Origin of the sequence: Microbacterium sp. 1154 (genome assembly GCF_031455375.1) — a bacterium.
Lineage (GTDB): Bacteria > Actinomycetota > Actinomycetes > Actinomycetales > Microbacteriaceae > Microbacterium.
Genome location: NZ_JAVDSN010000001.1, coordinates 1,358,455 through 1,416,125 on the forward strand (window position 1 = coordinate 1,358,455; position 57,671 = coordinate 1,416,125).

The following is a 57,671-nucleotide window of genomic DNA, read 5'->3' on the forward strand; positions in this document are numbered from 1 at the left end:
CGCACCCGGCACCGGCGAGTCCACCAACGTCACCGCGATCGAGACGCTGTGGGGCAACACGATCTTCACGAACGTCGCGCTCCGCCCCGACGGCGACGTCTGGTGGGAGGGCCTGACCGACGAGGCGCCCCCGCACCTCATCGACTGGGAGGGCAAGCCCTGGACCCCCGCGTCGGGCCGGCCCGCCGCGCACCCGAACTCGCGCTTCACCGTGGGCGCCGCGCAGTGCCCCCAGATCGCCGAGGACTGGGAGGCACCCGAGGGTGTGCCGCTCGACGCCATCCTCTTCGGCGGTCGCCGCGCCACCAACGTGCCGCTCGTGGTCGAGGCCACCGACTGGTCGCACGGCGTGTTCATCGGCTCGACCGTGTCGAGCGAGAAGACGGCGGCGCAAGAGGGCACGGTCGGCGAACTGCGCCGCGACCCGTTCGCCATGCTCCCGTTCTGCGGGTACAACATGGGCGATTACTTCGGCCACTGGCTCGCCGTGGGGCAGAAGCTCCGCTTCGACCGCGCGCCCCGGATCTTCCAGGTGAACTGGTTCCGCAAGGGCGACGACGGCCGCTTCCTGTGGCCCGGTTTCGGCGACAACGCCCGCGTCATCGACTGGATCATCCGCCGTGTCGACGGACAGGTGGATGCCGTGGACAGCCCGATCGGTCGTCTGCCCAAGATCGAGGACCTCGAGCTGTCGGGCCTGGACCTCCCCGCCGCCGACCTGGAGGAGCTGTTCTCGATCGACCGCACCTCGTGGCTCGCCGAAGCCGAGCTGACCGAACGGTTCTACGACACCTTCGGATCGCACCTGCCGGCCGCCCTGCGCGCGGAACTCGCCGCGCTCCGTTACCGCCTGCAGCGGTCCTGAGACCGGCTCGCCCGCGCCCGCCTCGTGCGGACGGGTGAGCCCTCGAATCGACGCCCCTCCCGTTCTTGGCGCGCGGGAGGGGCGTCGGTGCGCGTGCGCTCAGGAGCCGCTCGGCGACTGCTCCTTCTCGCCGGGACTGTTCGGCGTCCAGCCGTACCAGCCGGTGTCCGTCGCGATCACCGACCACGCCCCGCACGCGAACACGCGCCCCTTCGCGTAGACGTCGGGCGCGTCGTCGAGGTGCACGGTCGGGGCGGACTGCCGCTCCACCTCGACGCAGGTCTTCGGGTCGAGCGCGGAGCCGCTCCGGGTCATCGCCGTGGCGACCTCGCCGTCGCGCTTGGTCTTCAGGACGATCGCGGTCGCGTCGGCGGGCAGCCAGGGCACGGGGGTGGCGGCCCGCGCGGCGACGTCGGCCGCGTCGGTGTACTCCGCCGTGACCTCCTGCGAGAGGGCCTGCTGGATGCCGGTGCACCCGGCCAACGAGAGGGAGAGGGCTCCGCCCGCGGCGACGGCGAGGGCGAGCAGGAGCGGTGAGGTGCGGTGCGATGTCATGGGTCGATCGTGACCGAGCGGGGGTCTCGGGGTCGTCGTCCCCGGGGATGATCCGCCATCCCTCGCGAGACGTATCCCCGCGGCAGCCGGCGCCGCGTCATCCTCGAGATGTACGACGGGGCGACGTGAGGCCGATGACGCCGGCCGGCGTGGTTCGTAGCGTCGGAGGCATGCAGCAGCTTCCCTCCGACCCCGCGCCGATGGCCGCGCGGGTCCAGAACCTCACCAAGACCTTCGGGGCCGGCGAATCGCGTGTCCACGCGTTGGACGACGTCACCATCGGGCTCCGACGGGGCGAGTTCACCGCGATCATGGGCCCGTCCGGTTCGGGCAAGTCCACCCTCATGCACGTGATGGCGGGACTGGATGCCGCGACCTCGGGTCGCGTGTTCATCGGCGACACCGAGATCACCGGACTCAGCGACCTCGAGTTGACCGTGCTTCGTCGCTCGCGCGTCGGGTTCGTCTTCCAGTCGTTCAATCTCGTCCCGACCCTCGACGTGCTCGGCAACATCACGCTGCCGTTCGAGTTGGCCGGCCGGTCGCCCTCGCCCGAGGCTCGACGGCGCATCGACGCCCTCGTCGAGTCGATGGGGCTCGGCGGACGCCTGCGTCACCGCCCGCACGAACTCTCCGGGGGCCAGCAGCAGCGCGTCGCGATCGCCCGGGCGTTGGCGACCCGACCCGATCTGATCTTCGCCGACGAGCCCACCGGCAACCTCGACTCCCGCACCGGCCGCGAGGTGCTCGGGCTGCTGGCCACGGCGAGCCGGGAGCACGGGCAGTCGATCGCGATGGTGACGCATGATCCCGTCGCCGCCTCGCACGCCGACCGGGTGATCTTCCTCGGTGACGGCCGCGTCGTGGCCGACACCCCGCGCCAGAGCGCGGAGGCGATCTCGGCCTACATGCTCTCGTCCGAGGTCGGGGCGTGAGCGCCGTCGCCGAACGCCCGGTCGGGGTGTCGCGCCGCCCCCGCCGCCTGCCGCGCGGGGAACGCGGCCTCGGGGCATCGGTGCTCGTGGCCGCGATCTCGAGCGGCTTCGGCACGCTGCTGATCGCCGCGACGGGATTCATCGGCGCGTGGCTGCTGGCCGCGCCCTACCTGGCGGGCCGCGAGAGCGTCGTCGCGGTCGTGGCGATCCTCAGCGCGCTGCTGGTGGGTGTGGCGATGTTCGTCGCGGCGATCGTGACCACCAACACCTTCGCGACCATCGTCGCGGGGCGGACGCGGCAGATCGCTCTGATGCGCCTGATCGGGGCCTCCGCCCGATCGGAGCGGGCGCGCGTCGCTCGTCAGGGGCTCGTCGTAGGAGCCGTCGGCGCCGCCATCGGGCTGGTCGGCGGTACCGCGGCCGCGGCCGTGCTGCTGCCGGTCGCGCGTACCGTGTGGGGGATCGACGTGGACTACGCGCTCGTCCAGCCGACGCTGGCCGCTCCCGCGGTGATCGTGACGCTCACGACGTGGGCCGCGGCCTGGGCGGGCTCGCGACGGGTTCTCGAGGTGACCCCCCTGCAGGCGATCTCCGGGGCGACCGAACGCAATCGGAGCGAGGCCGTCGGCGGTCGCGGTCGTCGCATCGCCGCCGGCATCCTCTTTCTCGGCGGCTCCCTGGTGCTCGCGGCGGGGATCGGCCTGGGCCTGCTGTCCCCCCTCGGCGTGGTGGTGGCGTTCGTGGGCGGCATCTTCTCTTTCACGGGGCTGAGCCTCGGCGCGACGGTGATCATGCCGCCCCTCCTGCGGGTGACCGGGCGGTTGTTCGGGCGTTCCGCCGAGGCGCGATTGGCGGCCGAGAACGCCTTGCGCTACCCGGAGCGGTCGAGCCGCATGGCGATCGGGGTCGTGATGGGCGTCACCCTCGTGACGATGTTCGCGGTCGCCTCGCAGTCGGCCCGCCAGGTGCTCATCACCTCGGGCGGCGGCGAACCGCCGGAGGAACTGCTGTCGCTGATGGACACCTTCGCCGCGATCATGATGTCGCTCGTGGCGGTGTCGGCCGTGATCGCTGCGGTCGGCCTGGTGAACCTGCTCACCCTCGGGGTGATCCAACGGCGCCGGGAACTCGGCCTGTTGCGCACCCTGGGCTTCGCCGCTCCGCAGATCCGCAGGATGGTCCTGATCGAGGCGGCGCACCTCACCGTGACCTCGGTCGCGCTCGGTCTCGTGCTCGGCGTGGTCTACGGCTGGGCCGGGGCGCAGTCGCTGCTCGGCTCGATCGGCGTGCCGCCGCTGTTCTCGTCGCCCACCCTCGTGCTGCCGAGCATCCCCTGGGCGACCGTTGCGATCGTGGCACTGGCCACGGCGCTGCTCACCGCCGTCGCCGCCGTCACGCCCACGCGCCTGGCCACCGCGGTGTCGCCCATCGACGCTCTCGCGGGCGAGTGATCGGTGTGCTCCGTGGGCACGCGCCGTCGTTCAGACCAGCAGCTGATGCTTCGCGAGGTCGCGATACAGCGGAGTGGATGCCACCAGCTCGCTGTGCGTGCCCTGGCCCACCACCCGGCCGTCCTCGAGGACGACGATCAGGTCGCTGTCCACGACGGTCGACAGGCGGTGCGCGATGACGAGCAACGTGCGGTCGGTCGCCACGGCGTCGATCGCCTCGCGCATGCGCTGCTCGTTGACGCCGTCGAGCGACGAGGTCGACTCATCGAGCAGGAGCACCGGGGGAGCGGCCAGCAGGGCGCGCGCGATGGCGAGGCGCTGGCGCTCGCCGCCCGAGAGCATCACGCCGTCCTCGCCCACGGGGGCATGGATGCCGAGGGCATCGCGCTCGATCACGTCGCCGAGGTTCACCGCGCGAAGGACTCGTTCGCAGTCGGCATCGGTCGCGTCCGGCGAGGCGAGGCGGAGGTTGTCGGCGATCGTGCCGGCGAGGGTCGGGGCGTCCTGCTCGACGTACCCGAAGCGGGCGCGCAGATCGGTGCGGGCGAGATCGCGGGCGTCGGTTCCGTCGACGAGGATCGCGCCGCTCGTCGGGTCGTAGAAGCGCTCGACGAGGGACAGGATCGTGCTCTTGCCCGCACCCGAGGGGCCGACGAGCGCCACGCGCGCTCCGCGCGGGACGGTGAACGACACCCCCCGCAGCACTTCGTGGTCGCTCTCCGGCTCCGCTCCGCTCGCATCCAGGTGCACTTCGGCGAGCACGGAGCGCGCTTCTCTCGTTGCGGTCTCGCGCGCCTTCACGACGTGATCGGGGTAGCGGAAGCGCACGTCGCGGAACTCGATGGCCGCGGCATCCGTCACCGGGGCCACCGTCGAGGGGCGGTCGTCGTCGTCTTCGAGGGGGAGGTCGAGCACCTCCTGAATGCGACCGAGCGCGCCGAGCGCTTGGTTGACCGAGGTGATGGCCCCGATCGCCGAGGCGAGCGGCTGCACGAGCAGGAACAGGAAGATCACGAAGGTGACGAGGGACGCGACGTCGATGGCCCCGGATGCCACGCGGTACCCGCCGACGCCGAGCACGACCAGCAGCGACACCTGCAGGGCGACGAAGGCGATCGGGACGATCAGTGCCGAGACGCGGGCGATGCGCACGCCGGCGGCGTACGCCGCGGTGGCGTTCTCGGTGACGGCGGCGATCTCGCGGTCGGTAGCACCCGAGGCGCGGATGGTGCGGATCGAGCCCACCGCGCGCTCGACACCCGACGACAGCTCGCCTACCTTGGCCTGCTGAACGGCGGATGCCGCGCGGATGCGTGTGCTCAGCAGCACGACCACCGCGAGCGAGATGCCCACGACCGCCACGATGAGCACGAGCAGCAGCGGGTCGATGAAGGCCATCGCGATGACCGCGCCGACGAGGATGAGCGCGTTGCCCACGGCATCCGCGAACCCCTGCGTGAGGACGGCGTACAGCAGGGTCGTGTCGGTGCCCACGCGCGAGACCAGGTCGCCGGTCCGTCGGGCGTCGAACTCGCTGATGGGCAGGCGCAGGATGCGCCCGATCAGGCGCCGGCGGCTCGAGAACACGACCGCGGCGCCGGTGCGCTGCAGCAGGTAGTGCTGGAAACCGGAGATGACCGACGACAGCACGACGAACGCGACCAGCAGCCAGACCAGGGACCCGAGGGGGACGGCGTCCTGCACGCGCGAGATGACCTGGCCCACGAGCAACGGCTGCGCGAGGGTGGCGGCGGCGCCGAGGACGCTCAGCACCCCGACGACGACGAGCGTGCGCTTGTGCTCGAGAAGGAAGGGCAGCAGCTGACGGAACGACGCGCGCGGGCCCTCGGGCACACGGCGGCCGCGCCGACCGCGCGCGGGAGCGGGAACGGACATGCTCACCTCGGGAAGAAAATGGGGTGCTTCGACCGTACCCCGCGCCGGCGACCCCGCCTGTCGCGTTCCTCGCCGGTGAACAGAACACCGGATGCCACGAGGCACAGGCCCCGTGGCATCCGGTGTGTCGACGTTGGACGCGTTACGGCGCGATCGCTCCGGCGGCGATGTTGTCGTCGTAGTCGACGTCCTTCGTCTCGGGCGAGAGCACGAGCGCGACCAGGGTCAGCACGCCCATAGCCGAGAGGTACAGGCCCACCAACCACGGGTTGCCGTTGCCGGCCGCCCACAGCGCGACCGCGACGATCGGCGCGAGGGCCGCGCCGAGGATCGACGAGACGTTGTACGAGATCGCCGAGCCGGTGTAGCGGGTGTTGGTCGGGAACAGCTCCGGCAGGACCGCGCCCATCGGGCCGAACGTCGCACCCATGAGCAGGAACCCGAAGACGAGGAACGCCTGCACGAGGGCGCCCGTGAACTTCGCATCGGCGGCGGGCAGGAGGAACACCGAGAACAGCAGACCGAAGACGATGATGCCGATCGTCACGCCGATCAGCAGTCGCTTGCGACCGATCGCGTCGGCCACCGGGCCGGAGAGCATCGTGAAGACGCCGAAGAACACGACACCGATGATCTGCATGATGACGAAGTCGGTGTAGCCGAAGCCGAGGCCGGGAACGTAGGTGGCGGCGTTGAATGCGGTGCCGGCCTTCTCGGCCGCGGCGGCCGCGCCCTCGGCGGTGGGCTTGGTGCCGTACGACAGGGTGAAGCTCGTCATCAGGTAGAAGAGCACGTAGGTGGCCAGCATGATGAACGTGCCGAGGATCAGCTGCTTCCAATTGCGGCGGATGACCTCGCCGAGCGGGAACTTGCGGATCGCGCCGCTCTTCTCGGCCTTGGCGAACGACTCGCTCTCGACGAGCTTGAGGCGCACGTAGAGGCCCACGATGACCATCACCGCCGAGAACAGGAACGGCACGCGCCAGCCCCAGGTGAGGAACTCCACCGACCGCTGCGCCGTGCCGTCGGGGTGCGGCAGCGCGAAGTTGATGACGAGGAACACCGTGTTGGCGATGATGAAGCCGATCGGGGCGCCCAGCTGGGGGAACGTGCCGAACAGCGCGCGCTTGCCCTTGGGGGCGTTCTCGGTCGCGACCAGGGCCGCGCCCGACCACTCGCCACCCAGAGCGAATCCCTGCGCGAGACGCATGACCAGCAGCAGCACGGCCGCCCAGACGCCGATCTCGTTGAAGGTGGGCAGGCAGCCGATCAGGAAGGTGGCGACACCCATCGTGAGCAGAGAGGCCACGAGGGTCGCCTTGCGGCCGAAGCGGTCACCGAAGTGGCCGAAGACGATCGCGCCGAGGGGGCGCGCGACCATGGCGGCGCCGAAGACGCTGAACGACAGCAGCAGCGAGGTGGTCTCGTTGCCGGTCGGGAAGAAGAGGATCGGGAAGACGAGGACCGCGGCCGTGGCGTACGCGTAGAAGTCGTAGAACTCGATCGTGGTGCCGATGAGGCTCGCGGTGATGACGCGCGAACGGGGGTTCGCGGGCGCTGCGGCCGATCGGGTGGAGGGAGAAGAGGTGGTCATGACTGCCTGACGAGAAGGTCGATCAATCGCGTCCGGGATGGGGCGCAGCGGTGGCGCGCCGCGATCACGGGGGTGGGTGTGAGCGGGTGCGCGAAGGAGCACCGGGAACGTCCCCGAGTGAGGGGCGTCTAGACCCTCCAGTCTATGCGCGCGCTGAGCGGCCGCCGGACGGCGCTGGCTCTGCCGTCAGTGCCAGACGACCGCGAGACCGGCGTTGAGCAGAGCCAGGATGCCGATGGGCCAGAAGATCGCGGCGGGAAGGGTGCCCGTGCGCTTCTGACGGGCCGAGCCGATGCCCAACAGCGCGCCGATGACGATCAGCACGACGAGCTTGATGCCGATCTTGGCGTAGTTGAGGTCATGGTCGAGGCCCCACGGCGCCGACAGGGCCAGACCGGTGACCAGCGAGATGACGAGCGCGTAGCTCATCAACGGCGTCACGCGAACGCGGCGGGCCGCGGCCTCGACGACCCAGGCGCCGAACAGGATGGCGAACCCGACGAGGTGGACGAGGACGACGACGCTGCGCAGGATCTCCATACCGGTCAGGGTAGGCAGGCCCGGGGGCGCACGCCAGGAAGGCGGGCCTCACCCGGAGCCGGGTCGATCAGTGCCCTCGTCAGAACGACGACGGGCCCGGCGACCATGACGATCACCGGGCCCGCGGGCGACGGGGGTTCAGCCGCGCAGGTCGCGCAGCACCAGGGCCGTGCGGATGGCGGCATCGGCCGCCTCTTCGCCCTTGTCTTCCTTCGAGCCCTCGAGGCCGGCCCGATCCAGACCCTGCTGCTCGTCGTCGAGGGTGAGGACGCCGAACCCCACGGGCTTGCCCGCGTCGAGGGCGACGCGCGTGAGGCCGTCGGTCGCCGCCGACGAGACGAACTCGAAGTGCGGCGTCCCGCCCCGGATGATCACGCCCAGGGCGACCACGGCATCCGCCCCGCCCTCGAAGGCCGCACGGGCGGCCACGGGCAGCTCGAACGAGCCGGGGACCCGCACGACGCGGTACGTCGCGCCGGTGGCGTCGAGCACGCGCTTCGCTCCCGCGATGAGGCCGTCGGTGATGACGTCGTGCCAGGTGCCGGCGATGACGACGACGTTCAGACCCGACGCGTCGACGCCGCCGGTCTCGGGTGCTCCACTACCGGCCATCAGGCGCTCTCTTCCTTCATGTGCGCGAGGGCGTCGCGCAGGTCGTCCTCGGCGATGATGTGGCCCATGCGGTCGCGCTTCGTCTCGAGGTACTGGTGGTTGTTGGGCCCCACGCCCACGAGCAGGGGAACCTGCTCGATGACGTCGAGACCGAAGCCGCGCAGCTGCGCGACCTTGTCGGTGTTGTTGGTGAGCAGGCGCACCTTCTCGACCCCGAGGTCGGCCAGGATGCCGGCGGCCGCGGCGTAGTCGCGCGCATCGGCGGGCAGGCCGAGGGCGAGGTTGGCGTCGACGGTGTCGAGGCCGCGCTCCTGCAGGTTGTACGCGCGCAGCTTGTTGATCAGGCCGATGCCGCGACCCTCGTGACCGCGCATGTAGATCACGATGCCGCCGTCGCGGTCGATCGTGTCGAGCGCCGCGTCGAGCTGGGGGCCGCACTCGCACTTGAGCGAACCGAACGCCTCGCCGGTCAGGCACTCCGAGTGCACGCGCACGAGCGGCGCCTTCTCGGTGAGGTCGCCCGAGACCACGGCGAGGTGGTCGGTACCGGTGACGCGATCCTTGTAGGCGAGGAAGCGGAACGTTCCGTGCGAGGTCGGCACGTTCGACTCGGCCCGCAGGCTCACGCGGCGGCGCGCGGGGGCGGTGGTCGGCAGTGGGTCGGTCTCGTTCAGATAGCCGATGAGCTGCTCGATGGTGATGACCGGGATGCCGTCGCGCTCGCCCAGTTCGAACAGGCCGGGCAGCCGCATCATGCTGCCGTCTTCCGCGACGACCTCGGCGATCGCGCCGACGGGCTCGAGGCCCGCGAGGCGCATCAGGTCGACCGCGGCCTCGGTGTGACCGGCGCGTTCGCGGACGCCTCCGTCGACGGCCCGCAGCGGAAGGACGTGACCGGGGCGGATGACGCTGGTGGGGACCGAGTCGGGATCGGCCAGCACGTTCAGCGTGCGCGCGCGGTCGGCGGCGCTGATGCCGGTGGTCACACCGGTGGCGGCGTCGACGCTCACCGTGTACGCGGTGCCGCGGGCGTCCTCGTTCACCGCGACCATCGGCGGCAGGTCGAGGCGGTCGGCCCACTCGGCGGGCATCGGCGCGCACACGTAGCCGCTCGACCACCGGACGGTCCAGGCGAGGGCCTCGGGGGTCGCGAGCTGCGCCGAGAGGATGACGTCCCCCTCGTTCTCGCGGTTCTCGTCATCGGCGACCAGGATCGGGCGACCCTGGCGAAGGGCCTCCAGGGCCTCGGGGATGGGGGACAGGCTCATGCGGAGCCCCTCTCGGTCGTTGCGGCGGTGGCCGCGGGGTTCTCGGTTGTACGGAAGGCGAGCATGCGCTGGACGTGGCGCGCGAGGATGTCGGTCTCGAGGTTGACGGGGGTGCCGGCCTCGGCACGGCCGAGCGTCGTCGCCTCGAGGGTCTCGGGGATGAGCGACACCTCGAGCCAGGGTTCGACCTCGTCGGCGTCGCTGACGGCGCTCACGGTCAGCGAGACGCCGTCGATCGCGATGGACCCCTTGTCGACGACGAGAGGCGCGAGATGAGCCGGGATGCCGACCCGCACGACGCTCCACTGGGCGCCGGGCCGCACCTCGCGGACCACGCCGGTACCGTCGATGTGCCCCTGCACGATGTGGCCGCCCAGGCGGCCGTGGGCGGCGGTGGCCCGCTCGAGGTTGACGGGCAGGCCCGGAGCGACACCGGCCAGAGTCGACATGTCGAGGGTCTGCCTCATGACGTCGGCGGTGAACCAATCCTCGCCCTGATCGACGACCGTGAGACACACGCCGCTGACCGAGATCGAGTCGCCGTGGCCGGCGTCCGATACCGACAGGGGGGCGCGCAAGGTCAGCCGCACGCCGTCGCCCGAGGGCTCCACGGCGGTGACGGCACCGATCTCTTCGACGATTCCGGTGAACATCAGGCCACTCCTTCGTTCTCGCCCGCGGTCGCGGACACAGTCTCGGGGCTTCGGGGCCCGGGTACGGCCGGGCGGGCGACGATCAGGAGGTCGTCGCCGAGGGAGGTGACGGATGCCACCGACATGCGCTTGGCGGCATCGATGCTCGGCACGCCCACGTCGCCGAGCGCGAGGCGCGAACCCCCGAGCAGCACGGGCGCGATGTAGACGAGCAGTTCGTCGGCGAGGCCCTCGCGCACGAATGCGCTCGCGAGGGTCGGGCCGCCCTCGACGAAGACGCGCTGCACGCCCTGCTCGGCGAGGTCTCCGAGCACCGCGTGCAGGTCGTGCGTCGAATAGAACAGGGGGTCGCGCGGGTGACGGCGCACGGCGGCATCCGAAGCGGTCTCGCTCTCTCCGATGATCACCGGCACGGGCTGACCCTCGAGCAGCGAACCGTCGTCGGCCCGCGCCGTCAGGGCGGGGTCGTCCGAGCGTACGGTGCCGGTGCCGGCCACGATGGCGTCCGTCTGCGCACGGCGCGCGTGCACGTCGCGGCGGGCACTGGGACCGGTGATCCACTGACTCGTGCCGTCGTCGGCGGCGGCTCGGCCGTCGAGGCTCTGCGCCCACTTGACCGTCACGTGCGGACGCCCGGTGCGCTGCAGGGCGGTCCAGTCTTGGACGAGCTCTTCGGCGGCATCGGCCTCGGGCCCCTGTTCGACGTCGACGCCCGCCGCACGCAGGCGGTCCGCGCCGCCCGCGGCGGTGTCGGTGGGATCGTCCAGGGCGTAAACGACCCGAGCGATACCGGCTTCGATGAGCGCGAGAGCACACGGCCCGGTGCGACCGGTGTGATTGCAGGGCTCGAGGGTCACGACGGCGGTGGCGCCGCGCGCGGCATCCGGAGACAGCTGCGACAGAGCGACGACCTCGGCGTGCGCGGTCCCGGCGCCCCGGTGGTAGCCCTCGGCGAGGATGTCACCGGCGGGGGAGAGGATGACGGCACCCACCTGGGGGTTCAGCCCGCGCGGGCCGCGCCGGGCGAGCTCCAGCGCTCGCCGCATGGCGTCGATCTCGACGGCGGATGCCATTTCCTTGTCCTTCCCGCGGAATCGGGGCAGGGCTAGCGGGAAGGCGCGTCGCGCCATCCGTGCTGCCTCCTATCCGGACTAGCGACGGATACCCGTCGCATCACCGTCGGTCCCGGAATTTCACCGGATCGGCCCCACCGCGTGATGCGGAGGGGTTCGCGGACTGTCACCGCCGGTTCGGATTCTCACCGACCCCGGAGCACGTTGTTGCACTTCTGATCCTACTCAACGTGCCCCTCGCGGTTTCATTCCCGGTCATACGGGGACGTTTGGGCGACCTGCGTCGCGGGCGCCGTGCCTCACTTCAGCAGTCGCGACAGGCGTCGGTCGGCCAAGAGCTTGCCGCCGGTCTGACACGTGGGGCAGTACTCGAGAGAGTTGTCGGCGAAGAACACGCTGCGCACCTCGTCACCGCACACCGGGCACGCCTCACCCCGGCGGCCGTGAACGCGCATGCCACGGCGCTTGGCGTCCTTCAGCTCCGCGGGCGGCTTCCCCCGTGCCGCGGCGATCGCCTCCGCGAGAGTCGTGGTCATGGCCGCGAAGAGGTGATCCACCTCGTCGTCGGAGAGGTTGGCCGCCAGGGCGTACGGCGACATCTTGGCGGCGTGCAGGATCTCATCGGAATAGGCGTTGCCGACTCCCGCGATGATCGACTGATCGCGCAGCACGCCCTTGATCTGCGTACGGCGCCCGTGGAGGAGAGCGCCGAACTCGGCGCGACCGAAATCGTCGTCGAGCGGATCGGGGCCGAGCCGGGCGATGCCGGGTACCTCCGCAGGGTCGGTCACCGCGTAGACGGCCAGCGACTTCTTCGTGCCCGCCTCGGTGAGGTCGAAGCCCGATCCGTCGTCGAAGCCCACGCGCAGCGCGATCGGTGTCTTGCCGGGTTTGATCAGCGTCGTGGGAAGCGCGTCGAACCACCGCAGCCAGCCCGCCTTGGCGAGATGGAAGACGAGGTGGATGCCGCCGTCGGTCGCCACGTCGACGAACTTGCCGTGCCGCTCGACGGCCGTCACCTGGGCGCCGACCAGATCGGTCAGGGGCGGGTCGTACGTCTTGAGGGCGTTGATGGCCGACACGGTGGCTTTGTCGACGCGAAGCCCCGCGAGTCGCCCCCGCAGGAACTCGACGAGTCCTTCGACCTCTGGCATCTCCGGCATGGGCCCATGGTGCCACCGACCCCCGACATCCGGTCGGGCCTTGCGGCCGGCCTAGATCACGGGCCAGGGCTGCCGGTCGCGCCGGTCGGTGCGCAGCAGACCGCCCACCCACAGGTCCGACCGGCCGAGCGAATTGACGTGCGCCTGCCGCAGCAGGCCCTCGTAGCGGAAGCCGAGCGAGCGGGCGACGCGCGCCGACCCGAGGTTGCCGACGACGGCGCGCCACTCGATGCGGGCCAGTTCCGGACGCTCGGGGGAGAAGGCCCAGTCGACCACGGCTCGAGCCGCTTCGCTCGCGATGCCGCGCCCCCGCACGCTCGACGACACCCAATACCCGATCTCCGGGGCGCCGCTCGGCAGCTTGGCCAGGCCCACCATCCCGACGAGGCGTTGCGCGAGCCGGATCGCCCACGTCGCCTCCGACCCCTCGGCCCACCAGCCGTGCGCGAGCTCGACGAATGATTCCGCATCGGCGAGCAGATACGGTGACGGCACCGTCGTGAACCGCTGGATCGCGGCATCCTGGCACTCTTCGTGGATGACGGCGACGTCGCTCACGCGCGGCGCCGACAGCTCGAGGCGGGCGGTGCGAAGGATCTCCGGTTCCATGCGGCCACGCTACCGGCGGCGGCGGACGGGTCTCGCCCCACCTCGGTGTCGGAGAAACGCGTCGGAATCGGGTGCCATGAGCCCCGGCATCCGATTCCGGTGCGGTTATCCGATTCCGATGCGCCCGCCCCGGCGGCGCAGACGACGACGCCCGCACGAGCCGAGAGGTCGCGCGGGCGTCGGAGGGGATGGGTCAGCCGCGGCGGAGCAGGCCGATGCGGTCGTACACGTCGGTGAGGGTCTTCTCGGCGACGGATGCCGCCTTGCCGGCGTTCACCGCCAGCACGCGGTCGAGCTCGGCGGGGTCGTCGAGCAATTCGAGGGCGCGCGTGCGCACGGGCTCGAACTCGTTCACGACGACCTCGGCGAGGCCCTTCTTGAAGTCGCCGTACCCGCGACCGGCGTACTCGTCCTCGATCGAGGTGATGTTACGTCCGGTCAGGGCCGAATAGATCACCAGCAGGTTCGAGACGCCCGGCTTCTCGTCGCGGTCGAAGCGCACCGCGCCCTCGGAGTCGGTGACGGCGCGCATGATCTTCTTCGCACTGACCTTGGGGTCGTCGAGCAGCCACAGCACACCTGCGTCGGACTCGGCCGACTTCGACATCTTCGACGTGGGGTTCTGCAGGTCGTAGATGCGGGCGGTCTCGCGCTGGATCACGGGCTGGGGAACCGTGAAGGTCTCGCCGAAGCGCTGGTTGAAGCGTTCGGCGAGGTCACGCGTCAGCTCGATGTGCTGCTTCTGGTCGTCGCCAACCGGCACGACGTCGGTCTGGTACAGCAGGATGTCCGCGGCCATCAGCACCGGGTAGGTGAAGAGGCCGACGTTGGTGGCATCCGTGCCGTAGCGCGCCGACTTGTCCTTGAACTGCGTCATGCGCCCGGCCTCGCCGAAACCGGTGAGGGTGGACAGCACCCACTGCAGCTCGGCGTGCGCCGGCACGTGCGACTGCACGTACAGGGTCGAGCGCGAGGGCTCGATGCCGGCGGCGATGTACTGGGCGGCGGTGCGGCGGGTCTTCTCGCGGCGCTCGGCGGGGTCGCCGGGCTGCGTCAGGGCGTGCAGGTCGACGACCGAGAAGAAGGCGTCGTACTCGTCCTGGAGGTCGCGCCACTGCAGGAGAGCCCCGATGTAGTTGCCGATCTGAAGGCTGTCGGCGGAGGGCTGCATTCCGGAGTAGAGGCGCTGCTGGGTCACCCCTCGATCCTAGGCGTCGGGCGGCCGGGCGTTCACCGGAGTGACCCCTGCGCCGAGGTGAGACGGGGAGGGATGCCGTCGGACGCCCGCCTCGGCCGGCCTCAGGCCCCGAGCGTGTAGTCGACGATGACGGGGGCGTGGTCGCTCCAGCGCGTGTCGTAGGAGGGCGCACGCTCGACGGTGTACGACGTGACGCGCTCGGCCAGGGCGGGCGTGGCGACGTGGTAGTCGATGCGCCACCCGCTGTCGGTGTCGAAGGCTTTGCCGCGCATCGACCAGAACGTGTACGGCCCGTCGACCTCGCCGACGGTGCGGCGACCGACGTCGATCCAGCCCAGTCCCGTGCCCGTCGAACCGTCGACACCCTCGACCTGCTCGCCCTCGGGCCCGAAGAAGCGGTCGAAGTACGCGCGCTCGCGGGGGAGGAAGCCGGCGTTCTTGCGGTTGCCCCGCCAGTTCTTGATGTCGAGCTCGCGGTGGCCGACGTTGAGGTCGCCCACCACCAGCGCCAGCTCGCGCTCGGCCTTGAGCTCGACGAGGCGGCGTTCCATCGCATCGAGGAACAGCCACTTGGCATCCTGCTTGGGGGTGTCGACCTCGCCGCTGTGCACGTAGGCGCTGACGATCGTGACGGTCTCGCCGTCGATGTCGAAGTCGGTCTCGATCCATCGGCCGGAGGCGTCGAGCGGCTCGGGACCCAGGTGCGTGCGGGTCTCGACGCCCGGCAGGCGGCTGATGATCGCCACGCCCGCGCGGCCCTTCTGCAGGGCCTCGTCGTTGACGATCTGCCATCCGGGCAGCGCCTCGGCCAGCTGATCGGCGGTCGCGCGCACCTCTTGCAGGGCCACGATGTCGGCGCCCGAGGCGTCGAGCCATTCGGTCATGCCCTTGCGGACGGCGGCACGGATGCCATTGACGTTGACGGAGACGATGCGTACGGAACGAGCCACCCGTCGAGCCTAACGAAGGCCTCCGACATCGCGGTCGTCCCGCCCGACGCGCGCGTCCTCGCCCCCGGATCCGCCTCGCCGCGCGACCCGGTTCGATGCTCGGACGCCGGCAACCGAGCCGGGTCAGTCGGGGATCAGCGAGGTGCGCCGCGGGGCGGGGACGTCGGCCTCGGCGCGGGCGAGCGTCTTCTCGGCCGCGATCACGCGACGCTTCGCGCGCCACCGGAAGGGCCACCGCGCCATGGCGTGGGCCTTCTGCGCCTGGCGGAGCCCCACCTGCGCGGCGATCACCAGGGCGGCCTGCTCCATGGCACGACGGTCTTCGGGGGAGCGCAGAGGAACGTCACGGTCACCCGCGGCGACCGCGATCCAGGCGGCCGACACGAGGATGACGATCCCGATGAACCGGAACCACAGCAAGAACCCGATCAAGACCGTGAACGTCGAGAGCAACGGGTTCGACGGGGTGTAGACGAAGAGGAAGCCGGCGCCGATCTGCAGCACGACCATTCCGGCCGCGCCCACGACGGCCCCCGGCCACGTGCGGCGCCACGTGAGCGAGGTCCCGGTGAGGAAGCGGAACAGCGACGCAAGGGCCACCGTGTTCACCCCGAACGCCACGAGCAGCGAGACGACACGGGCCCCCGCCGACCACCCGAGCGTCTCGCGATCCCAACCGATGAGACCGAACACGAGGTCGACGGCTCCCGTGGTGATCGACCCCAGCAGTGCACCGATGAGCAACGAGATGCCGAACAGCACCGACGCCACGAAGTCGCGGGCCTTGAGCATCACGTAGTTGCGCGTGTCGAACGGCAGGCCGAAGGTGTCGCGCACGGCGCGCCGCGTGAAGGTGACGAAGCCGATCGTCGTCCAGACGACCACGACGACCGCCACCGCGCCGGTGATGGTCAACAGTCGGCCGCTCTCCTGCGTCGCGGCGTCGACCTGTTCGCGCGAGACCAGACCGGTGTCGCTGATGAGTCCGGGGATGTAGCTGTTGACGATGCGGATGAGGCCGTCGACGGCGGTCCTGCTGCCGCCGAGCCAGATCCCCACGCCGGCGAAGGCGAGGTACAGCGCCGAGAACACCGCGAACAGCCCCTGATAGCTCATGCCCGCGGCGAGCAGGAAGCCGTTGTGCTGCAGGAAGTGCCGCCACACGCGGATCGGGAACCACTGCGCGATCTTCGCCGCGCGGGCGATGGGCTGATCGAGGCGCTCGCGCACGGCCGTCTGCGCCGCCTCGAGCCGGTCGCGCAGCGACGCGTCGTCGTCGCGCACCGCGGGCAGCGGCCGCGGGTCGTGGCGGTTCTCGGTCACCGGGAAAGCCTAGATGACCGGATGCCGCCGCCTCGGCGTCGCGCCGGGCCGCCGGCATCCCGTGCTCCTCCCGCGCGTGAGGGGCCAGAACGTGTCGCCGAGCGAGCACCGCAGCGACACTTCTCGGCCCCTCAGGGGCAGCGTGCTCGCGCCGCGCGGGCGCGCCGGAACGCCGAACGGCGGGGCGCCGAAGCGCACCCGCCGTTCGAGAGGGGAGGGGTCAGCGACCGCCGCGGAGGACGGCCTGCTTGACCTCGGCGATGGCCTTGGTGACCTCGATGCCGCGGGGGCACGCCTCGGTGCAGTTGAAGGTGGTGCGGCAGCGCCACACGCCCTCTTTATCGTTGAGGATGTCGAGGCGCACATCGCCGGCGTCGTCGCGCGAGTCGAAGATGAAGCGGTGCGCGTTGACGATCGCGGCGGGGCCGAAGTACTGGCCGTCGGTCCAGAAGACGGGGCACGACGAGGTGCACGCGGCGCACAGGATGCACTTCGTGGTGTCGTCGAAGACCTCGCGGTCGACGATCGACTGCACGCGCTCCTTGCCGGCCTCGGGCTTGGAGTTCGAGATGAGGAAGGGCTGCACCTCGCGGTAGGAGGCGAAGAACGGCTCCATGTCGACGATGAGGTCCTTCTCGAGGGGCAGACCCTTGATCGCCTCGACGTAGATCGGCTGCGAGATGTCGAGATCCTTGATCAGCGTCTTGCAGGCCAGGCGGTTGCGGCCGTTGATACGCATCGCGTCGGAGCCGCAGATGCCGTGCGCGCACGAGCGGCGGAACGACAGCGAACCATCGACCTCCCACTTGATCTTGTGCAGCGCGTCGAGCACGCGGTCGGTGGAGTACAGCTCCACGTCGTAGTCGACCCAGCGCGGCTCGTCGTCGACCTCGGGGTCGAAGCGGCGGATGTTGAAGGTCACGAGGAACGACTGGATGCCGGTGTCCTCCGGCGTCTGCTCGACCTCGTCCGAGGTGTCGACCTGTTCGATGACGGTGGATGCCATCTCAGTACTTCCTCTCCAGGGGCGGGTAGCGGAGCTCCCCGGCCTCGTTCTTGGTGAACACCACGGGCTTCCAGCCGAGTTCGATGTGATCGGCCGGGTGCGACGAGTGGGGGTCGCCCGACAGGTACGCCATGGTGTGCTGCATGTAGTTCTCGTCGTCGCGCGTGGGGAAGTCGTCGCGCATGTGACCGCCGCGGCTCTCTTCGCGGTTCTGCGCGGAGTACACGACGACCTCGGCGAGGTCGAGCAGGAAGCCCAGCTCGACGGCCTCGAGGAGGTCGGTGTTGAAGCGCTTGCCCTTGTCGTCGACGTGGATGTTCTTGTAGCGCTCGCGCAGGTCGGCGATCACGTCCATGACGTGGGCGAGGGACTCGTGCGTGCGGAAGACCTGCGCGCCCTTGTCCATCTCGTCCTGCAGCGTCTTGCGGAGCACCGCGATGCGCTCGGTGCCGCTGTTGGCACGGAGGCCCTCGATGAGGCCACGGACCTCGGCGGCGGGGTCTTCGGGCAGCGGCACGAAGTCGGCGGTCTTGACGTACTCGACGGCGTTGCGGCCGGCGCGCTTGCCGAAGACGTTGATGTCGAGCAGCGAGTTGGTGCCGAGACGGTTCGAGCCGTGCACCGAGACGCACGCGCACTCGCCGGCGGCGTACAGCCCCGGGACGACGGTGTCGTTGTCGGCCAGCACCTCGGCCTTGATGTTGGTGGGGATGCCGCCCATCGCGTAGTGCGCGGTCGGCATGACCGGGACGGGCTCGACGACCGGGTCGACGCCCAGGTAGGTGCGGGCGAACTCGGTGATGTCGGGGAGCTTGGTCTCGAGGACCTCGGCACCCAGGTGCGTGCAGTCCAGCAGCACGTAGTCGCGGTGGGGGCCCGCGCCGCGGCCCTCGGCCACTTCCTGGACCATGCAGCGGGCGACGATGTCGCGCGGCGCGAGGTCCTTGATGGTCGGGGCGTAGCGCTCCATGAAGCGCTCACCGCTCGCGTTGCGCAGGATCGCTCCCTCGCCGCGGGCGCCCTCGGTGAGCAGGATGCCGAGACCGGCGAGGCCGGTCGGGTGGAACTGGAAGAACTCCATGTCCTCGAGCGGCAGGCCCTTGCGCCAGACGATGCCGACGCCGTCACCGGTGAGGGTGTGCGCGTTCGAGGTGGTCTTGAAGATCTTCCCGAAACCACCGGTGGCGAAGATGACCGCCTTCGACTGGAAGACGTGCAGCTCGCCGGTCGCGAGGTCGTAGGCGACGACGCCGGCGACCTGCGTCTTGCCTGCGGCGTCCTTCACCGTGACGAGGTCGAGCACGTAGAACTCGTTGAAGAAGTTGATGCCGAGCTTGACGCAGTTCTGGAACAGCGTCTGCAGGATCATGTGACCCGTGCGGTCGGCGGCGTAGCACGCGCGGCGCACGGGGGTCTTGCCGTGATCGGCCGTGTGGCCGCCGAAGCGGCGCTGGTCGATCTTGCCCTCGGGCGTGCGGTTGAACGGCAGGCCCATGTTCTCGAGGTCGATGACGGCGTCGATCGCCTCTTTGGCGAGGATCTCCGCGGCATCCTGGTCGACGAGGTAATCGCCGCCCTTGATGGTGTCGAAGGTGTGCCACTCCCAGGAGTCTTCCTCGACGTTGGCGAGCGCCGCCGCCATGCCGCCCTGCGCCGCACCGGTGTGCGAGCGGGTCGGGTACAGCTTCGAGATGACGGCGGTCTTCGCGCCGGGTCCGGCCTCGATGGCCGCGCGCATCCCGGCGCCGCCGGCGCCGACGATCACGACGTCGAACTGGTGGTAGTGGACGCCGTCCTTGACGATCGAGTCCGAAGCGGTCTGAGTGCTCACGTGTGCAATACCTCTGCTGTCAGGGGAGAGAAGGGATGCCGCCGGCTCAGGCCGACTGGCACACGTCCCACAGGGAGCTGCTCTCGGTCACGCCGAGGCAGGGGTCGAAGGTGAAGACGACGAGCGTGCCGAGCAGGATGAGGAATCCGGCCGAGGCCCACAGCGACCCGATGAGGACCTTGCGGACGGTGGCGTTGCCGACGTAGTCGTTCACGATGGTGCGCATGCCGTTCGCGCCGTGGATGAGGGCCAGCCACAGCATGAGGACGTCCCACCACTGCCAGAACGGCGAGGCGAGCTTGCCCGCGACGAACGCGAAGTCGATCTGGTGGATGCCTTCGCCCGTCATGAGGTTGACGAAGAGGTGGCCGAAGATGAGGACGATCAGCAGCACGCCGGAGGCGCGCATGTAGATCCAGCCCCACTTCTCGAGGTTGGACCCCTTCTTGCGGACGCTCGGCGTGCGGGGAGCGGGGATGGTGGCGGCTTCTTGGGCGACGGACATCAGTGGCTCCCGGTGACGGCGCTGAAGACGTTGATCAGGTGGCGCGGCGTGAAGCCGAGCATCGTGACGACCCAGAGGCCGAGCACGCCCCACCACAGCTGACGCTGGTGACGCGTGGCCCAGGGCCAGAAGTCCACGAGGATGATGCGCAGGCCGTTGAAGGCGTGGTACGCGATCGCGCCCACCAGGGCGACCTCGCCGAGGCCCATGATCGGGTTCTTGTAGGTGCCGATCACGGCGTCGTACGCCTCGGGGGAGACGCGGATGAGCGCCGTGTCGAGGATGTGCACCAGCAGGAAGAAGAAGATCGCCACACCGGTGATGCGGTGCAGGACCCAGGACCACATGCCCTCGCGGCCCCGGTAGAGAGTGCCGCGGGGCCTCTTCGAGGTGGTCTCTTTCACCGACGGCGTGGCACGTGCTGGTGCTGACACGGTCGTCCTCCCTGATCGAACACGGTGTGGGGGCCCGTACGGGCTCCAGCGTCACACGGGCGCCACTGAATACTACGTCCGGCCTATGAACGGCGGGGATTAGGGCCGCCTAAGACTCTCTCGATATCGAGATATCTTCGGATGCCGGTACGCCCGGTACCGCGCCGGGGTCGGCCTCCCGGGAGCTCGCAGGCGAGACCGCTAGGGTCGGAGCCATGGCAGACCCCGCTATCGACGACTTCTACGCCGTGATCCCCGCCGGAGGGATCGGCAGCCGCCTGTGGCCCCTTTCCCGCGCCGACGCGCCCAAGTTCCTCCACGACCTGACCGGATCGGGGCAGACGCTGCTGCGCGACACCTGGGATCGGCTTGCCCCGCTCTCGGGCCAGGAGCGCATCGCGGTGGTCACCGGCCGCGCCCACCGCGCCGCCGTCGAGCGCGAGCTGCCGGGGGTGCCCGACCACAATGTCTTCCTCGAGTCCGAGCCGCGCGATTCGTCGGCGGCCATCGGCCTCGCCGCGGCCATCCTCGTGCGTCGCGAGCCCGACGTGATCATCGGCTCGTTCGCGGCCGACCACGTCATCCGTCAGACCCGCCAGTTCGAGTTCGCCGTGCGTCAGGCCGTCGCGGTCGCGCGCGAGGGGTACATCTGCACGATCGGCATCCAGCCCGCCGAACCGTCGGTCGGTTTCGGTTATATCAAGCAGGCGGGCGAACTCATCGTCGACGGCGCCCCCGAGGCCTACCTGGTCGAGCGCTTCGTCGAGAAGCCCGACCTCGACACGGCGAAGGAGTACTTCGCCGACCGCGCCTACCTCTGGAACGCGGGCATGTTCATCACGCGCGCCGACGTGCTGCTCGCCGAGCTCGCCGTCAACGAGCCCGAGCTGCACGCGGGCCTGCTCGAGCTCGCCGAGGCGTGGGACGACCGCGACCGTCGCGGTCCCGCGGTCGACCGCATCTGGCCGGGGCTGAAGAAGCTCGCCATCGACTACTCGGTCGCCGAGCCCGCCGCCGAGAAGGGCCGCCTCGCGGTCATCCCCGGGCACTTCGACTGGGACGACGTGGGCGACTTCGCGAGCCTGTCGAAGCTCAACTCCTCGGGCGGTCGCAACGAGCTCGCGATCCTCGGCGAAGACGCGCGCGTCCTCTCCGACGCCTCGAGCGGCATCGTCGTGTCGCAGACGAAGCGCGTCATCAGCCTCATCGGTGTGCGCGACATCGTCGTGGTCGACACCCCCGATGCCCTGCTCGTGACCACGAGTGAAAATGCCCAGCGCGTGAAGGGCGTCGTCGACGCGCTCAAGCTCACGGGTCGAGGCGACGTTCTCTAACGCCGGGCGCTCGAAACGGTTCTGAGACCGGATGCCACACCTCGTGGCATCCGGTCTCTCTTTTATCGGGGCGTGTGGCGGGGGTATGACGCGAGATTGCGTCTTTGTAACCATTGCCGCGCGCGGGGGCTCCCGGCGCACGAGCGCGGCGACACAGTAGGTAACGTGACGGGATCGTCCCCCGAACCCGTTGGGGGCATCCGTCTTGGAGGACCATTCGTGAAGACCACGAAGAAGGCCGTCGTCAGCGGTCTCGCCATGATCGGCGCCGCCGTGCTGCTCGCCGGTTGCGGCGCTGCGCCCGAGAGCAACGGCTCGACCGCTGCCGCCGGGGGAGACATCGTCGAGGGCTTCACCCCTTGCATCATCTCGGACGACGGCGGCTGGAACGACCGCTCGTTCAACCAGTCGGCCAAGGAGGGCATCGACAAGGCGGCGAGCGAGCTCGGCGTCAAGGCGATCGACGTCGAGTCGAGCTCGGCCAACGACTACGCCCCGAACCTCGAGAACCTCGTCGCCGAGGGCTGCACGTTCATCGTCGCGGTCGGCTTCAAGCTCAGCGCCGACACCGTCGCGTCGGCCAAGGCCAACCCCAACCTGCAGTACGCGATCATCGACGACCGTGCCGACACCGACAACGACGGCAAGACCGACGCCCCGAACATCAAGCCGCTGCTGTTCGACACCGTCCAGGCCGCCTACCTCGGTGGCTACGCCGCCGCCGCCTACTCCGCCGAGAACGGCGTCAACAAGGTCGGCACCGTCGGTGGCATCCCGATCCCGCCCGTCACCATCTTCATGGACGGCTTCGTCGACGGCGTGAAGAAGTACGACGAGGACAAGGGCGCCAGCGTCCAGACCTTCGGCTGGGACGTCGCCGCGCAGAACGGCTCGTTCACCGGTGCGTTCGCCGCCAACGACGCGGCCAAGCAGGCCGCTCAGGGTCTGCTCGACCAGGGCGTCGACGTGCTCCTGCCCGTCGGTGGCCCGATCTACAGCAGCGCCGCCGACGCGATCCGCGACAGCGGCTCGAAGAGCGTCATGCTCGGTGTGGACTCCGACCTGGCCAAGGCCGACCCGAACGTGTCGGACCTGGTCCTGACCTCGATCCTCAAGCGGATCGACACCGCCGTGTACGACTCGGTCACGCAGGCCGCCAAGGGCGACTTCGACGTCACCCCCTACGTCGGCACCCTCGAGAACGACGGCGTCGGCCTGGCCGACTTCAACTCGAAGTTCACGCTGCCCGCCGGTCTGGAGGACGAGCTGTCCGCCCTGCGCGAGCAGATCGTCTCGGGCGCGCTGACGGTCACCTCGCCCAGCTCGCCGTAAGCAGCACATCCTCAACCGCGGTCGCTCGGACCAGAGTCCGAGCGACCGCGGCCGTGAGGCCCCAGAACCAACCGCGGTCACTCGGACCAGGAGTCCGAGCGGCCGGGGCCCTCGGGCCCAGAGAACCAACCGCGGTCACTCGGACCAGGAGTCCGAGCGACCGCGGTTTCTTTCCGTCTTCTAAACGTCTTCGAATAGGGTGCACAGCATGAAGCTCGAGCTCCGCGGCATCACCAAGCGGTTCGGGTCCCTGGTTGCGAACGATCACATCGATCTGGTCGTCGAGCCTGGTGAGATCCACGCTCTCCTCGGAGAGAACGGTGCCGGTAAATCCACACTCATGAACGTCCTCTACGGCCTGTACCAGGCCGAGGAGGGCGAGATCCTGTTGGACGATGTCGTCCAGCGGTTCCGCGGCCCCGGTGACGCCATGGCCGCGGGAATCGGCATGGTTCACCAGCACTTCATGCTCATCCCCGTCTTCACCGTCGCTGAGAACGTCATGCTCGGACACGAGAACACCAAGGCCCTGGGTGCGCTCGACCTGAACGCGGCCCGCACGCACGTCCGCGACGTCGCGAAACGCTTCGGGTTCGAGGTCGACCCCGACGCCCTCGTCGGCGACCTGCCCGTGGGCGTGCAGCAGCGCGTCGAGATCATCAAGGCCCTGTCCCGGGATGCCAAGGTGCTCGTGTTCGATGAGCCCACCGCCGTGCTCACCCCGCAAGAGACCGATGAGCTCATGGGCATCATGCGTCAGCTGCGCGACGAGGGCACGTCCATCGTGTTCATCACGCACAAGCTGCGCGAGGTGCGAGAGGTCGCCGATCGCATCACGGTCGTCCGCCTCGGCAAGATCGTCGGCGAGGCGGAGCCCACGGCCAGCAACGGCGAGCTCGCCTCCCTCATGGTGGGCCGCGCCGTCGAGCTGACCGTCGTCAAGGATGCGCCGAAGACGGCGGCATCCGGTGGCCTGACGGTGCGCGACCTGCGCGTCGTGACCGCGGACGGCACGGTCGTCGTCGACGACGTCGACCTCGACGTGCGCCCGGGCGAGATCCTCGCCATCGCCGGCGTCCAGGGCAACGGCCAGACCGAGCTCGTCGAGGCCATCGTCGGACTCGCCGACGGGGTCACCGGCACCGTCGATCTCGACGGCACCGACCTGGTCGGCAAGAGCGTGCGCGCCATCCTCGACGCGGGCGTCGGGTTCGTTCCCGAGGACCGCAAAGAAGACGGCCTGGTCGGCGGGTTCTCGGTCGCCGAGAACCTGATGCTCGACCGTTCCTCCGACGCCGCGTTCGTCTCGGGCGGGACGATCAAGCGTGCGGCCCTGCACGCGTTCGCCCGCGACCGCATCGCGGAGTACGACATCCGCACCCAGTCGGCATCCACCCCCGTCGGAACCCTCTCCGGCGGTAACCAGCAGAAGGTCGTCATCGCCCGCGAGATGAGCCGTCCGCTGAAGCTGTTCGTCGCCGCCCAGCCCACCCGCGGCGTCGACGTCGGCTCGATCGAATTCATCCACAAGCAGATCGTCGCCGCGCGCGATGCGGGCGTGCCCGTGATCGTCGTGTCGACGGAGCTCGACGAGATCGCCGCCCTCGGCGACCGCATCGCGGTGATGTACCGCGGCGGCATCGTGGGCATCGTGCCCGGGAACACCCCGCGCGAGGTCCTCGGGCTCATGATGGCGGGCGAGCAGCCCGCGGAGGAGACAGCGTGAGCGGCCACATCCCGAGCACGGGCGCGACCGGGGACTCCGGCCTCCCGCCCGAGCAGCTGCCGACCGCCTCGGGGCCGCTGACCGGCCACGCCCCGGCCGAGACGCCCGCGCCGCCCCGCACCAACCAGTTCCTCACCGAGTTGCTGCGTTCGTCGTGGATCACCACCCTTCTCGCCGTGATCGCGGCGATGGTCGTCGGCGGCATTTTGATGGCGGCCACCAACGACCAGGTGCGCGAGACCTCGGCGTACTTCTTCGCTCGTCCCGGCGATATGCTGGGCGCGATCTGGAACTCCGTCTACGGCGGGTACGAGGCGCTGTTCCGCGGTGCGGTGTTCAACTCCCGCGTCTCCGACTTCGGTGCGCAGATCCGCCCGCTCACGAACACCCTCGGGTTCGCGGCTCCGCTCATCGCGGCCGGTCTCGGCGTCGCTCTCGCGTTCCGCGTCGGACTGTTCAACATCGGTGGGCGTGGCCAGATCCTCATCGCCTGCGCCTTCGCCGGTCTCGTCACCTTCAACCTCAACCTGCCCATGATCATCCAGCTGCCGCTGACGCTGATCGCGGGTATCGCGGGTGGGGCGATCTGGGGCGGCATCGTCGGTCTGCTGAAGGCGCGCACCGGCGCGCACGAGGTCATCCTCACCATCATGCTCAACTACGTCGCCTACTACCTGGTGACGTGGATGGTGCGCACCCCGGGTCTGCTGCAGCGTGCCGCGGGCGACCAGCCGATCTCGGCCGCGACTCCCGCCAACGCGCAGTTCCCGGAGCTGCTCGGCCCGCAGTTCCCCCTGCTCGACCTCGGCTTCGTGCTCGTCGTCCTCGCGACGGTGTTCGTCTGGTGGCTCATGGAGCGCTCGAGCCTCGGCTTCCGCCTGCGCGCCGTGGGTGAGAACCCGCACGCCGCGCGCGCCGCCGGCATCTCGGTGCCCCGGATGTACGTGTACGCGATGCTGTTCGCCGGTGGACTGGCCGGTCTCGCCGGTATGAACCAGATCCAGGGCGCGGTGACCACGGGCTTCGACGGCCTCATCGACTCCGGCATCGGGTTCGACGCCATCACCGTGGCCCTCCTCGGCCGCAGCCGCCCGTGGGGCGTGTTCGCGGCCGGCATCCTGTTCGGAGCTCTCAAGTCGGGCTCGTTCACGATGCAGGCGTCGCAGGGCATCCCCGTCGACATCGTGCTCGTCGTGCAGGCCCTCATCGTGCTGTTCATCGCGGCCCCGCCGCTCGTGCGCACGATCTTCTTCCTCCCCAAGAGCGAGGCCGAGCGCGCGGCCAAAGACCGGGCCAAGGCGGCCAAGAAGGCGGTGGCGGCATGACCGCGACGCATCTCGCGGATGACGCGATCCAGCTGACCACGGTGCGCGTGCGCCACATCAAGCTGGCCGTGAGCCTGACGGTCGTGACCGTGCTGCTCGCCCTGCTGTTCGCCCTCGTCCCGCGCGACGGGCAGAGCACCTTCCGTCTCGGCGACCCGGCCTCGAACATCGACCTGGGCAGCGTCGCGGTCCCCACCGCGATCACGAGCTGGGGCGTCCTCGTGCTGCTCGTGCTCCTGACCGCTTGGTCGGTCTGGGATGCCGTGGGCTACCGCCGCACCCCGCTGTGGCTGCCGATCGTGTTCGGCGCCCTGGCCGTCTTCGCCTTCCTCGTGTGGGCCGCGGCCGACGGCCTCGTCCCGGTCACCGGCCTGCTGTTCGGTGCGCTCTCGCTCTCGGTCCCACTGATCTTCGGTGCCTTGGGCGGCGTGATCGGCGAGCGGGTCGGCGTCGTGAACGTCGCCATCGAGGGGCAGTTCCTGTTCGGGGCGTTCAGCGCCGCGCTCGTGGCATCCCTCACCCGCAACCCCTTCCTGGGGCTCGTCGCCGCCATGATCGGCGGCGTCCTCGTGGCCTTCGTGCTCGCGGCGTTCTCGATCAAGTACCTCGTCGACCAGGTGATCGTCGGTGTCGTGTTGAACGTGCTCGTCACCGGGCTCACGGGCTTCCTCTACGGCGCGCTGCTCGTCCCGAACGAGGACGTGCTCAACCGGCCCGAGCGTTTCCCCCGCATCGAGATCCCGCTGCTCGGCGACATCCCGATCATCGGGCCGGTGCTGTTCAACCAGACCTTCATCGTCTATCTGATGTACGGCGTCGTCGCCATCGTCGCGTGGGGGCTGTACCGCACGCGCTGGGGCCTGCGCCTGCGCGCGGTGGGGGAGCACCCCCAGGCTGCGGACACCGTCGGCATCAAGGTCAACTCGAGCCGTTTCTGGAACGTCTCGCTCGCCGGCGCCATCGCCGGCATCGGCGGCGCGTACTTCACGCTCGTGTCGGTGGGGCAGTTCACCAAGGAGATGACCGCGGGCCTGGGCTTCATCGCCCTCGCCGCCGTCATCTTCGGCCGCTGGGACCCGATCCGCGCGACGCTCGCCGCCCTGCTGTTCGGCTTCGCGACCAACCTCCAGAACCTGCTGACGGTGTTGCGCACCCCCATCCCCAGCGAGTTCATGCTCATGCTGCCCTACATCGTGACCATCATCGCGGTGGCGGGTTTCGCCGGACAGATCCGAGGCCCCGCGGCCGCCGGAAAGCCCTACATCAAGGACTGACCCCCTTCCCTTCACGAGAGGATCCACCACTCCACGATGACCGACATCGACTGGGACGAACTCCGTTCGGCCGCCACGGATGCCATGCATCGCGCCTACGCGCCCTACTCACGCTTCAAGGTGGGCGCCGCGGCGCTCGTCGCCGACGGGCGCATCGTCTCGGGGTGCAACGTCGAGAACGCCTCCTACGGCGTGACGCTGTGCGCCGAGTGCGGACTCGTGTCCGACCTGCACATGAGCGGGGGCGGCCAGCTCGTGGCCTTCGTCTGCGTCGACGGGGAGGGGCGGACGCTCATGCCATGCGGTCGCTGCCGTCAGCTGCTGTTCGAGCACGCGATCCCCGGCATGCTGCTCGAGACCGTCAGCGGCATCCGGACCATCGACGAAGTGCTGCCCGACGCCTTCGGTCCGCGCGACCTTGAGGAGGCGGCTCGATGAGCGCCGAGCAGTACGATGCCGTCGACATCATCCGCGCCCAGCGCGATGGCCGCGCCATCACCGAGGGCGAGATCCGGTGGCTGGTCGACGCGTACACGCGCGGCTACGTCATGGACGCGCAGATGTCGGCGTTCACGATGGCGGTGCTGTTGAACGGCCTCGGCCGCGACCAGATCCGCGTGCTCACCGACGCCATGATCGCCTCGGGCGAGCGCATGGACTTCGGCTCCCTCGGCAAGGTGACCGTCGACAAGCACTCGACCGGGGGCGTGGGCGACAAGATCACCCTGCCGCTCGCCCCGCTCGTCGCCGCCTTCGGCGTCGCGGTCCCGCAGCTCTCGGGCCGTGGGCTCGGCCACACCGGCGGCACCCTCGACAAGCTCGAGTCGATTCCCGGCTGGCGCGCGGCGCTGTCGAACGACGAGATCATGACGCAGCTGCGCGAGGTGGGCGCGGTCATCTGCGCCGCGGGCACGGGGCTCGCCCCCGCCGACAAAAAGCTGTACGCGCTGCGCGACGTCACCGGCACGGTCGAGGCGATCCCGCTGATCGCCTCGAGCATCATGTCGAAGAAGATCGCCGAGGGCACCGACTCGCTCGTGCTCGACGTGAAGTTCGGCTCCGGCGCCTTCATGCAGGACATCGACCGGGCTCGCGAACTCGCCGAGACGATGGTCGCGCTCGGCACCGACTCGGGCGTGAACACCACCGCGCTGCTGACCGACATGAACACCCCGCTGGGCCTCGCCATCGGCAACGCCAACGAGGTGCGCGAATCGGTCGAGGTGCTCGCCGGCGGCGGTCCGGCCGACGTCGTCGAGCTCACGGTCGCGCTCGCCCGCGAGATGCTCAGTCTCGCGGGTCAGCCCGACGCCGACGTCGAGGCGGCCCTGAAGGACGGCCGCGCGATGGACGTCTGGAACCGCATGATCCGCGCGCAAGACGGAGATCCGGATGCCGCCCTCCCGACGCCCCGTGAGACCCACACGGTCGTCGCCGAGCGTTCGGGTGTCGTCTCGCGCGTCGAGGCCCTCCCGTTCGGGATCGGCGCCTGGCGTCTGGGCGCGGGTCGCGCCCGGGCGGAGGACGCCGTCGTGCACGCCGCGGGCATCGACCTGCACGTCACCGTGGGCCAGTCGGTCACCGCGGGTCAGCCGTTGTTCACCCTGTCGGCGGACGACGAGTCGCGCTTCGAGCGCGCGCTCGGCGCCGTCGAGGGCGCCCTCGAGATCGGCGACACCGCTCCCGCGGCGTCTCCCATCGTGCGCGAGCGCATCACCGCGTGATGGCATCCGGAAAGAAGGACACCGTGGCATCCGAAGAATTCCGCATCGGCCGGACGAGAATCGCCGACCTGCCGAAGGTCTCGCTGCACGATCACCTCGACGGGGGCCTCCGCCCGCAGACGGTGCTCGAGCTGGCCGACGAGATCGGTCTCGAGCTGCCCGCCGACGACGCGAAGGGCCTCGAAGCGTGGTTCTCGGACCACATCGACGGCGGCTCGCTCGAGAACTACCTCGAGAAGTTCTCGGTCACCGTCGGCGTCATGCAGACGCGCGAGGGTCTCGTGCGCACGGCCAAGGAGTTCGTCGAAGACCTCGCGGCCGACGGTGTCGTCTACGGCGAGGTGCGGTGGGCTCCCGAGCAGCACCTCACCCGCGGCCTCAGCCTCGACGACGTCGTGGACGCCGTGCAAGAGGGCATCGAACAGGGGGAGGATGCCGCCGACGCACGCGGACGCGACATCCGCGTGGGACAGCTGCTGACGGCCCTGCGCCATAACGACAACGCGCGCGACATCGCCGAGCTGGCGGTCTCGTGGCGCGGTCGCGGCGTGGTCGGCTTCGACCTCGCGGGACCGGAGGACGGGTTCCTGCCGCAGCGGCATCGCGAGGCGTTCGACTATCTGGCCGAGCAGTTCTTCCCCACGACCGTGCACGCGGGGGAGGGTGCGGGATTGGCATCCATCCGCTCCGCCCTTCTCGACGGGCGCGCGCTCCGTCTCGGCCACGGCGTGCGCATCGCCAACGACCTCGACGTCGTCTCGCGCGAGGGCGAGGAGGTGCAGGTCACCTTCGGCGACCTGGCCCGCTGGGTGCGCGATCGCGAGATCACCCTCGAGCTGTCGCCCACCTCGAACCTGCAGTCGGGAGCCGTCACGGCCTGGGGCGACACGATGGACGCCCACCCGTTCGATCTGCTGTACCAGCTGGACTTCTCGGTGACGGTGAACGTCGACAACCGCCTGATGAGCGCGACCACGCTCACGCGCGAGCTGGGCCTGCTCAGCCAGGCCTTCGAGTACGACCTCGACGACCTCGAGGCGTTCCAGCTGAACGCGGCGGCGGGGGCGTTCCTGCCGGTCGAGGAGCGCGAGGAGCTCATCGAGATCATCTCGGAGGGGTTCCACCGCTGAGTGGTGCCGTCGGGGCGCGTGCCGGAGTCGGTGCGCGCCCCTTTTCTGTGCCGGTGGGGGCGGGGGTGCACGTAACTCCTGAGAACCGAACGGCTTCGGTGGAGTGGGCGCGGCCCGTGAGGCTGGAAGGCCGCCGAATCTGGACGATCCTCAGGAATTCGGTACGGCGCACGGGCCGGCTTCGTGACGTGGCCGTCGGCGCGCGGTCTGATGCCATCGGGCCCCTTCGCGCGGGGATGCGTGCGTAACTCCTGAGGGCGGGCGTTTCGCCCACGCGGTCGTCGCCTCAGCGCTGCCGGGAAGCCGCGGCATCCGGGATCGTTCAGGAGTTACGTACCGTGGCGCCTCGATCGACAGTCGCCCTCAGCGCGCGAAGCACCCGATCGGGGTGGAACAGCAGGTCCTCCGCCAGGAGCCGCACCGTCGTGTATCCGCGGGCGAGGGCGGCGAGGTCGCGGCGACGATCGTTCTTGTGCTCTCTCCAGCCGCTGTGGAACTGCTCGCTGTCGCACTCGACGATCAACCACCCGTCGACCAGGAGGTCGACTCGGCCCACGCCGTCGATCTGCACCTGCAGCCTGACGTCGCAGCCGAGGCCGCGGAGCATCAGCCGGGCGATCGACTCGGTTCCCGCCTCCGCGCGGCGGTCCAGCAGAGGACGGAGCGCCGCGTATTTCGCCGGCAGTCGGGCGAAAATTTCCGCCATGCCTTCCGCGTCGACCAGTCCCAGGTGCCAGGCGCTGTCCAGGGTGGCGACGGCCACGCGCGGCGGCTGACAGCGCACAGACTGGGTCAGTGCTTCGACGACGGTGACCGCGAGGGCGTCGGCGGAGGCGTCGGTCGCACGCCAATGCCGACGCACCGCTCCCACGGGATGCGGGCGACGGCTCGCGAGAGGGTCGACCTGAACGTGCAGGCGCTGGGCATGCAGCACGAAGACCCCTCGTGCCGCGAGCAGGCTGAGACAGTCGAGGCGGGTGCCGAGCTCGGCGGCGTTGAGGACCGGCGCGGGAAGCCCCGGGAGCACGAAGTGGCCGCGGCGCACGCGGATGAGGTGGCCGTCTCTGACCGCGCGCGCGATCCGGCGTTGCGTGTAGCCCTGGTTCTGAAGGGCCGCGGTGGTCCACAACGTCCACGCGACGTCGGTCGGGGGCTGCGGGAGGAGAAGCATGAGATCACCGTCGGGTCCCGCGCATCTCGCGAGGGGCGGTTTCGCGGCATATGTGGGTGAGATGCCGACTTCACCCAGCTGGGGAGGAGGGTGCTGAGCCGCGCGCGGGGCGCGGATGGCGGGCTTCGTCCCCGGGCATTTGGGCGGCGGTCGGCCCTATGAGGCGGTTCCGGCGGATCGCGCTCGCGGCGGCAAGCGTACGTAACTCCTGAGCGTCGGGCTGCGGCCCCTCGGCGTTCGCGCGAGCCTCGGGCGCTCCCGCATCCCAGCCGCTCACGACGCCCGGTTCTCAGGAGTCACGAGCGCGCGGGTGGCGTCCGAGGCCGAGGGAGAGAGCGCGTACGCAAGTCCTGAATCTCGCGCGAGGTCGGTCGCAGCGAGCCGCTCTCGCGCGGCACAACGGGAGGCCTCCTGGTACGGGCCCGCGCCGGGGCGCGTTCGTCAGGAGTTACGTACCGGGTTGCGGCGGGGACCGGGCGGCCGCCCCGCCCACCACACGTAGACTCCTGCGGCGGCGAGGGCGGCCGACAGGACGAGAATCCACCACGGGAACGTCGGGATCTCGGGGCGGGCGCCGAGGCCGTCGAGATCGGCCTGCGGGGTGGGAATCACCCGTTCGCCGGTGACCAGGATGCGGTGGCTGTTGACGCCGAGCGGGGTGCAGGTGACGAGGGTGACGAGATCACGGCCGACCACGGGGACGAGGGACTCGGTGTCCTCCGGTTCGACGACCCGCGTGTCGACGACGCGGTAGACGAGCACCTCGCCGAAGACCTCGATGGTGAACGTCTCGTCGGCGCGCACACGGTCGAGATGAGTGAACAGTTCCGCGGTGGCCAGACCCCGATGCGCGGTGAGCACGGAATGGGTGGTCTCTCCGCCGACCGGCAGGGCCGTGCCCTCGAGGTGGCCGACGCCCTCGGCGAGCACCTGCTCGCTGGTGCCGTGGTAGATCGGCAGGTCGACGGCGATCGACGGGATCTTCAGGCGCGCCATCAGGCCGGCCTCGTCCGAGCGGAGCTGGTCGCCGTACTCGCTCGACTGGTCGGGGGAATTGGCGAGGGGGAGCCGCTCGTTCGCGGCGATCTCGGCCCCGCCGTCGACGAGACGGGTGTTGTACTCGCGCGCGGCGTCGAGCCGTGCGGCCAGGGTGTCCGCGCCGAGGTCGCGGACCTGATCGGAGTACCCGTCGATGATCTGCGACTGCGCGTACTGGGCGAACCACGCGGCGACGGTGGGGTACATCAGCAGCCCCACGCCGACGAGGGCGCCGACGGCGAGCAGCAGGGAGACGACCGAGAGCTTCCAGCGCGGCGGTCGGAGGTCGCGGCGCACCGACGGAGGGGAGGCCCGAGGATCGGACCTCCCCTCCGAAAGGGGGGACGACGGCGCGTCCACGTGCTCCGTCGTCCCCCCGTTCACCGAGCGATCGTCCTTCAGGCGGGCGCCTGCGCGCCGCGGGTGCGACGGCGTGCGACGACGAGCGCCGAGCCGACCATGGCCGCCAGGAGCGCGGCACCGCCGACACCGAACCAGAGGCCGCCGTCGCCACCCGTGAGGGGCAGCGCGAACGCGGGAACCTGGTTGTGGACGAACTCGACGTAGTTGCGCACGGGCGCGGTGGTCGAGGTCGGCCCCGGCACGACAGCAGTCAGCACCCGGTCGGGCGAGGGCAGCTGGTACCCCGTGGGCGGCGTGATCTCACGGACCCAGTAGTTGCCGGGCGTGATGATCGGGATGATCACGTTGCCGTTGGCTCCGGTGACCCAGTTGGTCTCGCCGTTGATGACGATCGGGTTGGCCCCGTTGATGGCATCCTGCTCCGTGAGGAACACCTGGTACACCGCACCAGCGAGGTTCGCCGGCGCGTTGTTGCTGTTGGCGTAGGCGCGGACGGTGAGCTGGCCGATGGGCGTGCTGCCGGTGACCTGCTCGGTGGCACCGTTGACGTTGGCGGTGGCGGTGTTGACGATGATGCCGCTCGCGGGGATCGACGTGGCGCGCGTGAGCACGTTGAACGTCACCGTTCCGCCTTGCAGCCCCGCGAGACGTGTGCGGCCCGCGGCGGTGAAGGTGAGGGCGAGCGCCCCGCTCGTATTGGTGATCGTGTAGTCCGTGCCCTCGGCGAAGCTCTGCGTCGTGCCCGAGGCGTTCGCCACCACGACGTTGGTCGGGGTGACCCCCGCCGGTACGGTCGCGGCCGTGAGGTACGTCAGCTCCGCCGGCAGGTTGTCGGTGAGGGTGAAGACGTCGATGGAGTCGCCGGCGGCGAGGGTCGGGATCGACGAGGCGACGGCCCAACGGATGAGGTCGGGGTTGCGCTGCTCGACCGACCCCGCCGGAGCGGGGACGCGCGTCTTCGTGAGCTGGGTGACGGCGTTCTTCGGGTAGACGTGGACGTCGTAGATCCACTGGTTGGACGGCGAACCCGAGGCCCCGGTGGCCAGCGGCAGCGTCACGAGGAACGGGGCGGCCGGGTTGGTCGCGCCCGGGGGCAGCTGCGTCTCGGTGACGAGGTACAGACCGATCGGCAGGCCGTTCGGGTAGGCCGCGGCATCCACGGGGAAGGTCGAGACGCCTGCGGCGTTCGACACGGTCGAGGGGAAGCTCACCGTGTTCGGACGCTGAGCGGCCTGCGCCGGAGTCAGCTGAGCGGCTTGGGTCCACCCGGCCGCCGTCGTCAGATCGACACCCGACACGAGCGTGGCCGTGAACTGCGCTCCCGCGAGCGGGTCGGCCGGCGGGGTGGCCAGTTCCTGTCCGTTCGAGATCGGGTTCAGGGGCGTGGACGGACCCAGGGCGTGCTTGTGGATCGTGAGGGTACGGTTCACGGTCGAGTCGATGTTGCCCGGAAGCGTCACGGCCGATGCCGGTGCAACGGCACCGACGGCGGTGAGCGCTCCGAGCGCGAGGACGCTCAGAACGGCGCCTGCTCTCTTTCGGATGGACATGTTCATACCTTTCGGAAGGTGATGGTGAGGAAGGGAAGGTGGTGCGGTCGGCGGCATCGCGCGACGGGGGAGGTCATGTCAGGGGGCTCCCTCCCTTGCGTCGGCGATGGATCACGGCGCCCCCGAGGGTGAGGGCGAGCAGGAGGCCTCCCGAGAGGAGGAAGGCGTCGGCGCCGAAGCCGCCGGTCAGGGGCAGGCGGGGCCCGGCGACGGGTGCGTTGACGAAGCGGTACACGACGTTCTGGCCCGCGGCGGGGGCGGTGATCGTGCGGTTGGTCACCGTGGTCCAGGTGGTGCCGTCGAGACGCTCGAGCCGGAGGGTCTGGTATGCCAGGCGTGTGCCCGCCAGGGTCGGCGCCTCCGACAGTGCGTACCCGTGCCCGGGCCGCACCTCGAAGGTGCTGGCGGCGTTGCCCGCGACCGCGTCGTACGCGGCGCCGACCCGGCTCTGGGTCGGCAGGGTCGCGCCGGTCAGGGCCGCGGGGGTGGCCGTCACGGTCCAGGTGGCGGGGACGAACCCGGCGCTGGGGGTGACCACGTCTTTCAGCAGCGTCAGGGTGGCGGTGGCATTGGTGACGGTGCAGGTGACGGCCGCCCCCGTCCGCAGAGTGACGTCGCTCGAGGCGCTCACCGCGACCTCGGCCCCCGTCGCGTCGACGCACTGCCAGGCGCCGCTCTGCACGTACGCCGCGTTCGTCCCCGTCTCGGACAGCCGGTAGGCGCGCGCGGGCGAGACAGCGACGTTCGTGGTCGCGGCGGTGCCCGTGCGTCCCGTGGGGCCGGCCAGGGCGCCGGCGGGGCCCGTGGCGGTGAGGGTCCAGTCGGTCGCCGCGGCCGAGCCGAACGACACCGACTTCACCAGCGTCAGCGAGGTGATCGGTTGGTTGGTCAACGTGCAGGCGACGACCGCCGAGGGGCCGACGTTGGGGATGGTCCCGCTCACGAGCCCACCGGTGGTCGTGAACGTCACCGTCACCGACGAACCGTTCACGGTGCACGCGCCGCCGACGAACGAGAAGCGCGTCTGCTGCACCTCCGAGATCGTGAGGGTCGCCCGCGATGTCGCCGAGCCGTAGAGCACGGTCCACACGGCGTTGCCCGCGGCATCCGAGGTCTGTCGGGGAGCCTCGCTGGGAAGGGCCGTCGCGGTCCCGCTGGTGGCGCTCGCCGCGACGCCGAGGCTCCAGCCGGCTGCGGGGGCGGACTGCTGCGTCGCGGGATCTAGGACGCGTTTGGTCACGGTCACGGTGGCGACGGGGCTGGGGGAGTTGAAGAAGGTGCACACGACATTGGCGCCGAAGCGGTCGGGCATCGTCACCGTCGCGCTGGTCGCGGAGGCGTTCGTGATCCGGATGCCATCCGTCCAGCACTCGAGACGGACGGTGTACGCGCCGATCGCCGACGTCGATCCCGCTCCCATCGACTCGGAGACCGTCAGCGTCGAGCCGATGGTCGTGGGGAAGGGGCCGACCTGCGCGGTCTGTCGACCCGTCGTGGTCCCGGTGGTGGTCGCCGTGCCGAGGGTTCCGGTGGTGTCGACGAGCGCGAGCTGGAACTGGTCGTTCGTCGCGGCGCGACCGACGACGTTCTTCTGCACGGTGACGGTTCCCGGGCTGTTGCAGCTGGCGAGGTCGGTCGAGGCGAAGTCGACGCGGGGCGAGTTCGCGACACGCGTCCACGAGGTCTGGTCGAACTCGTAGGTGCTGGTGTTGCTCGAGAGGTAGATCGTGCCGCGGGGCGAGAAGGCGATGCCGTTGACGTTGCCGAAGGCCGGTGTGGCATCCAATCCGTTCAGAGCGCGCGTGGCCGAGGTGCTGACGGCGAGGGTGCCGCCGCTCGCGCCGGCGAGCGCGTCGGCGGTGATGGTGAAGATCGCGGCGCTACTGGCGTTGTTGACGGTCGCGGCGCCGAGGACGTACAGGTTGCCGCGGTTGTCGAACGCCATGTCGCCGTTGCCGTTGGGTGCGGTTCCCGCGCTGAAGGAGCCGAGGTACGTGAAGCGCGACGCGACGGGTGCGGACTCGGTGAAGCTCCACAGGTAGAACGAGCCGTTGTTGTACTTGCCGAAGAGATAGCGACCGGTGACGAGATCGACCGCCCCGGCGACGATGCTGCCGGGGATCGCGGTGCCGGCGCGATCCGTCGCGGTGTACGCGCTGTTGGCGAGCGACTCGAAGCCGCCGGTCGGCGACCACTTGAGGATCGAGAGCACGTTCGCGGCGTCGGTCGAGCGGTTCAGCGCGTAGGCGAGGGTGCCGCCCGCGGCGACCCCGAGCGAGTTCGCCCCGGTGACGTTGCTCCAGGTGCCGACGGTGGCTTGGCCGCCGCTCGCTCCGTCGGCCTGGATGAGGGTGCCGTTCGTCGTCACGCCGTAGTAGAGACCGCTGTCGCAGAACAGTCGCGGTTGCTGCACGGTGTTCGTGAAGGTGCAGACGACCTCGGCTCCGTCGTCCTGCGGCATGGTGATCGGGCCCGACCGTGAGGTGCCGGTGGCGATGACGGTCGCGTCCCGGACGCATTCGTACGAACTGGCGTATCCGAGCGCCGCGCCCGCCGTCGGTGTCTCGGCGATCGTGTAGGTCGCCCCGGCATCGACGATCTGTCGGGACACCTGCGCCGTCTGCAGTCCGACGGCGTTGCCGGTGGTCGTCGCCGAGGCGACGACGGTGCTGCCGCTGCGGACCGAGAGCGTGAACTGGTCGGTGGAGGCCAGGCGCGCGGGCAGGTTCTTGCGCACGGTCAGTCGCGACGCCGGCGTGGCCGTGAGCGTCGCTGATCCGGTTGCGACGAGGGGCGTGACGACGTTCGCGGGTGCGTTGGTGTAGGTGGCTTCGGTGGATGCCACGACATCGACGGTGATCGTGCAGGTGGCCGCACCCGCCGCGAGGTCGCCGCCCGCGACGCCGATGCTGGAGGCTCCCGCCAGCGCGCTCACGGTGAACGCCGTCCCCGTGACCTGGGTGCACGTGCCGCCCACGGCGGGGGTGGGAGCGACGGTCAGCCCGGCGGGGAGCGTGTTGGTGAAGGACCAGTCGTTCTTCGCGATCAGGTCGGCGGTGTTGGTGACGGTGAAGGTCAGGGTCGAGGGCGTGCCGACCGGAACGCTCGTCGGGCCGAACGACCAGTCGAGACTCGGGGTGACGTCGAGCACGCGGAGGTTGTCGACCCCGAAGCCGCTGCCGGTGCCCGTGGTCGCGTTGCTCAGGCGCACCTGGGCCGAGGCGATCTGGGCCGGGGTCAGCAGCGCCGCGGCGGTGCCGGTGTAGGTGGTCGCGCGCACCGACGTGCTGACGGCGGGGTCGAGGATCCCGCCGCCGCCGCCCGTGGCCGGTTGCGCGGGCGACGTGTAGAAGACGTTGCCGGTGGCGGCGCAAGGGTTGACCGCGGTGGGGAAGGCGGAGAGGAGCGTGGTCGTTCCGGTAAGGAGCGACAGCGAGAGGCTCGGCGCATTGGCGCCGCAGGGGGCACCCGCCGCGTCGAATCGCAGGGTGTAGTAGCGCGAGCCCGTCGCCGAGACACCGATGCCGCTCGCGCTCTGAGCGACGATGGTACCGCCGGCGGGGACGGCGGTGGTGGGCAGAGCCACCAGGGCGTGGTTGTTCTGGGTCGCGGTGGTCGAGGCATTGGCCGGTGCGGTCGCGGTGGAGCCGCCGACGGTGCCGGCCGCGACCTGTCCGAGGACGTCCGCGAGACGGCGGACCTCGCGCGCCGAGATGGTGGTCAGGCCCAGGGTGGGGCTGGGGCAGAACTGGCTGTTCGGGTAGGTCGCGTTGCGGTTCACCAGCACGCCGGTGCAGTTGGTGCCCGTGGCCCATCCGGTCGAGGCGGTGTACCGGCCGCCCGCGTAGGCGGTGATCGATGACGGGGTGGTGGTGTTCAGGCCCTGCTCGAAGGTCTCGGACCAGACAGCGGTGGGTTGCTCGGGCACGCCCGCGGCGAGGATGCCGATGCTCGAGCGTGCGGCGAAGGTCTGGGCCGCAGGCGGCGCGCGATCGTCCGTTCCCGCGACGGGCGTCTGCTCGGGGTCGACGGGTTCCTCGGATTCCGGGGAGGGGGTGTCGCCGAGAGGTGCCGTGGTCTCGGTCGGCACGGGCGCGAGATCGGGCGAGTGCTCTTCGCCGGTGGCCGGGGCGGTCTCATCCGTCGTCGGGGTGGGATCGGGAGCGGGCGTCGCGGTGTCCGGTGTCGGGGTGGCGGTCGCCGTCGGGGTGGGAACCGGGGCGGCGCCGGCCGCCGCACCGCTCCCGCCCACCGTCAAGCCCGTGATGAGGGCCGCTGTCGCCGTGACGGCCGCGGCCCGCGTCGACCAGCGCCGCAGGCGCGGGCGGGCACGGGGAAAGCGCGCAGCAGACATGGGCCTCTCGCACGGCGCGAGGCGCCGCGTGGGGTCGACGAATACCGGTCGTCCAGGACGACGGCGATCGAGGGAGCGGGGGGAGGCCGGGATCTCGTCCGTTCGCGACTCGCGAGTGAACCGGTTGCCCCCAATGCTAGAAAGCGGCGCGCGACTCGTTCAATGAGGGTGACTACTGAGGCAACTACTGGTTTCCCGAACGTTCGGGCGCTTCTCGTCTCCCGGTGGCGCGATGCGTGCCGGGCGCGTTCACCGCCGCGGCAGGAACCCCGTCAGCTGATCAGCGATGATCCGATCCACCTCGGCGGGGTCCGCCGTGGGTGTGCCGTCGCCGGACTGCGGGCCATACGACCCGAACGAGGCGTGCGAGGCGCCGGGGATCTCGACGAAGGTCGCGGTCGCGGGCAGCTCGCCCTTGGCATCCGCGATCTTCTGCGGGGTGGAGAGGCCGTCCGCCGATCCCGAGAGACTGAGGACGGGGAGCCCGGATGCCGAGAGGTCGTTCGCGCAGTACGAGGCGAAGAGCACGAGGGCGTCGGCGTCAGGGGCGAGCTGGCACGCGCGGACTCCGCCGAGGGAGTGCCCGCCGACGGCCCACGCCGTCACGTCGGGTGCGAGGTCGGTGAAGGTCGAGAGGGGGCGCGGGTCGAAGAACGCGAGGTTGAGCCACGGGCGGGTGATGACGACGGTGATCCCCTCCTCGGCGACCGTATCGGCGAAGGTGGCGATGTAGCCCTCGGCCTCGACCTTGGCGCCCGGGATGAACACCAGGCCCTGGCCCGTGGCGCCGGCGGTGGGGGACAGCACGATGCCGGCGCCGTCATCGGCGATCGTGAGCCCCGGGTTCGCGCGGGCTTCGGCGAGCGGCTCGGCTTCGGGGCCCATGACGCCGACCTGGGTGTAGATCAGGATGCCCGCGAGGAGCACGACGACGAGAGCGCCCGCACCGGCGAGGATCCCTCGCAGCAGACGACGACGCCGGCGGGGCGCTCGGGGCGCTCCGCCGGCGTCGGACGGGTTCGTGTCGGTCACCTCTCGAGGGTAACTCCGGGCTCAGGCGGACAGTGCCCCTTGGCGTGCCGCCACGACGTCGACGATCCGCGCGAACAGCGGATGCGCCGCATCGAGGCCGGTGACCTCGGCCGTGAACGCCTCGGCGTCGAGTTCGCGCAGCAGGCGCTGCAGGTCGACGGCCTGGGCGTCCTCGGCATCCGAGAACTCCAGAGCAGCGGCCATCGCCGCTACCAACGCGTCGACGGGCAGCCCCCGCTCGATCGCCTCGGCGGCGGGCCCCACGAAACGCTCGTGGCGCGAGAGCTTGCGCAGCGGCTGTCGACCCACCCGCCATACCGTGTCGGGGAGAGCGGCGTTGCGGAACCGCCGCAGGATCGTCGCGCGGTACTCGCCCTGCACGTCGGCGTCGAGTTCGTGCTTCTCGACCAGCAGGGCGCTGGTCTCCTCGAGGGCCGCCTCGACCTTCGCCGCGATCTCGGGGTTCGCCAACGCGTCGGAGATGCGCTCGACCCCCGCCTGTGCGCCGAAGTACGCCGTGGTGGCGTGGCCGGTGTTGACCGTGAACAGCTTGCGCTCGATGTACGGCTCGAGGTCGTCGACGAAGTGCGCACCGGGGATGTTCGGCGGGGTGTCGCCGAAGGGCGGACGCTCGATCGCCCACTCGTAGAAGGGCTCGACCGTGACGTCGACGCCGCCGCCGGACTGGGCCGGGACGATCCGGTCGACCGCGGTGTTGGCGAAGACGGCACGGGATGCCAAGGCGTCCCACGACTCGCCCGAGAGCTCGATCACGTGCTCGCGCAGCTGATCGGTGGCGCCGATCGCGTTCTCGCACGCCATGATCTGCAGCGGGGGGAGCGAGGGGTCGCGCAGGGCGAGACCCGCCACGATGTGCGGGGCCACGAACTTCAAGATGGTGGGGCCGACGGCGGTGGTCACCACGTCGGCGGTCGCGATCTCGTCGACGAGCGCCTCGGCATCCACCGAACTGTCGATCGCGCGGAAGCCGGTCACCTCTTTGTCGACGCCCCCCTCGCCCACCTCGTGGACGGTGTACGAGGACGCCGCGTTGATGGCCTCGACCAGCGCCGCGGAGACGTCGGAGAAGACGAGCTCGTAGCCGCCCTCGTGCAGGAGCAGACCGACGAAGCCGCGGCCGATGTTGCCGGCGCCGAAGTGGACGGCCTTCATGCGTTGACGGAACCCGAGAGGGCCTCGAAGAGCTCCTCGGGGGAGGAGGCGGCCTTCAGGCGGGCGACGTCGTCTTCCTCGGAGAAGAGGATGGCGATCTGCGACAGGATCTCGAGGTGCTCGTCGCCCTTGCCGGCGATGCCGATCACGAAGGTGACGGGCTCTCCGCCCCAGTCGACGCCGCCGTCGTAGCGGACGACCGACAGGCCCGAGGTGAGGATGGCCTGCTTCGTCTCGTTCGTGCCGTGGGGGATCGCGAGCTCGTTGCCCATGTACGTCGACACGGTCTCTTCGCGCTGCTGCATGGCGGCGAAGTAGTCGGCGGTGACGGCCCCGGTGGCCTGGAGCAGGTCGGCGGCTTCCTTCATCGCCTCCTCACGGGTGGCGCTGCCGGGGTGGATGCGGACCGATTCGCTGCGGAGGACGTCTGACATGGTTCTCGCCTTTCTCGTCGTGCTGTCCAGCCTCGCAAACCGCGGGCCGGACGGGAAGACGCCAGGGGCCGGGCTGACGCTCCGGCCCCTGGCGTGCTAGGGGATTACTTGGCCTCGTGCTGTGCGCGGACCATCTCCACGACCTCGTCGTAGCGCGGCGAGTTCATGAAGTTGTCGACCGAGACGTGCATCGAGTCGGGCGACTGCGCCTTCGCGCGGTCGGTGAGCTGGTTCTGCGTGATGACCAGGTCGGCCGAGCCGTCGAGGTTCGCGATCGCCTGGTTGGTGACCGTGACGCCGTCGATGCCGGCCTTCTTGATCTTGTTGCGCAGGACGCTGGCGCCCATGGCCGACGAGCCCATGCCCGCGTCGCAGGCGAACACGATGTTGTTCAGCTGCTTCGTCGCGACGGCCCCGCCCTCGAGGCCGCCGAGGGAGGCGTCGACATCGCGGTCGGCCGACTCCGTGGTGCCCGAACCGGTGGTACCGGCGGCACGGGTGCGTAGTGCGCCCAGGGCCGACGACTCCTTGCCCTTGTTCGCCGCGGTCTGGTCGATCGCCGCGGCGAAGCTGTCGCCCTCGGCCTCCTGGTCGCGCTTGCGCGAAGCGCGCAGGATGATGCCGGCCACGAGGAAGGTGACGGCCGCGGCCACGACGACCGACAGGTAGACCACCAGCAGGTTGGCGGGACCGGCGCCGATGGCGGCGACGGTGACGGCGATGATGCTGCCGGGAGCGGCCGGGAAGGCCAGGCCACCCTGGAAGATCATGTTCGTCGCGACACCCGAGGCGCCACCGGCGATCAGGGCGAGGATCGTCATGGGCTTCGCGAGGGCGTACGGGAAGTAGATCTCGTGGATGCCACCGAGGAACTGGATGATGATCGCGCCGGGAGCCGAGGCCTTGGCCGCACCGACACCGAAGAAGGTGAAGGCGAGGAGCAGACCGAGGCCCGGGCCGGGGTTGGCCTCGATGAGGAAGAGGATCGACTTGCCGGAGTTCGCGGCCTGCTCGATGCCGAGCGGGGTGAACACACCGTGGTTGATCGCGTTGTTGAGGAACAGCACCTTGGCGGGCTCGACGATGATCGAGAGCACCGGGAGCAGGTTGAACTGCACGAGGAAGGCGACGATGCCGCCGAGGACCGCGCTGATGCCGAGGAAGACCGGGCCGAAGGCGAAGAAGCCGACGATGGCCAGGATCATGCCGAGGATGCCGGCCGAGAAGTTGTTCACGAGCATCTCGAAGCCGGGGCGGATCTTGCCGTCCCACAGCTTGTCCATCTGCTTGGTGATCCAGGCCGCGAGCGGGCCCATGATCATCGCGCCGAGGAACATCGGGATGTCGGTGCCGACGATGACACCCATCACGGCGATCGTGGCGACCACGCCACCGCGGGCACCGTAGACGATGCGTCCACCGGTGTTGGCGATCAGCAGCGGCAGCAGGTACGTGATCATGACGCTGACCAGGCCGACGTAGCCCTGGTACGTGCCGCCGTCCGCGTTCGCGGTCAGAGCGGTCGCGGCCCCCGGCCAGCCGATCGTGGCGGCATCGCCGCCGCCGCCGAGGATCTCGGCGACCGGCGCCCAGTGCCAGCCGAACGGGCTGTTGGCACCGAAGAAGCCGGCGGGGATGAAGAGCATGGTGATGAAGCCCCATGCGATGAATGCCGCGATGTTCGGCATGATCATGCCGGACAGGAACGTGCCGAATCGCTGTACCGCGATCCGCGCCCCTCCCGGCTTCTTGGTGGGTGACGTCGTCGTCATTGCTGTGTCTCCTTGACTGACTGCACGGCCGGAGCCGTTTGGGGGGTGCGGCTCACGCCGCGACGGTGTTCGAAGAGGCTGCCTGGGCGGCCTCTCGGGCGGAGGCCGCGTCATCCGCGGCCAGGGCTGCCTCGGCGATGCGGCGGGCATCGTCGAGAGAGTGGGTGAGCAGGGTGGCACGCACGTCGGCGAGGGCCGTGGGGGCCATCGACAGCGTGGTGGCACCGAGACCGACCAGCACGACGGCGAGCAGCGGGTCGGCCGCCGCCTCGCCGCAGATGCCGACGGGCTTGTCGTTCGTGCGACCGGCGGCCCCGACCTCGCGGATGAGGCGGAGCACGGCGGGGTGCCACGGGTCCTGGAACGAGGCGACCGAGCCCAGCAGGCGGTCGGCGGCGAGCGTGTACTGCGTCAGGTCGTTGGTGCCGATCGAGACGAAGTCGGCGATCTGCAGGATACGGTCGGCCATCAGCGCCGAGGAGGGGACCTCGACCATGACGCCCGTGGTCTTCAGCCCGTAGTCCTTGGCCAGGTCGGTGAAGTACCGCGTCTCCTCGACGGTCGAGACCATGGGCGCCATGACCCACAGGTCGGCCGGCCCGGCTGCGGTCTTACGGGTCGCGGCATCCGCCTCGGCGAGGGCCGTGAGCTGCTCGCGCAGGATGTCCTCGCTCGCGCGGAGGGCGCGCAGGCCCCGCAGGCCCAGCGCCGGGTTCTCTTCGTGCGCGTCGTTGAGGAAGGGCAGCGGCTTGTCGGCGCCGGCGTCGAGCATGCGCACGACGACCTTCTTGCCGGGGAAGGCGCTGAGCAGCTCGGTGTACGCGGCCCGCTGCTCCTCGACGGTCGGGGCGGAGCTGGAGCTGAGGAAGAGGAACTCGGTGCGGAACAGGCCCACGCCCTCCGCGCCGAGCTCGACGGCTTCGGCGGAGCCGCCGGGCTTTCCGAGGTTCGCCAGCAGCGGGACCTTGGTGCCGTCGGAAAGGGCGCCGTCGGTGAGAGGGGCGGATGCCGCAGCCTTGCGGGCGTCGGCGCGGTTCTGCGCGCGGGCGAGGTCGTCGTCGCTCGGGTCGACGGTGACGACCCCGGCCGCCGCGTCGACGATGACGGACTGTCCGTCGACGAGGTCCTTCGCGCCGGCCGCACCCACGACGGCGACGATCGACTTCTCGCGGGCGAGGATCGCCGTGTGCGAGGTGGGGCCGCCCTCGGTCGTGACCAGGGCCAGCACCTTGTCGAGGTCGAGCAGAGCGGTATCGGCGGGAGCGAGATCCTTGGCGACGAGAACGAAGGGGTGGCCCGGATCCGGGATGCCGGGAGCCGCGACGCCCCGCAGGCGCGCGATGACCCGCTGGGCGACGTCGTCGAGGTCCGCCGCGCGCTCACCCAGATAGCCGCCGAGGGCCACGAGCTGCTCGCGGAAGGAGGCGAAGGCGTCGTGCACGGCGAACTCGCCGGTCTTGCCGGCGGCCAGGCGGCTGTCGACCTCGGCCTCGAGCGTGGGGTCCTCGGCGATCATCGCCTGCGCCTCGAGTACGTCGCGCGCCGCGCCTCCGGCCTGGGCGCCGCGGGCTTCGAGCTCGCGGGCGACGGTGCCGATGGCCTCTCGCACGCGGGCGGTCTCGTCCTCGACGCTCAGATCGCTCTTGGCGTCCTTGGGGGCGGGCAGGGGCTCTGCCATGCGCGCGATGGGTCCCTGGGCGACGCCCAGTCCGATTCCGACTCCACGGAGTTCCGTCATGGTGCTGTGTTTCCTTTACTCGACGTCGTGGTCGGTGGTGAGGAGCTCCGCGAGGCGCTCCAGCGTCGTTTCGGCGTTGTCGCCGTCGGCGGTGAGGGTCACGTAGTCGCCCTGCTCCAGCCCGAGCGCGATGATCCCGAGGATGCTCGCGGCGTTGACGGGCTTGCCGGCATCCTTCGCGAGGGTCACGGGGATGCCGGAGTCTTTCGCCGCCTGCGCGAAGAGCTTGGCGGGGCGCGCGTGCAGGCCGTGCGACGATCCGATGCGGACGGTGCGGGTCAAGTGGGGCATGGTGTCCTCTCCGTCGGGGTCAGATCGTGTCCGTGGGCTGGCGGGAACGCAGGGCGTCCTCGACCAGGGCGAGGGTCCGGGTGCCGCTGCGGTCGGCAAAGACGTCGTCGGGCAGCAGCACCACGCTCACACCGCGGGGTGCGGCCTCGACGCGGATGCGCTCGACCTCGGGGGCCAGGTGGGGACCCACCAGCACGATGTCCGCCGCGTCCAGGTCGATCGGGAGCGACCGCGAGGTTCCCGCCGAAGCGGAGTAATCCAGACCCTTCTCGTGCGCAGCACGACGAACGCGTTGCGCGACGAACGTGCTCGACGCACCCGCTCCACACACCACGAGGATCCTCATCGACCGGCCTTTCTTCCTCTCGATTGTGCGCACCTCGCTCACAGCCGACAACCAGGTTCGTTTCCCACCCCCCGGAACGCGAGTGCCGTGACCATTGCGCCCCGGGCGTGCACGCGCCTGCGCCCGGTGCGGGAGGGCGTGAAAGGATGGACGAATCGCCGCTCACCGGTGCGGCGCGGAGGACGGATCGTGACGACGAAAGCTCGCCAAGACCGCCTGCTGGCCCTGTTGCTGCGGGACGGGGAATGGTCGACCGCGGCCTCGCTCGCCGACGCCCTCGGGGTGACCCCGCGCAGCATCCGCTCCTACGTCACGGCGATCAACGCGCGCGTCGCCGCGGGCGCGGCGATCGAGTCGGGTCCGCTCGGCTACCGCGCCGGGACCGAGGCGGCCGCGGCCCTGCGCGCCCTCACCGGAACGGATGCCGGCACCCCCCGCGACCGCCTGCACACTCTCGTGCGCCGGTTGCTGGACTCCGCCGAGGGGATCGACGTCTTCGACACCGCCGACGCCCTGCACGTCAGTGCGGCGACCCTCGAGGCCGATCTGTCCCGCGTCCGGGGTCTGCTCGGCGGAACCGAGCTCACCCTCGAGCGTTCGGCATCCACCGCTCGCCTGCGCGGAACCGAGGTCGCCCAGCGCCGCCTGCTGTCCAAGCTCGCCCACGACGAGATGGACGCCGGGCTCTTCGACCTCGACGCCCTGCGCCGCACGCTCGGCGAGCAGTCGGTCGGGGCGCGCGCCTTCGGTCCGTTCAAGGCCGAGCTCGTCGCCGAGCTCGGGGCGCTCGGCTACTACGTCAACGAGATCGGCATCGGCGACGTCGTGATGCACATCGCCATCGCCGCCGACCGCACGACCCGCGACCGCGCCCTCGGCTCGCCGGGCGGCGACTCCTCCGACGCGGCGGCCGCGGTGGTCGACGTGCTCGACCGGCTCACCCTCAAGCACATCGGCGTCCAGCTCGGCTCGGGCGACCTGCGGCACCTCGCGACGCTCGTGCTGACGCGCATCGTCGCCCCGGGGTCCCCGGGCGGCGACGACGTGCGCTCCCGCCTCGACCCGTCGGTCGAGGCTGCGGTGCGGCGGGTCGTCGAGAACGCGGCATCCGAGTTCCTCGTCGACATCGCGCACGACGACTTCATCCTCCGTCTGGCGCTGCACGTGCAGAACCTGCTGCACCGCGCGCGCGAGCAGGCGTGGTCGCGCAACCCGCTGACACGGTCGCTCAAATCGACGTACCCGATGATCTTCGAGGTCGCGGTGTACATCGCCAAGGGGCTGCAGGACGGCCTCGGCATCCCGATCCTCGACGACGAGATTGCCTACATCGCCATGCACGTCGGCGGGCGCCTCGAGCGCAGCCGCCGGGCCGACCAGCTGCTGACGGCGACGATCGTGTGCCCCGGGTACTACGAGCTGCACGAACTGCTGCGCTCGAGCGTCGACCGCTCGCTCGGTCAGGCCATCGAGGTCGTCGGCGTCGAGACGCGCATCGACCCGGCCTGGGACTCGATCGAGACCGACCTCGTCCTCACGACGATCGACCCGCCGCGGCCGGGCGACCGGTTCGTCCGCATCCAGCCGTTCCTCACGGGCGCCGATGTCGAACGCGTCCAGGCCGCGGCGGGGCGGATCCGTCGCGGCCGTCGGCTCGCACGTCTGCGGGCCGAGCTCGAACGGTACTTCGCGCCCGAGGCTTTCGTTCGGGGCCTGGATGCCGCCGACGGCGAGGCCGGCGTCATTCGCCGCCTCGGCGGGATGCTCGTGGAGCAGAGCGTGATCGACGACGCCTACGTCGCCCGGGCGGTGGAGCGCGAGGCGATCTCGTCCACGGCGTTCACCGACGCGCTCGCCGTGCCGCACGCGATGGGCATGACCGCGACCCAGACCCGCATTGCGATCGGCATCGCCGACCCTTCGATCGCCTGGGGCGAGGGCCGCGTGCAGGTGGTGGCGCTCGTGGCCTTCAGCGAGACCGATCGCGAGGCGTTCCAGACCGTGTTCGAGCAGTTCGTCGAGGTCTTCAGCGAGCGTGACAGCGTGCAGCGCATCGTGCGCCGGGCGGTGAGCTTCCCCGCGTTCCTCGACGAGCTGGTCGCGGTGATCGACGGCTGACGGCGGGCTTCGCGGGCGTCCTGTGCGGTTTGGGGCGTTCGCTTCCGTTTGGGGCTCCGCATTCCGCGCCCCGAACGGAACCGCGCGCCCCATTTGCTGCGTCTGGGCCCGGGGCACCGCGGGGGCATGCGCACATGGAAGGCGGCGAAGCGCCGCGCCAGGGCATCCGCATCCACCAGGTCTGACCACCCCCAGCGGATGACCGGGCGTCCGGTCGTGCCTCGGATCCAATCCTCGCGCTGCTTCTCGGCCAGGAGGACCTGCTCCGCTGAGCGCCCGGATCGTAGGGCGGGATCCGTGTACTTCCCGCGCCCGTCGAACTCGCCCAGATCCTCACGTCATCCAGGCCGAAGTCGATGTAGTACACCCCGCCGGAGGGCGCCGGAACGCCGACCTGCAGCCGGGGCGGACGCAGTCCCAGTTCGGCGATGCGCACGCGGCTGATGCTCTCGCCGGGCAGCTGCGCGCGGCCGTCGGCGAAGGCGAGGGCCCTCGCCGCCCGCGCCCGACCGTGTGCGGCGCGGCGAGAGGCGTCGAGCGTCGCGGCGGTCACTTTTCTCGCTGCGTCCGCATCGTACGTGCCGGTGGCAGTGACCGCGACGCGGTGGAGGGCGCCGTCGAGGGTGCAGACCGCGGTGGCGAAATCGCACGTCCGGGCGATGTCAGCCATCGTCCGGACCAAACCGGTCAGGCGCAGCCCCCCGCGGTTTTCGACCTCCTGCGGGTCGACGTCGCCGCGATGTCGAACGGCCCGCGCAACTGCTCCGCGGCGACGGTCGTCCAGTATGAGGTGGACCCGTTCCGTATCGGGCCGATACAGCGGCAACCCATGGAGCGCGGCCGCGGTCTGATGCGAGAACAGGGGTGCGTCGGCGCTGACCAACGCGAGGGCTCTCGCGTGCAGAACGATACGTTCCTCCGGCGTGAGCGACCGGACATCGGCGGATCGCACGTACACCGCCGGGCGCAGGCGCGCCAGCGTCCCCTCGCGGAGGAGGGTGTCGAGGCGGTGACGGTCGACCCCGCGGCGCATGAGGTCCGCACGTTTCCACAACGGCGTTGAGAGCGCGGCATTCATGTGCCCCACCGTGCCCGAATCCGCTCGCGGAATTCGTGCCGTCCAGCCCTCCTGTGCACAGCCGAGCGATGCGACAGGCGGGGGAGAACCCGTGCCTACCCAGAAGCGCGAAGTTTGGGGCGGCGATTTCCGTTCGGGGCGCGCCATTACGCGCCCCGAACGGAATCATTCGCCCCAAACCAGGACGAACGGGCACAAACTCAGCGACGCACCGCCGCCAACAGCTCCTCGGCCCCGGCGCGCAGCGCCTCGAGCCGCCGACGCGCCTTCTTCGCCGACGAACCGCGCACGTCGAGGTACAGCTTGAGCTTGGGCTCGGTGCCGCTCGGCCGCACGATCAGGCGCGAGCCGTCGTCGAGCCACAGGCGCAGTACGTCTCCGGGCGGGAACCCGTCGACCCCGAGCAGCAGGTCGTCGATGCGCGACACCGCGATCTCGCCGACGGCGGCGGGCGGCTGGGCGCGGAGGGATGCCATGATCCCGGCGATCTCGCTCACGTCGCTCACGCGCACCGAGATCTGGTCGCTGGCGAACGCGCCGAACGTCTCGCGGAATTCCTGCAGCAGGTCGCCGACCGTGCGGCCCTGGCCCCGTGCCTGGGCGGCCATCTCGAGCAGCGCGACCGCGGCCGAGATCCCGTCCTTGTCGCGCACGGTGCCGGGGTTCACGAGGTAGCCCAGGGCCTCCTCGAAGCCGAACACCATTCCCGGCGCGCGCGAGATCCACTTGAACCCCGTGAGGGTGGAATGGAAGTCGAGACCGTAGTGCTCCGCGACGGCCTGCAGCCCGGGCGACGACACCAGGGAGCAGGCGAGGGATGCCGGCGCCCCGGCGTCTCCGGCAGGGCCGGCGGTCCCGTCGGGGGCGTCTTCGCGGAGTCCCGTGGCCGCGGCACGCGCTGCGCGCCACCCCAGCAACAGGCCGATCTCGTTACCGGTCAACCGGCGCCACCCGCCCTCGGTGTCGGCGTCGGGGATCGCGACGGCGAGGCGGTCGGCATCCGGGTCGTTCGCGATGACCAGTTCGGCGTCGACCGCGCGCGCCGTCTCGAACGACAGGTCCATCGCGCCCGGCTCTTCCGGGTTGGGGAAGGCCACGGTGGGGAAGCGCCCGTCGGGGTGGATCTGGGCCTCGACCACGGTGGGCTGCGGGTATCCGGCCTCGGCCAGCACGCGCGAGACGGTCTCCCAGCCCACGCCGTGCATGGCGGTGTACACCCAGTTCAGTCCCTCGACCCCCGCGGGCGCGGGCGCGACGGCGGCGGTAGCGGCCACGTACGCCTCGACGACCGACTCCGGGGCGTTGGCGTACCCCACCGACCGGGGGAGCGTGGTGATGTTGCCCTCGTCGGCGATGCGCTGGATGTGGGCGGCGATCTCGGCGTCCGCCGGTGAGACGATCTGCGCGCCCTGGTCGGCACCGCCGAGGTAGACCTTGTAGCCGTTGTCGTCGGGCGGGTTGTGGCTCGCGGTCACCATGACGCCGGCGTCGGCGCCCAGGTGGCGCACCGCGAAGGCGAGCACGGGCGTCGGCAGCAGGCGCGGGAGCAGGATCGCGTTGAGCCCGGCTCCCGCGAAGATCTCGACCGAGTCGCGCGCGAACACGTCGGAGTTGCGGCGCCCGTCGTAGCCGACCACGACGGTCGGCGCCGCGCCCGAGGAGCGTTCGAGCAGGTACGCCGCGAAGCCCGCCGCCGCCTGCGCCACCAGCACCCGGTTCATGCGGTTGGGGCCCGCGCCGAGCGTTCCGCGCAGGCCCGCGGTGCCGAACGCCAGGCGCGTCGAGAAGCGGTCCTCCAGGTCGGCCGCGGCCGCCGGGTCGCCCTCCTCGACACGTGCGAGCAGCGAGGTGAGCTCGTCGCGGGTCACGGCATCCGGATCCTGGGCGAGCCAGGCCCGTGCGGCGTCGAGGTGACTCACAGTGCGCCGATCACGCGGGCGAGCAGGGCCGAGATGACGGGCTCGGCGTCGCGGCCGGCCTCGAGCACCTCTTCGTGGCTGAGCGGAGTCTGCTGGATGCCGGCGGCGAGGTTCGTGATGAGCGAGAAGCCCAGGATCTCCATGCCCGCCTGGCGTGCGGCGATGGCCTCGAGAGCCGTCGACATGCCGACGATGTGGCCGCCGATCGCCTTGGCCATCTGCACCTCGGCGGGGGTCTCGTAGTGGGGCCCGCGGAACTGCGTGTAGACGCCCTCGTCGAGAGTGGGGTCGATCTCGCGGGCGATCGCGCGCAGGCGCTTCGAGTAGAGGTCGGTGAGATCGATGAAGGTCGCACCCTCGAGCGGGGAGTCGGCGGTGAGGTTGATGTGGTCGCTGATGAGCACGGGCTGTCCGGGCTTCCACGTCTCGCGGATGCCGCCGGCGCCGTTCGTGAGGATCATCGTGGTCGCGCCCGTCGCCGCGGCGGTCCGCACGCTGTGCACGACGCGTCGGACCCCGTGGCCCTCGTAGTAGTGCGTGCGCGCGCCGATGACGAGGACGTTCTTGCCGCCCGGGGTGCGCACGCTGCGCAGCGTGCCGACGTGCCCCTCAAGAGCGGGCTTGCTGAAGCCGGTGACCTCGGTGGCCGGGAACGACGCCGTCTCGTCGCCGATGAGTTCGGCGGCGCGGCCCCAGCCCGACCCGAGGGTCACGGCGATGTCGTGGTGCTCGACGCCCGAGAGGCGGGCGATGTCGGCCGCTGCGGCCGTGGCGACCTCGAACGGGTCGACCGCCGGGTCATCGAGCGGGTGAGAAGTGCTGTTGGACATTCCCCCACTCTAGAAACTGCGGGGCCCGCGGGCCAGACGGCACACGGCCGTGTCCATCGTGCCGTGCGAGCCTGGGTGGCGCATCGGCGGGTGCCCAGCGCTGACAGAATGGATGCCATGGTGCAGAGCTTCGAGCGCAAGCAGTCCGTCGCGATCGTCGGCGGCGGCCCCGGCGGGTACGAGGCCGCCCTCTCGGCGGCTCAGCTCGGAGCCGACGTTACGCTCGTCGAGCGCGCCGGCGTGGGCGGTTCCGCCGTCATCACCGACGTCGTGCCCTCGAAGACCCTCATCGCCACGGCCGATGCGGCCGTCGCCATCCGCAACGCCAGCAGCCTCGGCGTTCAGCTGTTCGCCAAGGACGACCGGGGCAAGCCGCTGACCCCCGAGGTCGCGATCAATCTCGCCGCCGTCAACCAGCGCCTGCTGTCCCTCGCGCGTCAGCAGTCCGACGACATGCGGTCGTCGCTCCTCGAGGCCGGGGTGCGCATCATCGCGGGTCATGGCCGGCTCGACGGTAACGGCGCCGTCGTCGTCTCCACCGAGGCCGGCGGCACCGACTTCGATCGCATCGAGGCCGAGACCCTCGTCGTCTCGGTCGGCGCCTCGCCCCGCGAGCTGCCCTCGGCGCAGCCCGATGGCGAGCGCATCCTCACGTGGACGCAGCTGTACAACATGAAGTCGGTGCCCTCGCACCTCATCGTGGTCGGTTCGGGTGTCACCGGCGCCGAGTTCGCCTCGGCCTATATGAACCTCGGCGCCAAGGTCACGCTCATCTCCAGCCGAGACCAGGTTCTCCCCGGGGAGGATCAGGATGCCGCGGCCGTCCTCGAACGCGTCTTCCAGCGCGGCGGAATGACGCTGCTGTCGAAGGCACGGGCCGATTCGGTCGTGAACACGGGCGACGAGGTCGTCGTGACCCTCGCCGACGGCCGGACCATCACCGGCAGCCACTGCCTCATGGCGGTCGGCTCCATCCCCAACACCGCCGGCCTCGGTCTCGAGCAGGCGGGCGTGCAGATGACCCCCTCGGGCCACATCCGCGTCAACCGCGTCGCGCGCACCTCGGTGCCCAACATCTACGCGGCCGGCGACTGCACGAACTTCTACCCCTTGGCATCCGTCGCCTCGATGCAGGGGCGTCAGGCGATCTTCCACGCTCTGGGCGACATCGTCATCCCGCTCGAGACCCGCCGCATCACGGCCAACATCTTCACAGCGCCCGAGATCGCCACGGTCGGCTTCAGCGAGCAGGACGTCATCGAGGGCCGTATCGCGGGCAAGGTGCGCAAGCTCCCGCTGTCGGCGAACCCGCGGGCGAAGATGCAGGGCATCACGGACGGTTTCGTCAAGCTCATCGCCCGCGAGGGCAGCGGCACCGTCATGGGTGGCGTGATCGTCGGCCCCAAGGCGTCGGAGTTGATCTACCCGATCGCGATCGCCGTCGAGCGCCGCCTCACGGTCGACCAGGTCGCGCGCGTGTTCGCGGTGTACCCCTCGCTCACGTCGAGCATCACCGACGCGGCGCGTGCCATGCACATCGTCGACCGCGACGATCCCGGCGAGGACTGAGCATCGCGGATGCCGCGGCTCCGCGGCATCCGTCGCTGTTCGGCGGGGTGGGGTGCGGCGCGTGCCCGTGCGTGAACGCCGTTCGCGTACAACCGCTTCTTCGGCGTAAACGCTGTTCGCGCGCGTAAACGCGTTGTGCTCGCGTTTCTGCGCGTGGATCGCGTTTATGCGCGGGTGTGCGCGTCTCGGTGGGGCCTGAGCGTGACGGATGCCGTGGGCGTGCGGCATCCGTCGCCGGTTCGGTGTCCCGTGGCCGGCCGAGTTCGCGCGGAAACGTCGTCCGCGTATAAACGCTGTTCGCGCGCGTAAACGCGTTGTGCTCGCGTTTCTGCGCGTGGATCGCGTTTATGCACGGGTGTGCGCGTCTCGGTGGGGCCTGAGCGTGACGGATGCCGTGGGCGTGCGGCATCCGTCGCCGGTTCGGTGTTCCGTGGCCGGCCGAGTTCGCGCGGAAACGTCGTCCGCGTATAAACGCTGTTCGCGCGCGTAAACGCGTTGTGCTCGCGTTTCTGCGTGTTGATCGCGTTTATGCGCGGGTGTGCGCGTCTCGGTGGGGCCTGAGCGTGACGGATGCCGTGGGCGTGCGGCATCCGTTGCCGGTTCGGTGTTCCGTGGGGTGCCGGGTTCGCGCATAAACGCCGTTCGTGCATAAACGCTGTTCGCGCGCGGAAACGCGTTGTGCTCGCGTTTCTGAGCGTGCACCGCGTTTATGCGTGAGGGGGAGCGTCCCCAGCGGTGACGAACGACGGCGCCGCGCCCCCGAGGGAACGCGGCGCCGGTCGAACGGGACGCCGGCGTCAGCTGATCAGCAGCAGCTGATGACCGGCCGAGACGGTGGTGCCGGGGGCGGCGTCGATGCCCGCGACCGTGCCGTCCTTGTGCGCCTGGATGGGCTGCTCCATCTTCATCGCCTCGAGGACGACGACCAGGTCGCCCTTGACGACCTGCTGGCCCTCTTCGACGGCGACCTTGACGATCGTCGCCTGCATCGGCGACTTGACCGCATCGCCGGTGGCGCCGGCGGTGGGCGATGCCGCGTGCGAGCGACGCGTCGGGGGAGCGGCGGCCGGGCGACCCACCTGGGGGGCCGCGGCCGTGATGCGGTCGGGCAGGCTGACCTCGAGACGCTTTCCGCCCACCTCGACGACCACCGTGTGGCGGCCGGTGGCGGCGGCGGGCGCCTCGAGCTCGCCGTCCCACGCGGGGATGTCGTTGACGAACTCGGTCTCGATCCAGCGCGTGAAGACGCCGAACGAGCCGTCCTCAGCGGTGAAGGCGGGGTCGCGCACGACCTTGCGGTGGAAGGGCAGCACGGTCGGCATGCCCGCGACCTCGAACTCGTCGAGGGCGCGGCGGGCGCGCTCGAGCGCTTCAGCACGGTCGCGACCGGTGACGATGATCTTCGCCAGCAGCGAGTCGAAGGCACCCGAGACGCTGTCGCCGGCGGTCACACCGGAGTCGAGGCGGATGCCGGGGCCGCCGAACGTCTTGAAGACGTGGATCGGGCCGGGCTGGGGGAGGAAGTTCCGACCCGGGTCCTCGCCGTTGATGCGGAACTCGATCGAGTGGCCGGTCGGCGCCGGATCGTCGTATCCGAGTTCTTCGCCTTCGGCGATGCGGAACTGCTCGCGCACCAGGTCGATGCCCGTGACCTCCTCGGACACGGGGTGCTCGACCTGGAGGCGCGTGTTGACCTCGAGGAACGAGATGGTGCCGTCGGCGCCGATGAGGAACTCGCAGGTGCCCGCACCGACGTAGCCGACCTCTTTCAGGATGGCCTTGGATGCCGAGTAGAGCACCGCGTTCTGCTCGTCGCTGAGGAAGGGGGCCGGGGCCTCCTCCACGAGCTTCTGGTGGCGACGCTGCAGGGAGCAGTCGCGGGTCGACACGACGACGACGTTGCCCGCGGCATCCGCGAGGCACTGGGTCTCGACGTGACGCGGCTTGTCGAGGTACTTCTCGACGAAGCACTCGCCGCGCCCGAAGGCGGCGACGGCTTCGCGGGTGGCCGACTCGAACATCTCGGCGACCTCGTCGAGCTCGCGGGCGACCTTGAGGCCGCGTCCGCCGCCGCCGTACGCGGCCTTGATGGCGATCGGCAGGCCCACCTGCTCGGCGAAGGCGATGACCTCGTCGGCACCCGAGACGGGGCCGGGGGTGCCGGGGGCCAGCGGTGCGCCGACCTTCTCGGCGACGTGGCGCGCAGTGACCTTGTCGCCGAGCGACTCGATGGCATCCGGCGAGGGGCCGATCCACACGAGACCGGCGCCGATCACGGCGCGGGCGAAGTCGGCGTTCTCGGCGAGGAAGCCGTAGCCGGGGTGGACGGCGTCGGCGCCGGAGCGGCGCGCGACCGAGAGGATCTTCTCGATCGACAGGTAGGTGTCGGCACTGGTCGCACCGTCGAGGGCGTACGCCTCGTCGGCGAGGCGGGTGTGCAGGGCGTCACGGTCCTGATCGGCGTAGACGGCGACCGACGCCTTTCCCGAATCGCGGGCGGCACGGATGACTCGGACGGCGATCTCGCCGCGGTTGGCGACAAGGACCTTGGCGATCTTCGGCATCCTCCCAGCCTAGCGAGGGGGCACCCCCGGTTTTTGACCCCCCTCGACAAGAAACGCCGAGAAACGTGTGGGGGAGTCTACGAACGATTCCACAGTGCGGTCCACGAACCGCCGAGTTCCCGCACCAGGCGGCGGATGGTGGACAGGGACATCCCGACCACCGTGGAGGGGTCGCCCTCGACACGTTCGATGAAGGCGCCGCCGAGGCTGTCGACGGTGAAAGCCCCCGCGACGAGCAGCGGTTCGCCGCTGGCGACGTAGGCGGCGATCTCGTCGTCGTCGACGTCGCCGGCGAAGGTCACCGACGCCTCCGCCACGGCGTGCGCTTCGCGCAGCTCGCAGCCGGGGGAGAGGCGGAACACGCTGTGGCCCGAGTGCAGCACGCCGGTGCGGCCGCGCATGTCGAGCCAGCGGGCGGTCGCGGCCTCCGGAGTGTAGGGCTTGCCGAGGATCTCGTCGCCGAGCGCGAACATCGAGTCGCCCCCGATGACGAAGCCGTCGAAGTCGGGCTCCTCGGCGTGCAGGCGGCGTGCGACGTCCTGGGCCTTGCGCCGCGCGAGCAGCAGCACGTGCTCCGCCGCGGGGAGCCGGCGCCCCTCTGCCGCCTCGACCTCGGCGACCACGGCCTCTTCGTCGACGCGCGGTGCGCGCGCTTCGGGTTCGATCCCCGCCTGCCGCAAGAGCATCAGACGGGCGTTAGATGTGGATGCCAGACACACGCGCATGCGTCAACGCTACCGACGCGCGCACCCGGGCGTCGGCGGTTCTGCGCCGGCGGCGACCCCCATGGCGCTCCCGGCCGCATGTGACAGGCTCGGAGCATGCACGACGGCGACCTCATCGAACTCGACATCACCGGTATCGCCCACGGCGGTGTGTTCGTCGGACGGCACGAGGGACGCGTCGTCTTCGTCTCGGACACGCTGCCGGGCGAGCGCGTGCGCGCGCGACTCACGGAAACGCGCAAGAAGGCCTTCTGGCGTGCCGAGGCCGTCGAGGTCGTGGATGCCGCTGCCGAGCGCCGTCCGCACGTTTGGCGGGCGGCCGACATCGACGTCGACCCCGCGATGCGCGTGGGCGGGGCCGAGTTCGGCCACATCGAGCTGTCGCACCAGCGCGCCCTGAAGGAGCGCGTCGTCCGCGAGGCGATGGAGCGCGTGGGCCGCCTCGAGCTGCCGATCGATCTTCGTCCCGCGGGAGACGCGGAGCACCTGGAGAGCGTCGACGGAACCGGGTGGCGCACGCGCGTGAGCCTGCACGTCGACGACGAGGGCCGCGTCGGGGCCTACGCTGCGCGCTCGCACCACGTCGTCGAAACCCCCGACCTGCCTCTCGCGACCGAGGCCGTCGCCCGGGCGGCCGCCGAGGTGCGCGCGGGGGCGCGTCCCGGGCGCATCGATCTCGTCCAGCCGGCCGACGGGCGCGTCCGCGTGCTGCCGCGGCCCGACGGGGAACGCTCGAGCGCCGCCCCCGAGGTCGTCGAAGAGGTCGTGGGCGAGCGCGTCTTCCGCGTCGACGCCGGGGGTTTCTGGCAGGTGCACCGACTGGCCGCCCACACCCTGACGTCGCTGGTGAAGGCGGAGCTGATCGCGTCCGTGGGCGAACTCGACCCCGAGGCGACGCATCTCGACCTCTATGGCGGGGTCGGGCTCTTCGCCGCGTCGCTCGGCGAGCTGGGCGGGGCGTCCACGCGCATCGTCAGCGTGGAGTCGGACCCCCGCGCGACCGAGCACGCCGGAGAGAACCTCTCCGAGTGGGTGGGCGCGCGCGCCGAGACGGCCCGGGTCGATCGCTTCGTGCAACGCCTCTCCTCCCACGCCTCCGAGCGCGAGCGCGAACGGCTGTCGCGCGGGGTCGTGCTGCTGGACCCGCCGCGTGCGGGCGCCGGTCGGGTGGCGGTGGAGGGCATCGCCGCGCTCTCGCCATCGGCCATCGTCTACGTCGCGTGCGATCCGGTCGCGCTCGCCCGCGACCTGGCGTCGTTCGCCGAGCGGGGTTATCGCGCGGAGCGCGGCATCCGGGCTG

General features: G+C 70.5%; 47 protein-coding genes (2 of these 47 only partly in view). 15 read left to right on the plus strand and 32 right to left on the minus strand.

Annotated features, from left to right (window positions below; genetic code table 11):
• Nucleotides 1-865: the 3' portion of a phosphoenolpyruvate carboxykinase (GTP) gene (locus J2X55_RS06275; RefSeq protein WP_309822433.1), read on the plus strand. It extends 1,028 nt beyond the left edge of the window; 865 of the gene's 1,893 nt are visible here — the last part of the coding sequence; its start codon lies off the left edge, out of view; its stop codon occupies nt 863-865.
• A 99-nt stretch (nt 866-964) separates the two neighbouring features.
• Here the strand turns inward: J2X55_RS06275 and J2X55_RS06280 are convergent, their stop codons facing one another.
• A complete protein-coding gene (locus J2X55_RS06280; protein WP_309822435.1) occupies nt 965-1,420 on the minus strand; it encodes a hypothetical protein in 456 nt (151 codons plus the stop codon).
• 170 nt (nt 1,421-1,590) lie between these two features.
• Here J2X55_RS06280 and J2X55_RS06285 point away from each other — a divergent pair, with 170 nt between their 5' ends.
• On the plus strand, nt 1,591-2,355 hold the full coding sequence (locus tag J2X55_RS06285; RefSeq protein ID WP_181906337.1) for an ABC transporter ATP-binding protein: 765 nt from the start codon (nt 1,591-1,593) through the stop codon (nt 2,353-2,355).
• Entirely contained in the window at nt 2,352-3,806 is a 1,455-nt protein-coding gene (locus tag J2X55_RS06290) for an ABC transporter permease (RefSeq protein ID WP_115915721.1), read from the plus strand. The genes J2X55_RS06285 and J2X55_RS06290 overlap by 4 nt, the downstream gene beginning before the upstream one ends.
• Nucleotides 3,807-3,836: 30 nt before the next feature.
• On the opposite strand, the gene J2X55_RS06295 is transcribed toward J2X55_RS06290, so the two are convergent.
• The 16 genes from J2X55_RS06295 to sdhC all read right to left on the minus strand — a co-directional run bounded on the left by J2X55_RS06295 (nt 3,837) and on the right by sdhC (nt 20,461).
• A complete protein-coding gene (locus J2X55_RS06295; protein ID WP_309822437.1) occupies nt 3,837-5,702 on the minus strand; it encodes an ABC transporter ATP-binding protein in 1,866 nt (621 codons plus the stop codon).
• Nucleotides 5,703-5,844: 142 nt separating this feature from the next.
• The gene (locus J2X55_RS06300; RefSeq protein WP_309822439.1) at nt 5,845-7,296 is read right to left on the minus strand and encodes an MFS transporter; all 1,452 of its coding nucleotides are present in this window, start codon (nt 7,294-7,296) and stop codon (nt 5,845-5,847) included.
• A gap of 186 nt (nt 7,297-7,482) precedes the next feature.
• Nucleotides 7,483-7,836 (minus strand): Fe-S protein, encoded by a 354-nt coding sequence (locus J2X55_RS06305; protein ID WP_115915718.1) that lies wholly within the window; start codon nt 7,834-7,836, stop codon nt 7,483-7,485.
• A gap of 138 nt (nt 7,837-7,974) precedes the next feature.
• Nucleotides 7,975-8,448 carry a 6,7-dimethyl-8-ribityllumazine synthase gene (ribH, locus tag J2X55_RS06310; protein WP_103206567.1) on the minus strand — a complete coding sequence of 158 codons (474 nt, stop codon included), beginning with the start codon at nt 8,446-8,448 and terminating at the stop codon, nt 7,975-7,977.
• Nucleotides 8,448-9,716 carry a GTP cyclohydrolase II gene (ribA, locus tag J2X55_RS06315; RefSeq protein ID WP_115915716.1) on the minus strand — a complete coding sequence of 423 codons (1,269 nt, stop codon included), beginning with the start codon at nt 9,714-9,716 and terminating at the stop codon, nt 8,448-8,450. The genes ribH and ribA overlap by 1 nt, the downstream gene beginning before the upstream one ends.
• Nucleotides 9,713-10,369, minus strand: a complete 657-nt coding sequence (locus J2X55_RS06320) for a riboflavin synthase (RefSeq protein ID WP_309822440.1) — start codon at nt 10,367-10,369, stop codon at nt 9,713-9,715. The genes ribA and J2X55_RS06320 overlap by 4 nt, the downstream gene beginning before the upstream one ends.
• On the minus strand, nt 10,369-11,442 hold the full coding sequence (gene ribD / locus J2X55_RS06325) for a bifunctional diaminohydroxyphosphoribosylaminopyrimidine deaminase/5-amino-6-(5-phosphoribosylamino)uracil reductase RibD (RefSeq protein ID WP_309822443.1): 1,074 nt from the start codon (nt 11,440-11,442) through the stop codon (nt 10,369-10,371). The genes J2X55_RS06320 and ribD overlap by 1 nt, the downstream gene beginning before the upstream one ends.
• Before the next feature lie 299 nt (nt 11,443-11,741).
• Nucleotides 11,742-12,605 carry a DNA-formamidopyrimidine glycosylase family protein gene (locus J2X55_RS06330; protein WP_309822445.1) on the minus strand — a complete coding sequence of 288 codons (864 nt, stop codon included), beginning with the start codon at nt 12,603-12,605 and terminating at the stop codon, nt 11,742-11,744.
• 51 nt (nt 12,606-12,656) lie between these two features.
• On the minus strand, nt 12,657-13,214 hold the full coding sequence (locus tag J2X55_RS06335; RefSeq protein WP_309822447.1) for a GNAT family N-acetyltransferase: 558 nt from the start codon (nt 13,212-13,214) through the stop codon (nt 12,657-12,659).
• Nucleotides 13,215-13,407: 193 nt separating this feature from the next.
• Nucleotides 13,408-14,412: a tryptophan--tRNA ligase gene (gene trpS, locus J2X55_RS06340; protein WP_115915711.1), complete on the minus strand. Its 1,005-nt coding sequence runs from the start codon at nt 14,410-14,412 to the stop codon at nt 13,408-13,410.
• 101 nt (nt 14,413-14,513) lie between these two features.
• Entirely contained in the window at nt 14,514-15,362 is an 849-nt protein-coding gene (locus J2X55_RS06345) for an exodeoxyribonuclease III (RefSeq protein WP_309822449.1), read from the minus strand.
• Nucleotides 15,363-15,485: 123 nt separating this feature from the next.
• Nucleotides 15,486-16,685: a YihY/virulence factor BrkB family protein gene (locus J2X55_RS06350; protein WP_309822450.1), complete on the minus strand. Its 1,200-nt coding sequence runs from the start codon at nt 16,683-16,685 to the stop codon at nt 15,486-15,488.
• A gap of 220 nt (nt 16,686-16,905) precedes the next feature.
• Nucleotides 16,906-17,691, minus strand: coding sequence for a succinate dehydrogenase iron-sulfur subunit (locus tag J2X55_RS06355; RefSeq protein WP_115915709.1), 786 nt, complete (start codon nt 17,689-17,691; stop codon nt 16,906-16,908).
• A 1-nt stretch (nt 17,692) separates the two neighbouring features.
• Nucleotides 17,693-19,522 (minus strand): succinate dehydrogenase flavoprotein subunit, encoded by a 1,830-nt coding sequence (gene sdhA, locus J2X55_RS06360; protein WP_115915708.1) that lies wholly within the window; start codon nt 19,520-19,522, stop codon nt 17,693-17,695.
• Nucleotides 19,523-19,568: 46 nt separating this feature from the next.
• Nucleotides 19,569-20,027, minus strand: a complete 459-nt coding sequence (locus J2X55_RS06365; protein ID WP_115915707.1) for a succinate dehydrogenase hydrophobic membrane anchor subunit — start codon at nt 20,025-20,027, stop codon at nt 19,569-19,571.
• Entirely contained in the window at nt 20,027-20,461 is a 435-nt protein-coding gene (gene sdhC / locus J2X55_RS06370) for a succinate dehydrogenase, cytochrome b556 subunit (protein ID WP_013583715.1), read from the minus strand. The genes J2X55_RS06365 and sdhC overlap by 1 nt, the downstream gene beginning before the upstream one ends.
• A gap of 215 nt (nt 20,462-20,676) precedes the next feature.
• Here sdhC and J2X55_RS06375 point away from each other — a divergent pair, with 215 nt between their 5' ends.
• The 8 genes from J2X55_RS06375 to J2X55_RS06410 all read left to right on the plus strand — a co-directional run bounded on the left by J2X55_RS06375 (nt 20,677) and on the right by J2X55_RS06410 (nt 30,306).
• Entirely contained in the window at nt 20,677-21,795 is a 1,119-nt protein-coding gene (locus J2X55_RS06375; RefSeq protein ID WP_309822452.1) for a mannose-1-phosphate guanylyltransferase, read from the plus strand.
• Nucleotides 21,796-22,053: 258 nt separating this feature from the next.
• Nucleotides 22,054-23,127, plus strand: coding sequence for a BMP family protein (locus tag J2X55_RS06380; protein ID WP_210111235.1), 1,074 nt, complete (start codon nt 22,054-22,056; stop codon nt 23,125-23,127).
• A 208-nt stretch (nt 23,128-23,335) separates the two neighbouring features.
• Complete coding sequence (locus J2X55_RS06385) at nt 23,336-24,853, plus strand: ABC transporter ATP-binding protein (protein WP_115915706.1); 1,518 nt, start codon at nt 23,336-23,338, stop codon at nt 24,851-24,853.
• Nucleotides 24,850-26,178, plus strand: a complete 1,329-nt coding sequence (locus J2X55_RS06390) for an ABC transporter permease (protein WP_309822455.1) — start codon at nt 24,850-24,852, stop codon at nt 26,176-26,178. Before J2X55_RS06385 ends, J2X55_RS06390 begins: the two co-directional genes overlap by 4 nt.
• On the plus strand, nt 26,175-27,452 hold the full coding sequence (locus tag J2X55_RS06395; protein WP_309822457.1) for an ABC transporter permease: 1,278 nt from the start codon (nt 26,175-26,177) through the stop codon (nt 27,450-27,452). Before J2X55_RS06390 ends, J2X55_RS06395 begins: the two co-directional genes overlap by 4 nt.
• A gap of 36 nt (nt 27,453-27,488) precedes the next feature.
• Entirely contained in the window at nt 27,489-27,890 is a 402-nt protein-coding gene (locus tag J2X55_RS06400; protein ID WP_013583709.1) for a cytidine deaminase, read from the plus strand.
• Entirely contained in the window at nt 27,887-29,176 is a 1,290-nt protein-coding gene (locus tag J2X55_RS06405; RefSeq protein ID WP_309822459.1) for a thymidine phosphorylase, read from the plus strand. The genes J2X55_RS06400 and J2X55_RS06405 overlap by 4 nt, the downstream gene beginning before the upstream one ends.
• Nucleotides 29,176-30,306, plus strand: a complete 1,131-nt coding sequence (locus tag J2X55_RS06410; RefSeq protein WP_309822461.1) for an adenosine deaminase — start codon at nt 29,176-29,178, stop codon at nt 30,304-30,306. Before J2X55_RS06405 ends, J2X55_RS06410 begins: the two co-directional genes overlap by 1 nt.
• A gap of 322 nt (nt 30,307-30,628) precedes the next feature.
• On the opposite strand, the gene J2X55_RS06415 is transcribed toward J2X55_RS06410, so the two are convergent.
• The 11 genes from J2X55_RS06415 to J2X55_RS06465 form a co-directional block, all read right to left on the minus strand.
• Nucleotides 30,629-31,477, minus strand: coding sequence for a type IV toxin-antitoxin system AbiEi family antitoxin domain-containing protein (locus J2X55_RS06415; protein WP_115915703.1), 849 nt, complete (start codon nt 31,475-31,477; stop codon nt 30,629-30,631).
• 441 nt (nt 31,478-31,918) lie between these two features.
• On the minus strand, nt 31,919-32,812 hold the full coding sequence (locus tag J2X55_RS06420; protein ID WP_309822464.1) for a class C sortase: 894 nt from the start codon (nt 32,810-32,812) through the stop codon (nt 31,919-31,921).
• Between the two features lie 101 nt (nt 32,813-32,913).
• Complete coding sequence (locus J2X55_RS06425; protein ID WP_309822465.1) at nt 32,914-34,428, minus strand: SpaH/EbpB family LPXTG-anchored major pilin; 1,515 nt, start codon at nt 34,426-34,428, stop codon at nt 32,914-32,916.
• A 73-nt stretch (nt 34,429-34,501) separates the two neighbouring features.
• On the minus strand, nt 34,502-38,782 hold the full coding sequence (locus tag J2X55_RS06430; protein ID WP_309822467.1) for a hypothetical protein: 4,281 nt from the start codon (nt 38,780-38,782) through the stop codon (nt 34,502-34,504).
• 249 nt (nt 38,783-39,031) lie between these two features.
• Nucleotides 39,032-39,814: an alpha/beta hydrolase gene (locus J2X55_RS06435; protein ID WP_309822469.1), complete on the minus strand. Its 783-nt coding sequence runs from the start codon at nt 39,812-39,814 to the stop codon at nt 39,032-39,034.
• Nucleotides 39,815-39,835: 21 nt separating this feature from the next.
• Nucleotides 39,836-40,987, minus strand: coding sequence for a mannitol-1-phosphate 5-dehydrogenase (locus J2X55_RS06440; RefSeq protein WP_309822471.1), 1,152 nt, complete (start codon nt 40,985-40,987; stop codon nt 39,836-39,838).
• A complete protein-coding gene (locus J2X55_RS06445) occupies nt 40,984-41,421 on the minus strand; it encodes a PTS sugar transporter subunit IIA (protein ID WP_115915699.1) in 438 nt (145 codons plus the stop codon). The genes J2X55_RS06440 and J2X55_RS06445 overlap by 4 nt, the downstream gene beginning before the upstream one ends.
• 104 nt (nt 41,422-41,525) lie before the next feature.
• Nucleotides 41,526-43,193 (minus strand): PTS mannitol transporter subunit IICB, encoded by a 1,668-nt coding sequence (locus J2X55_RS06450; protein WP_115915698.1) that lies wholly within the window; start codon nt 43,191-43,193, stop codon nt 41,526-41,528.
• Nucleotides 43,194-43,245: 52 nt separating this feature from the next.
• The gene (ptsP, locus tag J2X55_RS06455) at nt 43,246-44,931 is read right to left on the minus strand and encodes a phosphoenolpyruvate--protein phosphotransferase (protein WP_309822474.1); all 1,686 of its coding nucleotides are present in this window, start codon (nt 44,929-44,931) and stop codon (nt 43,246-43,248) included.
• Nucleotides 44,932-44,946: 15 nt separating this feature from the next.
• Entirely contained in the window at nt 44,947-45,222 is a 276-nt protein-coding gene (locus J2X55_RS06460) for an HPr family phosphocarrier protein (protein WP_115915696.1), read from the minus strand.
• A 19-nt stretch (nt 45,223-45,241) separates the two neighbouring features.
• Nucleotides 45,242-45,568 (minus strand): PTS sugar transporter subunit IIB, encoded by a 327-nt coding sequence (locus J2X55_RS06465; RefSeq protein ID WP_115915695.1) that lies wholly within the window; start codon nt 45,566-45,568, stop codon nt 45,242-45,244.
• A 189-nt stretch (nt 45,569-45,757) separates the two neighbouring features.
• On the opposite strand from J2X55_RS06465, the gene J2X55_RS06470 reads away from it, so the two are divergent.
• Together J2X55_RS06470 and J2X55_RS06475 are read left to right on the plus strand one after the other, a co-directional pair.
• Nucleotides 45,758-47,686 (plus strand): transcription antiterminator, encoded by a 1,929-nt coding sequence (locus J2X55_RS06470; protein WP_181906335.1) that lies wholly within the window; start codon nt 45,758-45,760, stop codon nt 47,684-47,686.
• 604 nt (nt 47,687-48,290) lie between these two features.
• The gene (locus tag J2X55_RS06475; RefSeq protein ID WP_309822477.1) at nt 48,291-48,749 is read left to right on the plus strand and encodes a hypothetical protein; all 459 of its coding nucleotides are present in this window, start codon (nt 48,291-48,293) and stop codon (nt 48,747-48,749) included.
• A 215-nt stretch (nt 48,750-48,964) separates the two neighbouring features.
• Here the strand turns inward: J2X55_RS06475 and J2X55_RS06480 are convergent, their stop codons facing one another.
• Complete coding sequence (locus tag J2X55_RS06480) at nt 48,965-50,683, minus strand: phospho-sugar mutase (RefSeq protein WP_309822479.1); 1,719 nt, start codon at nt 50,681-50,683, stop codon at nt 48,965-48,967.
• Entirely contained in the window at nt 50,680-51,513 is an 834-nt protein-coding gene (locus tag J2X55_RS06485; RefSeq protein WP_309822480.1) for a purine-nucleoside phosphorylase, read from the minus strand. Before J2X55_RS06485 ends, J2X55_RS06480 begins: the two co-directional genes overlap by 4 nt.
• A 108-nt stretch (nt 51,514-51,621) precedes the next feature.
• Between J2X55_RS06485 and J2X55_RS06490 the strand changes: the two genes are divergently transcribed.
• Complete coding sequence (locus tag J2X55_RS06490; protein ID WP_181906419.1) at nt 51,622-53,082, plus strand: NAD(P)H-quinone dehydrogenase; 1,461 nt, start codon at nt 51,622-51,624, stop codon at nt 53,080-53,082.
• A gap of 797 nt (nt 53,083-53,879) precedes the next feature.
• Here J2X55_RS06490 and J2X55_RS06495 read toward each other — a convergent pair.
• On the minus strand, nt 53,880-55,646 hold the full coding sequence (locus J2X55_RS06495) for a biotin carboxylase N-terminal domain-containing protein (protein ID WP_309822481.1): 1,767 nt from the start codon (nt 55,644-55,646) through the stop codon (nt 53,880-53,882).
• 77 nt (nt 55,647-55,723) lie between these two features.
• The gene (locus J2X55_RS06500; RefSeq protein WP_309822483.1) at nt 55,724-56,371 is read right to left on the minus strand and encodes a Maf family protein; all 648 of its coding nucleotides are present in this window, start codon (nt 56,369-56,371) and stop codon (nt 55,724-55,726) included.
• A gap of 96 nt (nt 56,372-56,467) precedes the next feature.
• Between J2X55_RS06500 and J2X55_RS06505 the strand changes: the two genes are divergently transcribed.
• Nucleotides 56,468-57,671, plus strand: the 5' portion of a protein-coding gene (locus J2X55_RS06505; protein ID WP_309822485.1) for a TRAM domain-containing protein. The gene runs 56 nt beyond the window's last position; the window shows 1,204 of its 1,260 coding nt (coding positions 1-1,204); it begins with the start codon at nt 56,468-56,470; its stop codon lies beyond the right edge, outside the window.

What these genes read in the sequence shown, in the direction of transcription:
- J2X55_RS06280 (WP_309822435.1), bottom strand. Translation starts at nt 1,420, where the DNA reads ATGACATCGCACCGCACCTCACCGCTCCTGCTCGCCCTCGCCGTCGCC.
- J2X55_RS06285 (WP_181906337.1), top strand. Translation starts at nt 1,591, where the DNA reads ATGCAGCAGCTTCCCTCCGACCCCGCGCCGATGGCCGCGCGGGTCCAG.
- J2X55_RS06295 (WP_309822437.1), bottom strand. Translation starts at nt 5,702, where the DNA reads ATGTCCGTTCCCGCTCCCGCGCGCGGTCGGCGCGGCCGCCGTGTGCCC.
- J2X55_RS06300 (WP_309822439.1), bottom strand. Translation starts at nt 7,296, where the DNA reads ATGACCACCTCTTCTCCCTCCACCCGATCGGCCGCAGCGCCCGCGAAC.
- J2X55_RS06305 (WP_115915718.1), bottom strand. Translation starts at nt 7,836, where the DNA reads ATGGAGATCCTGCGCAGCGTCGTCGTCCTCGTCCACCTCGTCGGGTTC.
- ribH (WP_103206567.1), bottom strand. Translation starts at nt 8,448, where the DNA reads ATGGCCGGTAGTGGAGCACCCGAGACCGGCGGCGTCGACGCGTCGGGT.
- ribA (WP_115915716.1), bottom strand. Translation starts at nt 9,716, where the DNA reads ATGAGCCTGTCCCCCATCCCCGAGGCCCTGGAGGCCCTTCGCCAGGGT.
- J2X55_RS06320 (WP_309822440.1), bottom strand. Translation starts at nt 10,369, where the DNA reads ATGTTCACCGGAATCGTCGAAGAGATCGGTGCCGTCACCGCCGTGGAG.
- ribD (WP_309822443.1), bottom strand. Translation starts at nt 11,442, where the DNA reads ATGGCATCCGCCGTCGAGATCGACGCCATGCGGCGAGCGCTGGAGCTC.
- J2X55_RS06330 (WP_309822445.1), bottom strand. Translation starts at nt 12,605, where the DNA reads ATGCCGGAGATGCCAGAGGTCGAAGGACTCGTCGAGTTCCTGCGGGGG.
- J2X55_RS06335 (WP_309822447.1), bottom strand. Translation starts at nt 13,214, where the DNA reads ATGGAACCGGAGATCCTTCGCACCGCCCGCCTCGAGCTGTCGGCGCCG.
- J2X55_RS06355 (WP_115915709.1), bottom strand. Translation starts at nt 17,691, where the DNA reads ATGGCATCCACCGTCATCGAACAGGTCGACACCTCGGACGAGGTCGAG.
- J2X55_RS06365 (WP_115915707.1), bottom strand. Translation starts at nt 20,027, where the DNA reads ATGTCCGTCGCCCAAGAAGCCGCCACCATCCCCGCTCCCCGCACGCCG.
- J2X55_RS06375 (WP_309822452.1), top strand. Translation starts at nt 20,677, where the DNA reads ATGGCAGACCCCGCTATCGACGACTTCTACGCCGTGATCCCCGCCGGA.
- J2X55_RS06380 (WP_210111235.1), top strand. Translation starts at nt 22,054, where the DNA reads ATGATCGGCGCCGCCGTGCTGCTCGCCGGTTGCGGCGCTGCGCCCGAG.
- J2X55_RS06385 (WP_115915706.1), top strand. Translation starts at nt 23,336, where the DNA reads ATGAAGCTCGAGCTCCGCGGCATCACCAAGCGGTTCGGGTCCCTGGTT.
- J2X55_RS06395 (WP_309822457.1), top strand. Translation starts at nt 26,175, where the DNA reads ATGACCGCGACGCATCTCGCGGATGACGCGATCCAGCTGACCACGGTG.
- J2X55_RS06400 (WP_013583709.1), top strand. Translation starts at nt 27,489, where the DNA reads ATGACCGACATCGACTGGGACGAACTCCGTTCGGCCGCCACGGATGCC.
- J2X55_RS06405 (WP_309822459.1), top strand. Translation starts at nt 27,887, where the DNA reads ATGAGCGCCGAGCAGTACGATGCCGTCGACATCATCCGCGCCCAGCGC.
- J2X55_RS06410 (WP_309822461.1), top strand. Translation starts at nt 29,176, where the DNA reads ATGGCATCCGGAAAGAAGGACACCGTGGCATCCGAAGAATTCCGCATC.
- J2X55_RS06415 (WP_115915703.1), bottom strand. Translation starts at nt 31,477, where the DNA reads ATGCTTCTCCTCCCGCAGCCCCCGACCGACGTCGCGTGGACGTTGTGG.
- J2X55_RS06425 (WP_309822465.1), bottom strand. Translation starts at nt 34,428, where the DNA reads ATGTCCATCCGAAAGAGAGCAGGCGCCGTTCTGAGCGTCCTCGCGCTC.
- J2X55_RS06430 (WP_309822467.1), bottom strand. Translation starts at nt 38,782, where the DNA reads ATGTCTGCTGCGCGCTTTCCCCGTGCCCGCCCGCGCCTGCGGCGCTGG.
- J2X55_RS06440 (WP_309822471.1), bottom strand. Translation starts at nt 40,987, where the DNA reads ATGAAGGCCGTCCACTTCGGCGCCGGCAACATCGGCCGCGGCTTCGTC.
- J2X55_RS06445 (WP_115915699.1), bottom strand. Translation starts at nt 41,421, where the DNA reads ATGTCAGACGTCCTCCGCAGCGAATCGGTCCGCATCCACCCCGGCAGC.
- J2X55_RS06450 (WP_115915698.1), bottom strand. Translation starts at nt 43,193, where the DNA reads ATGACGACGACGTCACCCACCAAGAAGCCGGGAGGGGCGCGGATCGCG.
- ptsP (WP_309822474.1), bottom strand. Translation starts at nt 44,931, where the DNA reads ATGACGGAACTCCGTGGAGTCGGAATCGGACTGGGCGTCGCCCAGGGA.
- J2X55_RS06460 (WP_115915696.1), bottom strand. Translation starts at nt 45,222, where the DNA reads ATGCCCCACTTGACCCGCACCGTCCGCATCGGATCGTCGCACGGCCTG.
- J2X55_RS06465 (WP_115915695.1), bottom strand. Translation starts at nt 45,568, where the DNA reads ATGAGGATCCTCGTGGTGTGTGGAGCGGGTGCGTCGAGCACGTTCGTC.
- J2X55_RS06485 (WP_309822480.1), bottom strand. Translation starts at nt 51,513, where the DNA reads ATGTCCAACAGCACTTCTCACCCGCTCGATGACCCGGCGGTCGACCCG.
- J2X55_RS06490 (WP_181906419.1), top strand. Translation starts at nt 51,622, where the DNA reads ATGGATGCCATGGTGCAGAGCTTCGAGCGCAAGCAGTCCGTCGCGATC.
- J2X55_RS06495 (WP_309822481.1), bottom strand. Translation starts at nt 55,646, where the DNA reads ATGCCGAAGATCGCCAAGGTCCTTGTCGCCAACCGCGGCGAGATCGCC.
- J2X55_RS06500 (WP_309822483.1), bottom strand. Translation starts at nt 56,371, where the DNA reads ATGCGCGTGTGTCTGGCATCCACATCTAACGCCCGTCTGATGCTCTTG.